Annotated in this window: 60 protein-coding genes and 1 pseudogene (2 of these 61 cut by a window edge); 32 read left to right on the top strand and 29 right to left on the bottom strand. The window is 72.2% G+C overall.

All coding sequences use genetic code 11. From position 1 onward, the window contains the following. Both MTR79_RS10435 and MTR79_RS10430 read right to left on the bottom strand, forming a co-directional pair. On the bottom strand, window positions 1-285 hold the beginning of the coding sequence (locus MTR79_RS10435; protein ID WP_244789824.1) for a response regulator transcription factor. Its footprint begins 396 nt before the window's first position; the window shows 285 of its 681 coding nt (coding positions 1-285); its start codon is at window positions 283-285; its stop codon lies off the left edge, out of view. A gap of 226 nt (window positions 286-511) precedes the next feature. Further along, a complete protein-coding gene (locus MTR79_RS10430; RefSeq protein ID WP_244789822.1) occupies window positions 512-1762 on the bottom strand; it encodes a histidine kinase in 1251 nt (416 codons plus the stop codon). A gap of 179 nt (window positions 1763-1941) precedes the next feature. Here MTR79_RS10430 and MTR79_RS10425 point away from each other — a divergent pair, with 179 nt between their 5' ends. After that, window positions 1942-2145, top strand: a complete 204-nt coding sequence (locus MTR79_RS10425; protein ID WP_086704938.1) for a hypothetical protein — start codon at window positions 1942-1944, stop codon at window positions 2143-2145. A 23-nt stretch (window positions 2146-2168) separates the two neighbouring features. Here the strand turns inward: MTR79_RS10425 and MTR79_RS10420 are convergent, their stop codons facing one another. After that, entirely contained in the window at window positions 2169-2606 is a 438-nt protein-coding gene (locus MTR79_RS10420; protein WP_086704937.1) for a ribonuclease domain-containing protein, read from the bottom strand. A 178-nt stretch (window positions 2607-2784) separates the two neighbouring features. On the opposite strand from MTR79_RS10420, the gene MTR79_RS10415 reads away from it, so the two are divergent. Continuing rightward, a complete protein-coding gene (locus MTR79_RS10415) occupies window positions 2785-3537 on the top strand; it encodes an SDR family oxidoreductase (RefSeq protein ID WP_086704936.1) in 753 nt (250 codons plus the stop codon). 61 nt (window positions 3538-3598) lie between these two features. Here the strand turns inward: MTR79_RS10415 and alc are convergent, their stop codons facing one another. Together alc and allB are read right to left on the bottom strand one after the other, a co-directional pair. Then, complete coding sequence (gene alc, locus MTR79_RS10410) at window positions 3599-4714, bottom strand: allantoicase (protein WP_189363502.1); 1116 nt, start codon at window positions 4712-4714, stop codon at window positions 3599-3601. Between the two features lie 31 nt (window positions 4715-4745). Further along, window positions 4746-6083, bottom strand: a complete 1338-nt coding sequence (gene allB / locus MTR79_RS10405; RefSeq protein ID WP_189363501.1) for an allantoinase AllB — start codon at window positions 6081-6083, stop codon at window positions 4746-4748. A gap of 236 nt (window positions 6084-6319) precedes the next feature. Between allB and MTR79_RS10400 the strand changes: the two genes are divergently transcribed. Continuing rightward, window positions 6320-7126 carry an IclR family transcriptional regulator gene (locus tag MTR79_RS10400; protein ID WP_086705252.1) on the top strand — a complete coding sequence of 269 codons (807 nt, stop codon included), beginning with the start codon at window positions 6320-6322 and terminating at the stop codon, window positions 7124-7126. Window positions 7127-7289: 163 nt separating this feature from the next. Here the strand turns inward: MTR79_RS10400 and MTR79_RS10395 are convergent, their stop codons facing one another. Next, entirely contained in the window at window positions 7290-7604 is a 315-nt protein-coding gene (locus MTR79_RS10395; protein ID WP_086705253.1) for a DUF5955 family protein, read from the bottom strand. Window positions 7605-7810: 206 nt separating this feature from the next. On the opposite strand from MTR79_RS10395, the gene MTR79_RS10390 reads away from it, so the two are divergent. Together MTR79_RS10390 and aceB are read left to right on the top strand one after the other, a co-directional pair. Beyond that, window positions 7811-8410, top strand: a complete 600-nt coding sequence (locus MTR79_RS10390) for a nucleotidyltransferase family protein (RefSeq protein WP_244789819.1) — start codon at window positions 7811-7813, stop codon at window positions 8408-8410. A 155-nt stretch (window positions 8411-8565) separates the two neighbouring features. Next, window positions 8566-10191: a malate synthase A gene (aceB, locus tag MTR79_RS10385; protein ID WP_086705255.1), complete on the top strand. Its 1626-nt coding sequence runs from the start codon at window positions 8566-8568 to the stop codon at window positions 10189-10191. A 19-nt stretch (window positions 10192-10210) separates the two neighbouring features. On the opposite strand, the gene MTR79_RS10380 is transcribed toward aceB, so the two are convergent. The 5 genes from MTR79_RS10380 to MTR79_RS10360 form a co-directional block, all read right to left on the bottom strand. Further along, window positions 10211-10489 carry a SelT/SelW/SelH family protein gene (locus tag MTR79_RS10380; RefSeq protein ID WP_086705256.1) on the bottom strand — a complete coding sequence of 93 codons (279 nt, stop codon included), beginning with the start codon at window positions 10487-10489 and terminating at the stop codon, window positions 10211-10213. After that, window positions 10486-11400 (bottom strand): HipA family kinase, encoded by a 915-nt coding sequence (locus tag MTR79_RS10375; protein ID WP_189363499.1) that lies wholly within the window; start codon window positions 11398-11400, stop codon window positions 10486-10488. The genes MTR79_RS10380 and MTR79_RS10375 overlap by 4 nt, the downstream gene beginning before the upstream one ends. 75 nt (window positions 11401-11475) lie before the next feature. Continuing rightward, window positions 11476-11712, bottom strand: coding sequence for a hypothetical protein (locus MTR79_RS10370; protein ID WP_086705258.1), 237 nt, complete (start codon window positions 11710-11712; stop codon window positions 11476-11478). Window positions 11713-11732: 20 nt separating this feature from the next. Continuing rightward, window positions 11733-12686 (bottom strand): TerC/Alx family metal homeostasis membrane protein, encoded by a 954-nt coding sequence (locus MTR79_RS10365; protein WP_102638105.1) that lies wholly within the window; start codon window positions 12684-12686, stop codon window positions 11733-11735. A gap of 124 nt (window positions 12687-12810) precedes the next feature. Further along, window positions 12811-14355, bottom strand: a complete 1545-nt coding sequence (locus tag MTR79_RS10360; RefSeq protein ID WP_244793108.1) for an IucA/IucC family protein — start codon at window positions 14353-14355, stop codon at window positions 12811-12813. Between the two features lie 108 nt (window positions 14356-14463). Between MTR79_RS10360 and MTR79_RS10355 the strand changes: the two genes are divergently transcribed. From MTR79_RS10355 to MTR79_RS10345, 3 genes are read left to right on the top strand one after another with little or no spacing between them, the layout of a single operon-like run. Continuing rightward, the gene (locus MTR79_RS10355; RefSeq protein WP_244789817.1) at window positions 14464-16050 is read left to right on the top strand and encodes an IucA/IucC family siderophore biosynthesis protein; all 1587 of its coding nucleotides are present in this window, start codon (window positions 14464-14466) and stop codon (window positions 16048-16050) included. A gap of 45 nt (window positions 16051-16095) precedes the next feature. Next, entirely contained in the window at window positions 16096-17370 is a 1275-nt protein-coding gene (locus MTR79_RS10350; RefSeq protein WP_244789815.1) for a VWA domain-containing protein, read from the top strand. Then, window positions 17370-18170 carry a hypothetical protein gene (locus MTR79_RS10345; RefSeq protein ID WP_048455427.1) on the top strand — a complete coding sequence of 267 codons (801 nt, stop codon included), beginning with the start codon at window positions 17370-17372 and terminating at the stop codon, window positions 18168-18170. The genes MTR79_RS10350 and MTR79_RS10345 overlap by 1 nt, the downstream gene beginning before the upstream one ends. Before the next feature lie 63 nt (window positions 18171-18233). Here MTR79_RS10345 and MTR79_RS10340 read toward each other — a convergent pair whose 3' ends face one another. From MTR79_RS10340 to MTR79_RS10330, 3 genes are all read right to left on the bottom strand, one after another. After that, on the bottom strand, window positions 18234-18758 hold the full coding sequence (locus tag MTR79_RS10340; protein WP_086704601.1) for a DUF3291 domain-containing protein: 525 nt from the start codon (window positions 18756-18758) through the stop codon (window positions 18234-18236). A 111-nt stretch (window positions 18759-18869) separates the two neighbouring features. After that, on the bottom strand, window positions 18870-19412 hold the full coding sequence (locus MTR79_RS10335) for a hypothetical protein (RefSeq protein WP_189363496.1): 543 nt from the start codon (window positions 19410-19412) through the stop codon (window positions 18870-18872). Between the two features lie 168 nt (window positions 19413-19580). Beyond that, window positions 19581-20207: a winged helix-turn-helix transcriptional regulator gene (locus MTR79_RS10330; protein ID WP_189363495.1), complete on the bottom strand. Its 627-nt coding sequence runs from the start codon at window positions 20205-20207 to the stop codon at window positions 19581-19583. Between the two features lie 81 nt (window positions 20208-20288). Between MTR79_RS10330 and MTR79_RS10325 the strand changes: the two genes are divergently transcribed. Then, on the top strand, window positions 20289-21497 hold the full coding sequence (locus tag MTR79_RS10325; protein ID WP_244789814.1) for a pyridoxal phosphate-dependent aminotransferase: 1209 nt from the start codon (window positions 20289-20291) through the stop codon (window positions 21495-21497). A 219-nt stretch (window positions 21498-21716) separates the two neighbouring features. Here the strand turns inward: MTR79_RS10325 and MTR79_RS10320 are convergent, their stop codons facing one another. Continuing rightward, window positions 21717-23258 (bottom strand): alpha/beta hydrolase, encoded by a 1542-nt coding sequence (locus MTR79_RS10320; protein WP_244789813.1) that lies wholly within the window; start codon window positions 23256-23258, stop codon window positions 21717-21719. An 88-nt stretch (window positions 23259-23346) separates the two neighbouring features. Here MTR79_RS10320 and MTR79_RS10315 point away from each other — a divergent pair, with 88 nt between their 5' ends. The 5 genes from MTR79_RS10315 (at window position 23347) to MTR79_RS10295 (ending at window position 26776) form a co-directional block, all read left to right on the top strand. Continuing rightward, complete coding sequence (locus MTR79_RS10315; protein ID WP_244789812.1) at window positions 23347-24312, top strand: MerR family transcriptional regulator; 966 nt, start codon at window positions 23347-23349, stop codon at window positions 24310-24312. 23 nt (window positions 24313-24335) lie between these two features. Beyond that, complete coding sequence (locus MTR79_RS10310) at window positions 24336-24713, top strand: hypothetical protein (RefSeq protein WP_086704605.1); 378 nt, start codon at window positions 24336-24338, stop codon at window positions 24711-24713. Between the two features lie 250 nt (window positions 24714-24963). Then, entirely contained in the window at window positions 24964-25209 is a 246-nt protein-coding gene (locus MTR79_RS10305) for a hypothetical protein (protein WP_189363491.1), read from the top strand. Further along, complete coding sequence (locus tag MTR79_RS10300; protein ID WP_244789811.1) at window positions 25160-26428, top strand: ribonuclease domain-containing protein; 1269 nt, start codon at window positions 25160-25162, stop codon at window positions 26426-26428. Before MTR79_RS10305 ends, MTR79_RS10300 begins: the two co-directional genes overlap by 50 nt. A gap of 15 nt (window positions 26429-26443) precedes the next feature. Continuing rightward, window positions 26444-26776 carry a barstar family protein gene (locus MTR79_RS10295; RefSeq protein WP_189363489.1) on the top strand — a complete coding sequence of 111 codons (333 nt, stop codon included), beginning with the start codon at window positions 26444-26446 and terminating at the stop codon, window positions 26774-26776. 115 nt (window positions 26777-26891) lie between these two features. Here the strand turns inward: MTR79_RS10295 and MTR79_RS10290 are convergent, their stop codons facing one another. Together MTR79_RS10290 and MTR79_RS10285 are read right to left on the bottom strand one after the other, a co-directional pair. Further along, complete coding sequence (locus MTR79_RS10290; RefSeq protein WP_244789810.1) at window positions 26892-27800, bottom strand: GNAT family N-acetyltransferase; 909 nt, start codon at window positions 27798-27800, stop codon at window positions 26892-26894. A 144-nt stretch (window positions 27801-27944) separates the two neighbouring features. After that, the gene (locus MTR79_RS10285) at window positions 27945-28838 is read right to left on the bottom strand and encodes a helix-turn-helix transcriptional regulator (protein ID WP_244789809.1); all 894 of its coding nucleotides are present in this window, start codon (window positions 28836-28838) and stop codon (window positions 27945-27947) included. Window positions 28839-29005: 167 nt separating this feature from the next. On the opposite strand from MTR79_RS10285, the gene MTR79_RS10280 reads away from it, so the two are divergent. Beyond that, window positions 29006-29938 (top strand): MBL fold metallo-hydrolase, encoded by a 933-nt coding sequence (locus MTR79_RS10280; RefSeq protein ID WP_244789808.1) that lies wholly within the window; start codon window positions 29006-29008, stop codon window positions 29936-29938. Between the two features lie 100 nt (window positions 29939-30038). Here the strand turns inward: MTR79_RS10280 and MTR79_RS10275 are convergent, their stop codons facing one another. Beyond that, on the bottom strand, window positions 30039-30491 hold the full coding sequence (locus MTR79_RS10275; protein ID WP_244789807.1) for a hypothetical protein: 453 nt from the start codon (window positions 30489-30491) through the stop codon (window positions 30039-30041). 60 nt (window positions 30492-30551) lie between these two features. On the opposite strand from MTR79_RS10275, the gene MTR79_RS10270 reads away from it, so the two are divergent. Continuing rightward, window positions 30552-31832, top strand: coding sequence for an MFS transporter (locus tag MTR79_RS10270; protein ID WP_348538692.1), 1281 nt, complete (start codon window positions 30552-30554; stop codon window positions 31830-31832). A 410-nt stretch (window positions 31833-32242) separates the two neighbouring features. Here MTR79_RS10270 and MTR79_RS10265 read toward each other — a convergent pair whose 3' ends face one another. Then, window positions 32243-32698, bottom strand: a complete 456-nt coding sequence (locus MTR79_RS10265; RefSeq protein WP_244793106.1) for an ATP-binding protein — start codon at window positions 32696-32698, stop codon at window positions 32243-32245. A gap of 148 nt (window positions 32699-32846) precedes the next feature. On the opposite strand from MTR79_RS10265, the gene MTR79_RS10260 reads away from it, so the two are divergent. The 6 genes from MTR79_RS10260 to MTR79_RS10235 all read left to right on the top strand — a co-directional run bounded on the left by MTR79_RS10260 (window position 32847) and on the right by MTR79_RS10235 (window position 36934). Continuing rightward, window positions 32847-33677, top strand: a complete 831-nt coding sequence (locus MTR79_RS10260) for a helix-turn-helix transcriptional regulator (RefSeq protein WP_086703988.1) — start codon at window positions 32847-32849, stop codon at window positions 33675-33677. Next, window positions 33674-33871, top strand: a complete 198-nt coding sequence (locus MTR79_RS10255) for a DUF397 domain-containing protein (RefSeq protein WP_048455437.1) — start codon at window positions 33674-33676, stop codon at window positions 33869-33871. Before MTR79_RS10260 ends, MTR79_RS10255 begins: the two co-directional genes overlap by 4 nt. After that, the gene (locus MTR79_RS10250; RefSeq protein ID WP_244789805.1) at window positions 33868-34521 is read left to right on the top strand and encodes a hypothetical protein; all 654 of its coding nucleotides are present in this window, start codon (window positions 33868-33870) and stop codon (window positions 34519-34521) included. Before MTR79_RS10255 ends, MTR79_RS10250 begins: the two co-directional genes overlap by 4 nt. A gap of 58 nt (window positions 34522-34579) precedes the next feature. Beyond that, entirely contained in the window at window positions 34580-35002 is a 423-nt protein-coding gene (locus MTR79_RS10245; RefSeq protein ID WP_048455439.1) for an acyl-CoA thioesterase, read from the top strand. 290 nt (window positions 35003-35292) lie between these two features. Next, on the top strand, window positions 35293-36177 hold the full coding sequence (locus MTR79_RS10240; protein ID WP_048455440.1) for a lysozyme: 885 nt from the start codon (window positions 35293-35295) through the stop codon (window positions 36175-36177). A gap of 106 nt (window positions 36178-36283) precedes the next feature. Beyond that, window positions 36284-36934: a peptidoglycan recognition family protein gene (locus MTR79_RS10235; protein WP_086703984.1), complete on the top strand. Its 651-nt coding sequence runs from the start codon at window positions 36284-36286 to the stop codon at window positions 36932-36934. Window positions 36935-36950: 16 nt separating this feature from the next. Here the strand turns inward: MTR79_RS10235 and MTR79_RS10230 are convergent, their stop codons facing one another. The 7 genes from MTR79_RS10230 to MTR79_RS10200 all read right to left on the bottom strand — a co-directional run bounded on the left by MTR79_RS10230 (window position 36951) and on the right by MTR79_RS10200 (window position 42682). Beyond that, on the bottom strand, window positions 36951-38342 hold the full coding sequence (locus MTR79_RS10230) for a nucleobase:cation symporter-2 family protein (RefSeq protein WP_086703982.1): 1392 nt from the start codon (window positions 38340-38342) through the stop codon (window positions 36951-36953). A gap of 250 nt (window positions 38343-38592) precedes the next feature. Next, on the bottom strand, window positions 38593-39972 hold the full coding sequence (locus tag MTR79_RS10225) for an 8-oxoguanine deaminase (protein ID WP_244789804.1): 1380 nt from the start codon (window positions 39970-39972) through the stop codon (window positions 38593-38595). 117 nt (window positions 39973-40089) lie between these two features. Continuing rightward, window positions 40090-40995, bottom strand: a complete 906-nt coding sequence (gene pucL / locus MTR79_RS10220; RefSeq protein WP_086703940.1) for a factor-independent urate hydroxylase — start codon at window positions 40993-40995, stop codon at window positions 40090-40092. Window positions 40996-41000: 5 nt separating this feature from the next. Then, window positions 41001-41393 carry a hydroxyisourate hydrolase gene (gene uraH / locus MTR79_RS10215; protein WP_244789803.1) on the bottom strand — a complete coding sequence of 131 codons (393 nt, stop codon included), beginning with the start codon at window positions 41391-41393 and terminating at the stop codon, window positions 41001-41003. Window positions 41394-41399: 6 nt separating this feature from the next. Then, complete coding sequence (gene uraD / locus MTR79_RS10210; RefSeq protein WP_244789802.1) at window positions 41400-41909, bottom strand: 2-oxo-4-hydroxy-4-carboxy-5-ureidoimidazoline decarboxylase; 510 nt, start codon at window positions 41907-41909, stop codon at window positions 41400-41402. A 156-nt stretch (window positions 41910-42065) separates the two neighbouring features. Next, window positions 42066-42434, bottom strand: coding sequence for a helix-turn-helix domain-containing protein (locus MTR79_RS10205; protein ID WP_189363480.1), 369 nt, complete (start codon window positions 42432-42434; stop codon window positions 42066-42068). Next, window positions 42431-42682 carry a hypothetical protein gene (locus MTR79_RS10200; protein ID WP_128127925.1) on the bottom strand — a complete coding sequence of 84 codons (252 nt, stop codon included), beginning with the start codon at window positions 42680-42682 and terminating at the stop codon, window positions 42431-42433. The genes MTR79_RS10205 and MTR79_RS10200 overlap by 4 nt, the downstream gene beginning before the upstream one ends. Window positions 42683-42795: 113 nt before the next feature. Here MTR79_RS10200 and MTR79_RS10195 point away from each other — a divergent pair, with 113 nt between their 5' ends. From MTR79_RS10195 to MTR79_RS10175, 5 genes are all read left to right on the top strand, one after another. Continuing rightward, window positions 42796-43626: a TIM barrel protein gene (locus MTR79_RS10195; protein ID WP_244789801.1), complete on the top strand. Its 831-nt coding sequence runs from the start codon at window positions 42796-42798 to the stop codon at window positions 43624-43626. A 56-nt stretch (window positions 43627-43682) separates the two neighbouring features. After that, window positions 43683-44573: a 2-hydroxy-3-oxopropionate reductase gene (locus tag MTR79_RS10190; RefSeq protein WP_086703933.1), complete on the top strand. Its 891-nt coding sequence runs from the start codon at window positions 43683-43685 to the stop codon at window positions 44571-44573. A 316-nt stretch (window positions 44574-44889) separates the two neighbouring features. Continuing rightward, window positions 44890-45126, top strand: coding sequence for a hypothetical protein (locus MTR79_RS10185; protein ID WP_189363478.1), 237 nt, complete (start codon window positions 44890-44892; stop codon window positions 45124-45126). A 165-nt stretch (window positions 45127-45291) separates the two neighbouring features. Further along, the gene (locus MTR79_RS10180; RefSeq protein WP_244789800.1) at window positions 45292-45996 is read left to right on the top strand and encodes a TIGR04222 domain-containing membrane protein; all 705 of its coding nucleotides are present in this window, start codon (window positions 45292-45294) and stop codon (window positions 45994-45996) included. 89 nt (window positions 45997-46085) lie between these two features. Continuing rightward, on the top strand, window positions 46086-46346 hold the full coding sequence (locus tag MTR79_RS10175) for a hypothetical protein (RefSeq protein ID WP_244789799.1): 261 nt from the start codon (window positions 46086-46088) through the stop codon (window positions 46344-46346). Between the two features lie 59 nt (window positions 46347-46405). Here the strand turns inward: MTR79_RS10175 and gcl are convergent, their stop codons facing one another. Continuing rightward, window positions 46406-48190 carry a glyoxylate carboligase gene (gene gcl / locus MTR79_RS10170; RefSeq protein ID WP_244789798.1) on the bottom strand — a complete coding sequence of 595 codons (1785 nt, stop codon included), beginning with the start codon at window positions 48188-48190 and terminating at the stop codon, window positions 46406-46408. A 212-nt stretch (window positions 48191-48402) separates the two neighbouring features. On the opposite strand from gcl, the gene MTR79_RS10165 reads away from it, so the two are divergent. Genes MTR79_RS10165 through MTR79_RS10155 form a run of 3 tightly spaced genes read left to right on the top strand, consistent with a single transcriptional unit; the run spans window position 48403 to window position 50127 of the window. Next, window positions 48403-49077 (top strand): hypothetical protein, encoded by a 675-nt coding sequence (locus MTR79_RS10165; RefSeq protein ID WP_086704644.1) that lies wholly within the window; start codon window positions 48403-48405, stop codon window positions 49075-49077. Between the two features lie 43 nt (window positions 49078-49120). Then, window positions 49121-49666, top strand: coding sequence for a GNAT family N-acetyltransferase (locus MTR79_RS10160; RefSeq protein WP_189363473.1), 546 nt, complete (start codon window positions 49121-49123; stop codon window positions 49664-49666). Beyond that, entirely contained in the window at window positions 49663-50127 is a 465-nt protein-coding gene (locus MTR79_RS10155; RefSeq protein ID WP_114875146.1) for a GNAT family N-acetyltransferase, read from the top strand. The genes MTR79_RS10160 and MTR79_RS10155 overlap by 4 nt, the downstream gene beginning before the upstream one ends. An 84-nt stretch (window positions 50128-50211) precedes the next feature. On the opposite strand, the gene MTR79_RS10150 is transcribed toward MTR79_RS10155, so the two are convergent. Beyond that, window positions 50212-50355 carry a hypothetical protein gene (locus MTR79_RS10150; RefSeq protein ID WP_189363676.1) on the bottom strand — a complete coding sequence of 48 codons (144 nt, stop codon included), beginning with the start codon at window positions 50353-50355 and terminating at the stop codon, window positions 50212-50214. Further along, a complete protein-coding gene (locus MTR79_RS10145; protein WP_244789797.1) occupies window positions 50352-52025 on the bottom strand; it encodes an AMP-binding protein in 1674 nt (557 codons plus the stop codon). The genes MTR79_RS10150 and MTR79_RS10145 overlap by 4 nt, the downstream gene beginning before the upstream one ends. Window positions 52026-52215: 190 nt before the next feature. Here MTR79_RS10145 and MTR79_RS10140 point away from each other — a divergent pair. Continuing rightward, window positions 52216-52395: pseudogene (locus tag MTR79_RS10140) on the top strand (helix-turn-helix transcriptional regulator); the annotation flags it as partial. 153 nt (window positions 52396-52548) lie between these two features. Further along, a protein-coding gene (locus tag MTR79_RS10135) for a LuxR family transcriptional regulator (RefSeq protein WP_244789796.1) crosses the window boundary here: on the top strand, window positions 52549-54235 show its 5' portion. 1124 nt of this gene lie beyond the right edge of the window; 1687 of the gene's 2811 nt are visible here — the first part of the coding sequence; its start codon is at window positions 52549-52551; its stop codon lies off the right edge, out of view.

The following is a 54235-nucleotide window of genomic DNA, read 5'->3' as shown; positions in this document are numbered from 1 at the left end:
TGCGCGCAGGACCTGGTCGTCGGCGTGGAAGGTGGTGAGCACGACGATCTGCGGGGCGTCGTCGCGGCCGCGCAGCGTCTCGGTGGCGGTGAGGCCGTCGACGGAGGGCATGCGGATGTCCATGAGGACGACGTCCGGGCGGGTGCGGTCGACGAGTGCGCTGACCTCGGCGCCGTCGGCGGCCTCTCCGACGATCTCGATGTCGTCGGCGCCGCCCAGCATGAAGGAGAGGCCGGCGCGGACGAGGGGGTCGTCGTCCACGAGGAGCACGCGGATTCTTGTCATGGGCGGTACGTAATCATGCACCGGGGTGTCGCGGCCGAGGGTGTCCGCGCAACTCGTCGCTTGCGGGCGCCCCGAGGGGCCCGGGAAACGGCGCGACCAGCCCCCCCCCCCCCCCCCCCCCCCACGGCCCGCACCCGGCGCGAACGACATGGCGAAGCACCCCCCGAGCCGCAGGTACGGCGTGCAGCCGAGGTGCGGTGCAGAGGTGCCGTGGTGGGGACCACGTCTAGCGCCACGGCAGCCGTGCCCTCACCTCGAAGCCGCCCTCCGGGGTCCGGCCGTGCGCCAGGGAACCCCCAGCCAGCGTCGCCCGTTCCGTCAGGCCGATCAGGCCCTGGCCCGCGCCGGGAACCGGGGGGACGTCCCCCTCCGGGGGCGGGTTGTGGACCCGCACGGTGAGGTCCTCGCCCGGGCCGCCGGAGACGGAGACCGTGACCTCCGTGCCGGGGGCGTGTTTGCGGGCGTTGGTCAGGCCCTCCTGGGCGATGCGGTAGGCGGTGCGGCCGACGGAGGCGGGGACGGAGGCGGTGTGGGTGACCCGCTGGTCCAGGGTGACCTTCATGCCCGCCTGGCGGGACTCGGCGACAAGGGTGTCGAGCGCCGCCAGCGTCGGCTGCGGACGCCCCGCGTCCTCGCTGTCGCCGGCCCGCAGCACCCCGATGATCTCCCGCAGGTCCTGGAGTGCCTCGTGGGCGCTCTCCCGGATCACACCGGCCGCCCGCGCGATCTCGTCGCGCGGGGCGTCGGGCCGGAACTCCAGCGCGCCCGCGTGCACGCTGAGCAGCGTCAGCCGGTGCGCGAGCACGTCGTGCATCTCCCGCGCGATGGCCTCGCGGGCGAGCCGCTGCGCCTGTTCGGCCCGCAGCCGCGCCTCCGTCTCGGCGCGCCGGGCCCGGTCCCGCAGGCTGAGCATGAGCTGCCGTTTGGACCGGACGAACATGCCCCAGCCGACCGTGGCGACGGTCAGCACGAGGAGAAGGACGACGACGGCGAGGTACGGCAGGTCGGGGTCGGGGCGCCACCAGAAGTACAGCGGCGTGAGCGCCAGCTGCGCGCCGGCCACCCAGGCCACGTACCGGAACGGCCGGTGCACGGCGAGCGTGAACAGGGCGATGATCGCGACGCCGCCGGAGGTCTCGGAGAGGAAGCCGACCGGCACCATGGCCACGGCCAGGCCGAACGGCCACCGGCGGCGCAGCCAGACCGCCGCGCAGGAGAGCGCGCCGAGCACCTGGTCGAGGACGGCGACGGCGCGCGGGAGGTCGGTGTTGTCCCGCAGTGCTTCGGCGCCGAGCAGTCCGATCAGCACCGCGAGCAGGAAGCAGGAGAAGTCGACGACCCAGTCGCGGGCGGTTCGCCGGGGACGGCGGCCGGAGCGGCTCGCGTCGGGGTCGAGCTCGTGGATGAGGGCGGACGGGAAGAACCAACTGGGCCCCGTGTACGCGGGGGCGGTCCTCGCCGCCTTGTCATCGGTCACGGTCGACAAATCTATGCAGTGGGCGCCCGGTACGGCGCCTCGCGGGCGGAATCGCCGACCAAAGTCGCGCGGCCTCAAACTTTCGGCGTCCCGGCGGAAGCAGGCCGTCCACCTCGGTCGGGAAGGCCTCGCCCCGCGGCCGATGTGGGTGGGGGGTCCGCGGGGCGAGAGTCGGGGGCATGAAGAAGCTGCTGGAGATCGTGGGGTTCCTGGCCGTGCTTCAGGGCGTGGCCGGTCTGGTGACGGAGTTCACCGACTGGAACTGGGGCCTGGTGCGGCGGGCCGGGTTCCTCGCAGGCTACGAGATCTACGCGAGCGTCGCCCTGCTGGTGCTGGGCGTCGCTCTGTTCGCCCTCGCGGAGACCCGGAAGCCAGGCGGCTGAGCCGCCGGCCGGCCAGGAACCGGTCAGCAGGAGTGGTCGACCAGGTCGAACGAGGCGTAGTGGTCGGCGGTGTAGTAGTCCTCGTGGTACTCCTCACCGGTCACGATCCGGCGGGCGCCGCGGGTGGGGGAACCGGGCGTGATCACCGTGTACTCGTGGTAGTAGCCGGTGTCCTGGCCGGGGAGGATGCCCTCCCTGTTCTGGAAGACCGTGCCGTCCTGCTCGAAGGGGAACGGGCCGCCCTGTTCGACGAGGTCGAGGGTGTCGTGCGCCTCGGACGGCAGGTCGCCGTAGCAGATGTCGCCGACCGCCAGGACGGACGGCGTGGCGGACACGGCGACAGGAAGGGCGGGGGCGGCGTGTGCCGCCGGGGCGGAGAGCGCTCCGCCGCCGCCCAGCAGGAGGGCGGACAGGAGGGATGCCGCGGCCCCGGACCGGGCCGCTCGTGGGGGGAATCGCATACCCCATGATGACGCGCGTAGACACTGGCATGTCAATGTCAAGTGCATGGATGTTTCGGTGTGGTCCGATGAGTTTTCGGTGACGTGGCACGGGGGCGTGCCGGACCGGGTGACGGAGCGGCAGGTCGACGTCCGATCGCCGCCGGTGCCCTCCCGTGCCGGCCGCTGAGATGGACGTATGACCACACAGATCACGGAGAAGACCCTGCTCGGCCGGGCGGCGCTGGTGACCGGCGGCAGCCGCGGCATCGGCGCCGCGACGGCACTGCGGCTCGCCCGGGAGGGCGCGGACGTCGCGGTGACGTACGTGAGCGGAAAGGAGGCGGCGGAGGACGTCGTACGGGCCGTCGAGGCGCTGGGGCGCCGCGCGGTGGCCCTGCGCGCGGACGCCGGCGACCCGGAGGAAGCGGCCTCGGCGGTGACCACGGCCGTGCGGGAACTGGGCCGGCTGGACGTGCTGGTGAACAACGCGGGCGTCGGCGTGCTCGGCCCGCTGGAGTCCCTCTCCCCCGCCGACGTCGACCGGGTGCTCGCGGTGAACGTGCGCGGTGTCTTCCTCACCTCGCGCGCGGCGGCCGCGGTGATGGCGCGTGGGGGCCGGATCGTCACCGTCGGCTCGTGCATGACGCAGCGGGTGACGGGCCCGGGCGGGACCCTCTACGCGATGAGCAAGGCGGCGCTGGTGGGGCTCACCAAGGCGCTGGCGCGGGAGCTGGGCGAGCGCGGGATCACCGCGAACATCGTCCATCCGGGGCCGACCGACACGGAGATGAACCCGGCCGGCGGCCCCTACGCGGCCGGTCAGGCGGCGGCCACCGCCCTGGGCCGGTTCGGTACGGCGGAGGAGGTGGCGGAGACCATCGTCCACCTCGCGGGCGCCGCGTACGTGACGGGCGCGGAGGTGGCGGTGGACGGCGGTCACGCGGCCTGACCGGACCAGGGGGCGCCCGCTTCCGGAGGCGGGTTCCGAAAGGCGGGCGCCCGCGCGGGAGTCAGCCCCCGAGCTCCTGCCTCCGTGCCTCCAGCGCCGCCGTCCCCCGGTCCGTCAGGGTGCCGAAGAGGCGGAGGCGGGAGATGCCGCCGTCGGGGTGGATGTCCACGCGCGCGTGGGTGCCCACCGCGGGGTCCGGGAGGACGAAGCGGTGGTTGGTGTCGGGCTGGAGGCGGGTGCGGGGCAGGATCTCCCGCCAGTCGCCGTCCTCACCGTCCCGCACGGACACCGACGCCCAGCCGGCCGCGTTGCCCTTGAGGTAGGCGGTGTCGATCTCCAGCGCGCGGAGCTGCGACCGGGCGACCAGGCGGTACGTGATCCAGTCGTGGCCGTGGTCGCGGCGCCGCCGGGTCTCCCAGCCGTCGTCCATCTTCCGGGAGCGGCCGGGCCGGACGGTGTTGGCGGCGGGCGAGTAGAAGCGGTCGGAGGCGTCCTCGACACGGCCGCCGTTCTCCAGGGCGACGACGTCGAAGGTGCCGAGCGCGGTGAGCCAGGCCAGGTCGGGGACGACCTCGCCGTACACGCGGAGGCGGGCGATGCCGCCGTCGGGGTGCTGGTTGAGGCGCAGGTGGGTGAAGCGCTGTTCGGCGGTGACGGCGAAGCCGTTGGCCGCGTGGCCGCCGATCCGGGTGCGCGGCACCAGCGTCGTCCACTTCACTTCGTCGGAGAGCAGTTCCTCGGGCGACGGGGAGCCGTCGACGGCGGTGCCCTCCACCGAGACCGCCTGCGGGTAGTTGCCGCGGAAGTGGGCGGTGTCGACGACGACGCCGCGGACGACGCCGGGCGTGCCGAGGCGGATCAGCGCCCAGTCGTGGTCGTCCTCGGCGGGCCAGGGGTGGTCGGCGGAGACGCCGCGCCGCCGCCGGGTCTCCCAGCCGTCCATGATCTTGCCCTTGTGGCCGAAGCGTTCCGGGTCGAAGACGGGGCGGCCGGGCAGCAGGAGGTTCTCGCGCTCGGCGAAGAACTCGTCGTTGGCGGCGATGACACCGGCGCCGAGCCGGCGGTCGGCGAGGTCGGCGAGGTGGGTGAAGGGGAAGTCGGCGGTGCGGTAGTCCGCGTACGGGTCGCCGCCGCCGTAGGGGCTGGCGTCGCCGGTGAAGGTCTCGATCGCCGTCACGGTGATGTGGTCCTGCCTTTCGGATGTCGTTTCAGGGCCGGGTGAGCAGGCGGCCCTTCGGTGCGGTGAACTCCCCGTCGGACAGGACGCGTTCGCCGCGCAGCCAGGTGGACCTCACGACGCCGTGCAGGGTGCGTCCGGCGTAGGCGGTCACGCGGTTGCGGTGCTGGAGGGCGGCCGGGTCGACGGTGAAGGTCTCGTCGGGGGCGAGGACGGCGAAGTCGGCGTCGCGGCCGGGCGCGATGGCGCCCTTGCGGGCCCCGAGGCCGGCCAGCCGGGCCGTGCGCGTCGCCGTCCAGCGGACCACGTCCTCCAGGGCGTGGCCGCGCCTGCGGGCCTCGGTCCAGACGGCCGGGAGGCTGAGCTGGAGGCCGGAGATGCCGCCCCAGGCGGTGGCGAAGTCGTCCGTCTTGAGGTCGGCGGTGGACGGGGAGTGGTCGGTGACGACGCAGTCGACGGTGCCGTCGGCCAGGGCCTGCCACAGCAGGTCCTGGTTGGCGGCCTCGCGGATGGGCGGGCAGCACTTGAACTCGCTCGCGCCGTCCGGGACTTCCTCCGCGGTGAGGGTGAGGTAGTGCGGGCAGGTCTCGGCGGTGACGCGGACGCCGTCCGCCTTGGCCTCGGCGATCAGGGGCAGCGCGTCGGCCGAGGAGAGGTGCAGCACGTGCACGCGCGCGTCGAAGCGCCGGGCCTGCTCCAGGAGCTGCGCGATGGCGGTGTCCTCTGCCCGGCGGGGCCGGGAGGCGAGGAAGTCGGCGTAGCGGGGGCCGCCCCGCTGCGGGGCGTCGGCGAGGTGGCCCGGGTCCTCGGCGTGGACGATGAGCAGGCCGTCGAAGGAGGCGATCTCGCGCAGGGCGCGGGCGAGCTGTTCCTGGTCGAGGTGAGGGAACTCGTCGACGCCGGACGGCGACAGGAACGCCTTGAAGCCGAATACCCCCGCCTCGTGCAGCGGGCGCAGGTCGGCCACGTTGTCGGGGAGGGCGCCGCCCCAGAAGCCGACGTCGATGTGGGCCTTGTCGGCGGCCGTCTTCCGCTTGACGCGCAGGTGGTCGACCGTCGTGGTGGGCGGGAGGGAGTTGAGCGGCATGTCGACCAGCGTGGTGATGCCGCCGGCGGCGGCCGCGCGGGTGGCGGTCCAGAAGCCCTCCCACTCGGTGCGGCCGGGGTCGTTGACGTGCACGTGGGTGTCGACCAGGCCGGGCAGCAGGACGTCGTCGCCGAGATCCTCCAGGCGGGCGCCGTCGGGGACGGGCGCGTCGTGCGGCAGGACGGCCGTGACGGTGCCGCCCGCCACGGCGACGGACGCGGCGCGCATCCCCTCGGGGGTGACGACGCGGGTCGAGCGCAGCACCAGTTGGACGTCGGGCACCCGGAGCCTCCTGCGGTCCGCCGGAAAATTCAACGTTCTGTTGAAGGAGTGTTGCCTTCGGACCTCACTGCGTCAAGGGTGCTCCCGCCGCCACGGCGGCGCGAGCACCATCTCTGGACGTTTCCACAAAGCGGAATTACCATTCCGTCAAACAGAACGTAGCTCCGCACAAGCGGGCCGCCGACCGGCCGCCGGGTAGGCTTCTGACCTCCTGCCAGCACCGAAAGGAACGCGCCGTGCCGACGTCCAGCGCCAGCACCACCGACTCCGCCCGGCCCGCCGCCAGTGGCGGCGTGCAGTCCCTCGAGCGCGCCTTCGACCTGCTGGAGCGGATGGCGGACGCGGGCGGCGAGGTCGGCCTGAGCGAGCTGTCCGCCAGCAGCGGCCTGCCGCTGCCGACGATCCACCGCCTGATGCGCACGCTGGTCGCCTGCGGCTACGTGCGCCAGCAGCCCAATCGGCGGTACGCGCTGGGCCCGCGCCTGATCCGCCTCGGCGAGTCGGCGTCCCGGCTGCTGGGCACCTGGGCGCGGCCGTATCTGGCGCGGCTGGTGGAGGAGACCGGCGAGACGGCGAACATGGCCCTGCTGGACGGGGACGAGATCGTGTACGTGGCGCAGGTGCCGTCGAAGCACTCGATGCGGATGTTCACCGAGGTCGGCCGGCGCGTGCTGCCGCACTCCACGGGCGTCGGGAAGGCACTGCTGGCCGGGTTCCCGCCCCAGGAGGTGCGGGCGCTGCTGGGCCGCACCGGCATGCCCGCGGCCACGGACAGGACCATCACCACACCCGAGGGCTTCCTCGCCGCACTGGAGGAGGTGCGCCGGCAGGGGTACGCCATCGACGACAACGAGCAGGAGATCGGCGTGCGCTGCCTGGCGGTCCCGGTGCCGGACGCGCCCACGGCGGCGGCCGTCTCGATCTCGGGCCCGGCGGGCCGCGTCACGGAGTCGGCGACGGAGCGGATCGTGCCGGTGCTGCAGGAGATCGCGCGCGAACTGTCGGAGGCGCTGGCCAACCCGGGAGGAGGCCCGGCCGCCTGAGGGCGCACTGCGGGCGCGTCGGACGCGAGGCTCGCCGCGCCCGTCTCGAGGTCGGGGCACCGGCACCGCCCTCCCCCGGGCCCGTAGGGACCTCGCACTCACCCTGCGTCGGAGGCGCACCGCACGGATCCCCCGCGAGGGCTACACCTCGAACGCCCGTACGTCATGCGCGAGGTGACGTCCCGAAGAGGTCGACCGCCTCGCGGAGTTGACGCAGCCCCTCCCCCAGCGCGCTCACCGAGCCGATGGCTCCGGCGACGAGCAGCAGGGAGCGGCGCAGCACCGGGATGTCGGGGTGGTCGGCGGCGGCCAGTCCTGCCAGCATGGCGAGCGCCTCCTCCGCTACACCCCGGTCCCGGAACTCCACACGATGTGCCGCCAGTTGGCGGCGTAACCGGGCCACGGCGGAGCGCAGCTCCGCCACACGCGGATCCACCTGACTGCCGGGCACACACCTCTGGTCCACGCCTCGCAACACAGTCCTCCCCCTGGCAGGTCGTCGTGCGCCTCCCCTGGCCGGTCCCACGCGCCCCCGCGGACCGGTGCGCGCCAGTAAACGCCATCCCGGGGCCTTTGCGCCAGTCCGCTGCGTCATCGACTTGTTCCGGAGCGTGACACCGTGGCCCGAGGCACCCTTCCGCCGGACGCCCGGACGGGCGGCTTCGGGTGGGGTATGCAGGACGCATGACGGACGACGAGAACCGGGTGGCCGGCCTGTTGCTGGCGGCCGGCGGCGGACGCCGGCTCGGCGGGCGCCCCAAGGCCCTGCTCCCCCACCGGGGGCGGCTCCTCGTGGAGCACGCGGCGGAGGTGCTGCGCGCGGGCGGCTGCGCGAGCGTGCACGTGGTATTGGGGGCACGCGCCGATGAGGTGCGCGCCCGTGCCGAGCTGCCGGACTGTGCGCTCGTGGACAACCCGGACTGGGAGCACGGCATGGGCACGTCCCTGCGGGCCGGCCTTGAGGCGCTCGCCGGTGCGGGCGCGCGGGCCGCGCTGGTGCTGCTGGTTGACCAGCCGGGGATCGGCCCGGAGGCGGTGGCCCGGGTGCGGCGCGCGTACCGGTCGCCGCGCTCGCTGGCCTCGGCGGCGTACGACGGTGTGCGCGGCCATCCGGTGCTGTTCGGCGCCGGACACTGGGCGGGGATCGCCGCGACCGCCACCGGAGACCGGGGGGCACGCGCCTACCTGGGGGAGCACGCGGACGCCGTGGAACTGGTCGAGTGCGGCGACGTCGCGGAGGCGTACGACATCGACACGGAGGCGGATCTGGCGCACCTTGAGTGAGGACTCTCGACATCAACAAAACATTGAACTTCCACCATGAGGAAACTACTATCCACTGATCAGATGCCCTGTGCCCGGAGCAGGGGCCTCCCCCGCCGTACCCGGGTCGCCCGGCACCCGGTGCCCCCCCCGCACGCCGAAGGAAGTGACAGCTGATGTCCGCACCAGCGCCGTCCCCGCTGGCCATCGTCGACGCCGAACCCCTGCCGCGGCAGGAGGAGGTCCTCTCCGAGACGGCCCTCGCCTTCCTGGCGGAGCTGCACCGGCGGTTCACGCCCCGGCGGGACGAGCTGCTCGCCCGGCGCGCGGAGCGCCGCGCCGAGATCGCCCGCACCTCCACCCTCGACTTCCTCCCCGAGACGGCGGCGATCCGCGCCGACGACTCCTGGAAGGTCGCCCCGGCCCCGCCGGCCCTGGAGGACCGCCGCGTCGAGATCACCGGCCCGACCGACCGCAAGATGACCGTCAACGCGCTCAACTCCGGTGCCAAGGTGTGGCTCGCCGACTTCGAGGACGCCTCCGCGCCGACCTGGGAGAACGTGGTCACCGGCCAGCTCAACCTGATCGACGCGTACACCCGCGGCATCGACTTCACCGACGAACGCACCGGCAAGACGTACGCCCTGCGTCCGGACGAGGAGCTGGCGACGGTCGTCATGCGCCCGCGCGGCTGGCACCTGGACGAGCGCCACCTCACCGACGCCGGCGGCGCCCCGGTGCCCGGCGCGCTGGTCGACTTCGGCCTGTACTTCTTCCACAACGCCAAGCGGCTGCTCGACCTCGGCAAGGGGCCGTACTTCTACCTGCCGAAGACGGAGTCGCACCTCGAGGCGCGGCTGTGGAACGACGTGTTCGTGTTCGCGCAGGACTATCTGGGCGTCCCCCGGGGCACCGTCCGCGCCACGGTCCTCATCGAGACGATCACGGCCGCGTACGAGATGGAGGAGATCCTCTACGAGCTGCGCGACCACGCCTCCGGGCTGAACGCGGGCCGCTGGGACTACCTGTTCTCCATCGTCAAGAACTTCCGCGACGCAGGACCCGGGTTCGTGCTGCCGGACCGCAACGCGGTGACGATGACCGCCCCGTTCATGCGGGCGTACACCGAACTCCTCGTCCGCACCTGCCACAGGCGTGGCGCCCACGCGATCGGCGGCATGGCGGCGTTCATCCCGTCCCGGCGGGACGAGGAGGTCAACAAGGTCGCCTTCGAGAAGGTGAAGGCGGACAAGGACCGCGAGGCGAACGACGGCTTCGACGGCTCCTGGGTCGCCCACCCGGACCTGGTGCCGATCGCGATGGAGTCCTTCGACCGGGTGCTCGGCGACAGGCCGAACCAGAAGGACCGGCTGCGCGAGGACGTCGACGTCAAGGCCGAGGACCTGATCGCGATCGGCTCGCTCGACGCCAGGCCCACGTACGCGGGTCTGGTCAACGCCGTGCAGGTCGGCATCCGGTACATCGAGGCGTGGCTGCGCGGCCTGGGCGCGGTGGCCATCTTCAACCTGATGGAGGACGCGGCCACCGCGGAGATCTCCCGCTCCCAGATCTGGCAGTGGATCAACGCGGGCGTGGTGCTCGACAACGGCGAGCGGGTCACCGCCGAGCTGGCCCGCAAGGTCGCCGCCGAGGAACTGGCGGACATCCGCGCGGAGATCGGGGACGAGGCGTTCACGGCGGGCAACTGGCAGCAGGCGCACGACCTGCTGCTGAAGGTCGCCCTCGACGAGGACTACGCGGACTTCCTGACACTGCCGGCGTACCAGCAGCTGAAGGGCTGAGGCGGCCCGTCCGGGCGGTTCACCTCTCCGAGTGGCCCAGGGGTTTCCCCGGGGCCACTCGGTCGCGTACGGCCTGCTTGACCGCCGTCGGCTCCGGGAAGCCCTGCTCGCGCCGGTCCCAGACGACCTCGCCCCCGACCCTGACCACGAACACGCCGCCGGTGCCGGGCCTGAGCGCCAGCTCGGTCAGTTCCTGCTCGAAGGTGGTCAGCAGCTCCTGCGCCAGCCAGGCCGCCCGGGGCAGCCAGCGGCACCGGGTGCAGTACTCGATCTCCACGCGCCGCGCGTCGGCCGTCATCGCAGGTGCACCGTCCCGTCCTGTTCCACCGCCGGCCGGCCGTGCAGGTCGGGCACCTGCTTGAGCCAGGCCGGGCGGCCCTGTTGCGTCCGTGCCGCCCGGAGGGCGTTCTCCGCGGCGATCTCCTCCGCCGTGGGGAAGTCGAGGGGCAGCCACGCGCCGGACGCCCGTGCCCGCGCGTGCAGGTGTTCCACGTACGCCGCGCGGACCGCCTCGGGCGAGGCGAACCCCGGCTCGCCGTCCAGCCAGGGGTCGGGCACCTGGTGCACGATCGACCGCAGCAGTTCCTCCGTCACCCGGGGCGCCAGTTCCGCGTCGGCGGCGCGCACGTCGGGCCCGTACCGGCCGAGGGCGTGGTGGCGGAAGTCGTACGCCTTCGCCGGGTCACCGGCGTCCCAGCGGTGGTGGAAGACGAGCGCGGCGCCGTGGTCGATCAGCCACAGCCGGGGCGGGGCGACGCCGAGCGTCGGCCACAGCAGCAGGTTGGAGCTGTGCACGGTGCGGTCGACGTTCGCGGTGAGTGCGTCGAGCCACACGATCCGACCGGCCTCCAGCGGATCGACGGCGAACGTCTCGGCGGCCTCGGGGGTGAAGTCGCGCGCTCCCGGCAGGTGGTCCATGCCGAGGTTGACCCCGGCGCTGGCGGCGTGCAGGTCGCGCACCTCCTGGTGGGGTTCAGCGTCGGCGATCGCCGGGTCGAAGTGCACCAGCACCAGCTCCGGGAAGCGCAGCCCGAGCGCCCGCGCCAGCTCGCCGACGATCACCTCGGCGACCAGTGCCTTGCGGCCCTGCGCGGAGCCGGTGAACTTGACGACGTAGGTGCCCAGATCGTCCGCCTCGACGACGCCCGGCACGGAGCCCCCGGAGTGCAGGGGCTCGACGTAACGGGTGGCGGTGACCTGCTTCAGCATGCTCCGGGCCACCCCATCCTCGTACGACGTCGGACAGGAATCCTAACCGCGCGGGGTGGGGCGACGCCGGGCCGGTCAGGCAGGTGGCCCGGTCTCCTTCTCGCGCTCCTCCGCCCGGCGGAGGGTGTCCGCCGGCACCATCTCGGGGACGTAGTCGGGGCAGTCGGGGTTGTGGCAGGGGCCGGCCCGCCAGCGGGGGACGTTGATGCCCATGGTCTTGTGTCGGGTGACGACGGTGTCGACCGGCTGTCCGCACGAGCCGCACAGCAGTTCGGTGGACCGGCTCCCGTCGCGCCTGCGGTCGCTGCTCATGCCTCCACTTTACTCCCGCTTTACGTGTTTTCATCCTGCTCGGCGGGCGGCCGCAGCACGCTCACCGTGATCGACACGGCCAGGACGACGACGATGACGGCCAGGCTGACCAGGGACGGGATCTCCGGGACGGCGGTGCTGACCGTCTCGTGGGTCGCCTGGAGGACCAGCTTCACGCCGATGAAGCCGAGGATCAGCGCGAGGCCGACGCTCAGGTAGTGGAAGCGGTCGAGCAGTCCGGCCAGCATGAAGTACAGGGCGCGCAGGCCGAGGATGGCGAAGGCGTTACTGGTGTAGACGATGAACACGTCGCTGCTGACGGCGAGCACCGCGGGCACGCTGTCGACGGCGAAGACGAGGTCGGCGGCCTCGATGGCGGCGACGACCGCGAGCAGCGGGGTCGCCACCCGTTTGCCCGCCTCCTTGACGAAGAAGTGAGGACCCGCGTACTCGTCCCGGACGGGGACGACCTTGCGCAGCAGCCGGACCGCGATGCTCTTGCCGGGGTCGAAGCTCTCCTCCTCCCCCTTGAGGATCTTGTACGTGCTCCAGAAGAGGATCGCGGCGAAGACGTACAGCACGGCGGTGAACCTGCTGACCACCGCCACGCCTGCCGCGAGGAACAGACCGCGGAAGACCAGCGCGCCCAGGACGCCGAGGAACAGCACGCGGTGCTGGTAGGCGCGCGGCACCTGGAAGTAGCTGAAGATCAGGGCGAAGACGAAGAGGTTGTCGACGGACAGGCTCTTCTCCAGCAGCCACGCGGTGGTGTATTCCACGCCCGCGTCGGTGCCGACGACGAGGAAGACCACACCGCCGAAGACGATGGCCAGGCCGATCCACCCGGCGCTCCACGCCGCCGCCTCACGGAAGTCGATGACATGGGCCGAGCGGTGTGCGAACAGGTCGATCGCGAGGGACACGACGACGATGACGACGAACACGATCCACAGCCAGAACGGCACGTCATGCACAGGCCGGCCTCCTCCGGGCGCGGTCGGGGGGCGGTCCCCCCGGGGGCCTTCCCTGCGGCCCTTCTCCCGAGTCTGGGGCATCGGGGCGGCGGTCGCCTCTCGTCGCGTTCCACGCGGGGCACGCTCAGTGACCGGACAGCGGGTTGGGCAGCGGCCGGTAGCGGGCGTCGGCGCCGTCGGCCGCGGTCCAGCGCAGGAGGAGGTTGGTCTTGGCGGGCAGGGTGGGCGCGGTCAGGAGAGCGGGGATCTCGGGGAGGTCGTGGCGGGCCAGTTCGCGGCGGACCGCGGGCCAGGGGTCGAGGCCGGGGTGGTGGTCGGCGAGGGCGGCGGCGATCTCCATGAGGTGGTTGACGACCAGGCAGTACACCAGCCGCTCCCACCCGGCCTCCCGCGTCACCGTGGGCGGGCCGCCGGGGCGGTGCGGGGACGCGAGCAGCTTCACGCCCTCCGCGTCGCGGTAGAGGGCCTGCACCGGCATGCCGTCGGCGTCGACGGCGATCAGCGTGTTCTGCAGGTGCGCCTCCAGGACGACGCCGTGCCGGTGGAAGGCGGCGAGCGCCGGGGGCACCACCCGGGCCAGGTACGCCTCCCACCAGGCGGCGGGACGGTCGGTGGCCGCGAGCGGGTCACCGGCGAAACCCTCCACCAGGGCGGCGGCCAGGCAGGGGGTGGCGCCCGGGACCAGCCGCCCGCGGAACCCGTCACGGACGACCACGGCGAGCTGCTCGAAGGCGAAGTCCGCGGTGCGGTGCCCCCGGTCGCTCAGCCAGGCCCCGCCCGCCGGGCCGTCCGCGAAGGCGTCCCGTACGGCGGTGTCGGTGACGCGCAGGCGTGCCAGGTCGTGCCGCCACAGGCGGCGGATGTCGTTGGTGATGCGCACGTCGAGGCTGAACTTGAGGAAGAGGTCCTCGGCGGGCGCGTGGACGGTGCGGACGGCGGCCGTGGGCCACACCGGCCAGGGCGTCTCGCCGAGCCGGAGCAGGCGGCCGTCGGCGAAGGCGGGGGCGAGGTCGTCGGCGGCGAGGTCGAGCTGCCAGGGGTGGGCGGGCAGCAGCCGGTAGCCGGGCGGGGCGGCGCCGAGACGGTCCAGGGCGGCGGTGTCGCCCTCGTCCACCAGGGTGTCCTCGCGCACGCCCAGCAGGGCCAGCGGGAAGCGGGCGTACGCCTCGGGTGCGTACGGCAGCCAGCCGGCCGCGGGGCCGCCGCCGCGGGCCTTGGGCGCGGGGTGGTGGGTGTGGCCGGTGAGCAGGGACTGCTCGGAGCGCGGGTAGAGGCCGTCGGGCGGGTGGGCCCGGTCGCGGGCGGCGAGCAGCGCGGCGACGGCGTCACGGCTGTCGAGCATCTCGGCGGGCAGTTCGTGGTTGGAGCGGCCGGTGTGCCGGCGGAGCTCCTCGGCGACGAGTTTGACCAGTTCCGCGTGGGTGAGACGGCGCCAGGAACCGGCGGTGTGCACCTCGGGCGCGGTGGGGCGCCGGGCGCCGCGCACGCGCAGCAGCCGCCGGCTGTGGGGCAGGCGGTAGGTGCGCGGGCCGTCCGGGCGGGCGGGCCCGGGCAGGGGCTCGGCCACTTCGCGCAGCAGGCAGTTCAGCAGCGGCACGGCCGCGTGGGCGTCGGCGCGCCCTGCCAGGTCCGCACGGCTCGCCGCGTCGTCGTCTGCGGGCGGGGGCATGAGGTCCACGCGTTCTGGTTCCCTACGTCTGTCCGGCGGAGACGATCAGTATGTCTGGCATCGTCCCTCCCTACGTCCCACCTTTCCGCCGATCCGAGGAGTCCGCCCGTGCCGCGTCCCCCCACCGCCGAGGCCGAGATCGCCGAGGAGCTGGCCGTCGTACGGCCCGCTCTCCTTCCCGCGTACACGCGGGCGCTGCCCGGCGCGCGGGCGGCGGTGCTGACCCGGCTGTTGCGGGGGCTGACCCACGATCCGCTGCCGTGGATCACCGGACGGGAGGACACCCGGTCGGGGGTGGTGCTGCGGCTGGCGGACGGGCGGCGGCTGGAGGGTCCGGTCCCGGACCCGTACGCGACGGACGCCGGCGTGACCGCCGTACGGCTGGACGGGACGGAGTACGACGATCCGGCGCGGCTGATGGCGGACCTGGCGGTCCCGCACTCGGGCTCGTTCGCCGCCGAACTAGGGCACAGCACGGCCTCGTTGGCGCTGTCGCGGGCGGGGCAGCGGGACTTCGGGGGGTCTGGGGACGCGGCGCCGGTGCGGGACTGGGAGTGGGAGCAGCGGGTGGTCGACGGGCACCCTTTCCATCCGAACTGCCGTTCCCGACCCGGCTTCTCGGTGGCCGAACAGCTCGCGTACGGCCCCGAGCACCGGCCGGTGGTGGAGCTGGAGCTGATTCCGGTGCCGGCCCGGGAGTGTCTGGTGTCGGGGGCGTGGCCCGACCGGCTGCGGGACGGGGACCGGGTGCTGGTGCCGGTGCATCCGTGGCAGGCGGCGCATGTGCTGAAGCGGGCGGGTGAGCCGAGGGCTTCGGGCAGGGGTGAGGGGACGGCCTCGGCCAGCCGTCAGGGGGCGGCCTCGGTCAGGAGTGAGGGGGCGCTCGCGGCGCATCCGCTGATGGCGCTGCGCACCCTCGCGCTGCCGGACGGGCCGCACGTCAAGACGGCGGTGAGCGCCCGGCTGACGTCCTCCGTGCGGGACATCTCCCTGGGGTCGGTCGCCGCGTCGGCGGTCCTGTCGGACTTCGGGCAGGCGGTGGCGGAGCGCACGGACGGGCTGCTGCGGATCACCCGCACGCCGGCCGCGGTGGCGGCCGGTTCGCCCGACCTCACGGCGCTGCTGCGGGAGTCTCCGGAGAAGTACGCGGGCCCCGGGGAACGGGTGGTTCCGGTGGCGGCGCTGGCGGCCACGGACCTGCCCCGCTCCCCCGCGCGGCTGGCCCGTCTCGCCCGGCTCGCGCTCACCGTCGGGCTGCGGCTGCTGGACCTGGGGGTGGCGCTGGAGGCACACGGACAGAACCTGCTCGTGGTGCTGTCGCCGGACGGTGAGCCGGTACGGCTGGTCTACCGGGACCTGGCCGATCTGCGCGTCTCGCCGGCGCGCCTGGCCCGGCACGGCATCCCGGTGCCGGACCTGCCGGACCGCATGGTCACGGACGACGCCCTGGCGCTGCGCCGCAAGCTGTTCGGCTCGCTGGTGGCGGGAGCGCTGGCCGGGACGGCGGGGTCGGGCTCGGCCCTGCGGGCGGCGCTGGAGACGGCCGTACCGGATCTGCCGCGCACCGACGACCTCTCGGCGCTGCTCGGCGGACCGCTGCCGGCGAAGGCGCTGACACTGATGCGGCTGTCACCGGGCACGGCGGGGGACCAGTGGGCGGAACTTCCCAATCCCCTTCGTTCCGGGTCCGGATGACGGGCCGTTTTGATGTGCGGCGTTCCTGATCAATAGGATCCGCCGATGATCAGAAGAACACGGCCGGTGGTGGGCGCCATAGCCCTGCTCGCCGCCCTGACGGCTGGGATCGCCTTCCCCGCCGGGGCGGCCGCCGGTGAACCCACGGGCGAGAGCGCGCCCAAGGTCGACCTCGTCCTCGACGTGAGCGGCTCGATGCGCGCCAAGGACATCGACGGCCAGTCCCGGATGGCGGCGGCGAAGCAGGCGTTCAACGAGGTGCTGGACGCGACGCCGGAGGAGGTGCAGCTCGGCATCCGCACCCTCGGCGCCGACTACCCCGGCGACGACCGCAAGGAGGGCTGCAAGGACACCGCGCAGCTCTACCCGGTCGGCCCGCTGGATCGCACCGAGGCGAAGACGGCGGTGGCGACCCTCGTCCCGACCGGCTGGACCCCGATCGGCCCGGCGCTGCTCCAGGCGGCCGACGACCTCGACGGCGGCGACGGCTCCAAGCGGATCGTGCTGATCAGCGACGGCGAGGACACCTGCGCCCCGCTCGACCCGTGCGAGGTGGCCCGCGAGATCGCGGCCAAGGGCATCGGCCTGACCATCGACACGCTGGGACTGGTGCCGAACGCCAAGCTGAGCCGGCAGCTCAGCTGCATCGCCGAGGCGACGGGCGGAACGTACACCTCCATCGAGCACCAGCACGAACTCACCGACCGTGTGAACGAGTTGGTCGACCGCGCGGCCGAGCCGGTGGTGACCCCGGTGGCCGTCGAAGGCGCCGACGCGTGCGAGCGGGCGCCCGAGCTGCGGTCCGGTCTCTACACCGACCGCCAGGAGTTCGGCCAGCAGCGCTGGTACCGCGTGGAGCTGCTCGCCGGGCAGGAGCTGCGCGCCTCGGTGAGCATCGCCGCGGACCGCGCCGTACGCCCCGACCACGGTGTGCTGATGCGCGCGGTCACCGTGCACGGCCGGGAGATCGTGCGCGGCGAGGCCACGGGCAACGGCCGTACGGACGTGGTGTCCACGGGCCTGCGCCACCCCAAGCCGGAGCTGGACGACGACGACAGCGGCAAGCCCGCGGCGGAGACGGTGTGCCTCGGCGTGACCACCTCCTTCTCGGCGGACGCCGGGGTGAAGACCACGCCCGGCCTGCCGCTGGAGCTGACGGTCGACGTCGTCGACGGCCCGGACGACGCGTCCGACGTCGCCTCCTTCGGCCTCGGCCGGGGCTGGTGGCTGCTCGGCGCGCTGGTCGTGACCGGCTTCCTCGCCGGTCTCGTCTGGGGCTGGCTGTCCCGCTGGCGGGTCGCTGTCTGGAGGACCAACTGATGCGCGCCGTACGAGTACTGAGTGCCGCCCTGCTGACGCTGGGCCTGGCCGCCGCGCCCGCCGCGGCGGATTCCTCCCCGTCCCCGGAGGCTTCCGGCGACGGCGGCGGGCCCACCCGCGCGGGGACGTCGTTCCGCACCGCGACGGAGGTCGAGCAGGGGCAGACCGCCACGGCGCGGGCCTCCACGGGTGACTATCTGTACTGGTCGTTCCCCGCGGACGCCGGACAGCGGCCCACCGTTCGCGCGACGGTGAAGCTGCCGGAGAGCCACGCCGCCCAGACGTGGCAGGTCGACGTGTACGACGGGCTGCGCCGCCGGCAGGCCTGCCAGTACGGCGCGCAGACCCGCACCGCCGGGGCGGGCGCGGCGAGCGTGGAACTGGCGTGCGTGCTGCGCACGGTCCGCGCCTGGTCGGAGCCGTGGGCCAACGACCCGCTGCCCGGCACGTACTACGTGCGCCTGACGGCTCTGAAGCTGTCGGCGGACGACCTGGGCAAGCCGGTCGACGCCGAGCTGCGCGTCGAATCCAAGGACATGGGTGGCGCGACGGCGGTCGACGGCTCGCTGTCCGAGCCGTTGGTGCCGGGTGTCGCCTCCCGTCCGCAGGAGGAGTCGGACGACTCTCCCTCCGCCGTCCTGGCCGACCTCGAACCGGAGGACGGCTGGACGTCGGGCTGGTGGTCGGACCGCTGGATCTGGACGGCGATCGGCGGCGCGCTGGCGGCCCTGGCGGGTGTGTGCGGCTACCGCCTGACGCGGGGACCGGGTCGCCCGCGGCACGTCCCGCCGGGGGCGTGAGCCTCGTTTCGCGTTTCGGTTCGGAAGGCCCGCCGTGTGCGGGCCTTCCGGCTGTCCGGGCCCTCAGCCGCAGGTCGGGGCGCCCTCCGGAGTGAACGGCTGAGGGAAGGTGAAGCGCTGGGGTGCGGGGCCATGGTGGTGCAGGCGCTCCAGCTTGCCGACGCCCTCCCGCCAGGTGGGGGTCGCGTCCTCGGGAACCCACCAGAGCACGTGCGTCGGGTGCCGCGACCTCTCGAACCAGTCGTGGCGCCTGGTCAGCGCCTCGCGGTGGAGCCCGGTGTGGACGGCGTCGCGGGCGGAGCGCAGGTCGGTCCAGAGGGAGAGGGTCGCGGCCAGGGCGGTGGTGTCGGGGGTACGGCCCTTGGCGTACCACGCCGGTACGGCGAACTCGCCCCACGCACCCCAGTCCGCCCCGAAGAGCACGCCGTGCTCACCGCCCTCCGGTTCGGCCCGGCCGAGGTAACCGGGGTGCGCGCTGATCCTCCGGTAGACGGCCTCACCGATGTCGTAGAACTCGCGGGTGATGGGACCGGGGTCGGAGAGGGGGGACTTGAGGACGCCGAAGGTGTAGAGCGCGAGGCGGGGCATGCGTCTCCCTTAGCGGGGGGCTTCGAAGGGGTGCACCTGGGCGCGGACTCGCCCAGGGCCGGGTGAAGGTAGCCCCATCGACGGGATCTGTCGAAGTTGCGGTGCGCCCCTCTATGTGGCCGCGTCCACCGATCCGGACCGGGCATCGGCTCGGCGCAGTTCACCGGCGGTGAAGACACCGAAGGCGCTGACGGCGCACAGCCATGTGAAGCCGGCGAACATCGGCCGCTGGTCCTCCCTGGCGACCTTCTCGTACTGACTGCGTGGCACCTCCACCAGGGCCCGCTTTGAAGTGGTCATGTCGAAGACGTAGTAGCGACCGTCTTTGATCATTTCTGTCTGTTGCCTGGTGTCGTTGGACATGCCCATGAAGAACAGCGCGAAGCCCGATATGAACAGCACGCCCAGCGTCGCCTGCAATCGGCCCGGCAGACACCAGAAGGCCCGCCACAGCGTCTTCTTGTCGGACCCGGTCAGCAGCACGCGCACCCCTGCGGCCAGAACAACGGGCAGCATGAGCACCACGACTGCCAGCCAGTCCACGTCGGTGAGCGACAACGTCATCCCCGGCACCCACGAAAGCAAGGCCAACAACAACGCCGTGGCGCTCATCGCGAGCGCGATTCCCCCGTGCACCTTGAAGCTCCACCCCATGTCCGGGAGGCTGCCACAGCCCCCGCCACCTGATCATTGCCGTGTTCCGGCAGAGATCACGTGCGGTGGGTGCCGAACGTAAGCCGGCCGGCGGAGGCAGAGGGGGCCGCCGTCCGGCGCTCGCGGCTCGGTTCGTCGAGGCGTGAGGGCGGGCGCCGCAGCGCCTTCTCACGCCTCCCTGAGCTGCTTGGCGAGCGGGCTGTCGCCAGTGATCTCGACGCGGCCGTCCCGGATCGCCTCCGGCAGGGACAGATCGCCTCGGCTGAGGGCGATGCACGCCGGGGTGTCGAGGGTGAGGACCGCGTCCGGGTCGCGAGGGGCCGGGCCGTCGCCGTAGACGGGGCTGTCGGCCGCGCCCGCGTGGACGTGGAAGCAGCCCTCGTCCAGGCGTACTTCGACGAGTCCGTCGCCCTCCAGTTCACGCAGCAGCGGCAGGGCGAACCAGTGGGCGCGGACCGCGTCGGTCGGCCGGCGTGCGCCGAGCTCCGGCCGGCCCCACGTCCCGAGCGCCTGGAGGACGGGCAGCAACTCACGTCCGCGCGCGGTGAGTTCGTAGACGTAGACCGCGCCGGGAGGCGGAAGGCGGCGGCGGGTGGTGAGGCCGTCGCGTTCCATGTCCTTCAGCCGTGAGGCCAGTACGTCCGTGCTGACGCCCGGCAGGTCCGCGTGCAGGTCGGTGTAGCGGCGCGGCCCGGCCAGCAGCTCCCGGACGATCAGCAGGGTCCAGCGGTCGCCGACGACGTCGAGCGCGCGGGCGGCGGAGCAGTACTGGTCGTAGCTTCGGCGAGGTGGCATGCCTCGCAGTCTAGACATGTCGTTGGACTTTCCAAGCACCCACTTGGTAAAACCAAGTAACACCAGAAACCGGAGGGGCGCATGGAGTTCCGGCAGTCGAGCAAGCTCAGCGAGGTCTGTTACGAGATCCGCGGCCCGGTGATCGAGCACGCCAACGCGCTGGAGGAGGCGGGGCACAGCGTGCTGTGCCTGAACACCGGCAACCCGGCCCTGTTCGGTTTCGAGGCGCCGGAGGAGATCCTCCAGGACATGATCCGCATGCTCCCCCAGGCGCACGGCTACACCGACTCACGCGGCATCCTCTCCGCCCGCCGCGCGGTCGCCCAGCGCTACCAGACGCTCGGCCTGGAGGTCGACGTGGACGACGTCTTCCTCGGCAACGGCGTCTCCGAGCTGGTGTCCATGGCGGTGCAGGCCCTGCTGGAGGACGGCGACGAAATCCTCATCCCGGCCCCGGACTTCCCGCTGTGGACGGCGGTGACCACCCTGTCCGGCGGCAAGGCGGTGCACTACCTGTGCGACGAGCAGGCCGACTGGTACCCGGACCTCGACGACATGGCCGCGAAGATCACCGACCGCACCAAGGCCGTCGTCATCATCAACCCCAACAACCCGACGGGCGCGGTGTATCCGAAGGAGGTCGTCGAGGGCATCCTCGACCTGGCCCGCCGCCACGGACTGATGGTCCTCGCGGACGAGATCTACGACCAGATCCTGTACGACGACGCCGTGCACCACTCGGCCGCCGCGCTCGCCCCCGACCTCGTCGTGCTGACCTTCTGCGGCCTGTCCAAGACGTACCGCGTGGCGGGCTTCCGCTCGGGCTGGCTGGTGGTCACCGGACCGAAGCAGCACGCGAAGGACTACCTCGAGGGCCTGACCATGCTGGCGTCGATGCGCCTGTGCGCCAACGCGCCCGCGCAGTACGCCATTCAGGCCGCGCTGGGCGGCCGGCAGTCCATCCGGGACCTCACCGCCCCGGGCGGCAGGCTGCGCGAACAGCGCGACACGGCCTGGGAGAAGCTGAACGAGATCCCGGGCGTGAGCTGCGTGAAGCCGAAGGGCGCGCTGTACGCCTTCCCGCGTCTCGACCCGAAGGTGCACAAGATCCACGACGACGAGAAGTTCGTCCTGGACCTGCTGCTCCGGGAGAAGATCCAGGTGGTCCAGGGCACCGGCTTCAACTGGCCCTCCCCCGACCACTTCCGCATCCTCACCCTCCCCCACGCGGAGGACCTGGAGGCGGCGATCGGCCGCATCGGCCGCTTCCTGAGCGGGTACCGGCAGTAGACGACGGCACACGGCCCGGTCTGTCGGCCACCCGCGCCGACCGCGCGCTGGTCGCTCGAGATGCCCTCGACTCGACGGAGTCGGCGAGGTCGTGCACAGGGGTTCCTTACGGGTGGGGGACGAGGCCCTCCGGGCGGTACGAGTCGTACACGCCTCAGGCCCTCCGGAGGGCCTGCTCTCCCACTCCGGCGCGCCGTGTCGCTCCGACGCGCCCCCGCGTCACCCCGCGGGCGGGAAGCCCTGGTGGGTGTCAGGCACGCCCAGGCGGTCCAGTACCGCCCGGATCGCACGGCGTACCGCGTCGCGGGACTCGTCCGTGGGGTCGACGGTCTCGAAGGCGTGGTGACCGCGCGGTACGTCGACGACCTCCACGTCCGCCCCGCACTCCTTCGCCGAGGCGAGGAATCCCTCGACGGTGGCGGCGATCGCGGGCGTCTCCAGTCCGACGCGGGTGAGGACGACGGGCAGGCCGCCGGCGTGCGCCACCGCGCGCGCCGGGTCGAAGCGGCTGTCGGTCAGTCCCCAGCCGGGCAGCGGCCCGAGGACCGCATAGGTGGCGGCCAGGCAGCGCAGCCAGGGCGGGGGCGCGTCCAGCCAGGGGGCCGCGATCGGACCGCCGCCGGAGAAGAACCACAGCGCCGCCCGGTCCGCGTCCACGCGGGGATCGGCCCGCACCTGTTCCATGGCGGCGGCGACATCGGCGGCCGCGCGCTCGTAGTCGTCCAGGGTGTGCAGACGGTGGTCGACGACGGCGGCCACCGCGCCGCCCGCCGCGGCGCAGTGTGCGTAGCCCCTCAGGGTCGGCCAGTCCCTCGGTGTGGGGCGGGCGTCGGCGGGGACGGGACCGCCGTGCACGAACAGCACCGCGGGGCGCGGCGCTTCGGCGCCGGGCGGCAGGTACAGGTCGACGTTCCCGTGCCGCTCCCGCGGGGCCTCGGGGACCTCCAGCGGGAAGGGACGCAGGTGTGCGGGCGGTTCCGACGCGTCGGCGGGTGTCAGGCGGTGCCCCTCGCCGGCCGCGGCACGCAGCAGGACGTCCGCCAGTTCGGCGGGCACGGAGAGCATCGGCCAGTGCCCGGTGGGCAGTTCGAAGAAGGCGACCCGCGCATCGGCCAGTTCCCGCAGCGTCGGGTCGCCCCGGTCCACCATCATCTGGACCATCTCGATGCTCGCCCCGTTGCCGGTGCACAGGATGCCGGTGGCGGGCACCGGGTCCACCGCTCCGGTCAGCCTGAGCGGCTGGAGCAGGGTCCCCATCGGCTGCGGAGCGGCCATGGCCGTGAGCCGGTCAAGCGCCGGGCCGGGCACGCCCTCGGTGCTGCCCCACCGGCGCCAGTCCTCGGGGGTGGCCGGAGGCGGGAGCGCCTCGCCATCCGTTGCGGCCGTCCGATCGCGCAGGGACCGGTCGGGCACCGCGGCCACGGCGGGAACGCCGTTCCCCGGCATGCCCGAGTCCAGGTACACGATCCGGTCGACGCGTCCCGCCCTGCGGTCGGCCGCGCCCAGCGCGGGATGGATGCCGTAGTCGTGGCCGACCAGCACGAGCTTCCGGCCGGTCCGGCCGAGGGAGTCGATCACCTCGACGACATCCGCGATGTGGGTCTCCAGGTCGATGTCACCGCCCGCCGGGCGGAGCGCGGCGTCAAGCCCGGTCAGCCGCACGGGATGCGCCACGGCGCCGGCCGCCGTCAGCCGGTCGGCGGTCTCCTGCCAGACATGCGCGCCGGTGAACATGCCCGGCACCAGGACGAAGATGGTCATGGCCCTCCCCTTCGGACTCGACGGTCCGGTCCGGTCACCGGTCCCGCTCGCCGGTACCGTAGGAACTCCCCTTGAGGGAGGTTCAAGCGTGCGCACGAGGTACGACGATCTGTGGGGCATCGGGGAGCTGGCCGCGCGGGCCGGTGTCACCGTCAAGACCGTCCGCTTCTACTCCGACGGCGGGCTGCTGCCCGAGGCCTCCCGCAGCGCGGGCGGACACCGGCGCTACGGCTCCGACGCGCTCGACAGGCTCCGCCTGATCCGCTCCCTGCGCACACTCGGCCTCTCGGTGCCCGAGGTGCGGCGCGTCCTCGACGAGGAGGACGCGACCGACGGCATGGGACAGGCACTGGAAGGCGCGGTCGCGGAGCGTCTGCGTGAACTCGGCACCGAGATACGGTCGTTGCGGTGGAGGGAGGCGGCACTCCGTCTGGTGCAGGAGTCCACGCCCGGGGAGAGAGCCGACCGGCTCCAGCTGATCGGGGGCCTGTCCGTCCCGCCCAGCACGGCCCCGCTGGTCCGCTTCTGGCGCGGCTGGCTTCCGCCACGGATGCCCCGGCGGTCGGTCGACGCGTTCCTGGACGTCGCGGTGCCGCAGCCGCCGCACGACCCCGCTCCGGCCCAGGTCCTCGCCTTCGCCCGGCTCAACGCGCTCACTCTCGGCCCGTGTCCGATCGCCGCACAGCCCCAGCCGGAGGCGCACCGGGCCGTCGGCGCCCAGGGGGCGGCCGTGCTGTACGCGGGGCTGGCGGAGGCGTACGAGCTGGCGGGTGTCCAGCTGCGGAGGGGCCGGGAGCCGCGGCCCGGTGAGGCGCTGGACTGCTTCGTCGACGCGTACACCAGCGCGTACGGCGTCCGGGACGGCGAGCAGTTCCGTCGCGGGCTGGCCGGGCAGCTCGCGACCGACGCGCGGATCGACCGCTACTGGGAGCTGGTGGCCGAGGTCGTCACCGAGCCGGGCCGACGGCCCGAACCGACACCCGGCACCGCCCACGACTGGCTCCTCGCCGCCCTGGCCGCACAGACGGGGACGCCGCCGACGACGGCCGTGTGACCGTGCGTGAGATGGTCGTCCGCGTGACCGAGACGTGGGTGATCGATGGCAGCAGCCTTGTGCCTGTGTCGTCCGCGACGGTGGTGCGGGGACTTCGGTCGAGGATCAACAGCGGGCATCTCGAGACGTGGATGACCAGCTCGTCCGGACGATCGCTGGCCTTCGTGACGAACAACGAGCGGGCCATGGTGATGCTGTTCGAAGAAGAGGGCGGTCCGGGCGAGCATGCCGTGGACCCTGGGGCCGAGGGATCGAGTGACGGATACGTCCTCTCCAACGGGCAGCACGACGCGTACCCGGACGCGGACACCGTCCCCGTGCACGAGGCCTTCAGGCTCGTACAGCGGATCGTAAGGACGGGGTCTTGGCCGCAGGACACACGCCGGGTTGTCGATCGCTGAGAAGCTGTTGTCGTCCCCATTCAAGGGGTGCATCGAGCGGACGTCCTGGCCTTGGGCGCTACTTCGGCGGCCGGACCCTGTTGCACGGTCTCGACGCAGAGGGCCCCCTTGGCGACAACTGCCCTACTGTCCAGTAACATACGCGTGCACATTTTTCATCAAACGGCGTCTCCGGCCTGCCTCTCACTCCCTGACCAGGAGTGACCTCCTACGGGGGTGCGAGCGCAGTCGTGATGACGCGGGGGAACAATTGAGACAGAACAAGCCGGTATCCCGGATCGTCACTGCCGTCCTGGCAATGGTCCTGGCCTTGACCGGAACCATCGCCGCCGCGCCCGCACAGCCGGCCACCGCCGCATCGAGCCCGCTCGCCTCCTGCGAGAACCTGAACCTTCTGAAGAAGATCGGCTGTGTCAGGGACGCCCTGAAGAAGACCGCCGGCGTCGGTGCAGGAATGCCTGGACAAACCGCTGACCGAGCGCCCGGCCTGCCTTGAGGACCTGGTCCATCAGATAGCCGAACGCGGTGTCACCTGGTTTCTGGTACTGCACCTCATCCATGAGGCCCGCGACGGACAGCTCGATGCCCAGTACGCCTACGACGCCACCGTCAAGGCGTACGCGGCGCTGGATGACCCGTCACTGCTGTTGACCGACGAGGCGCTTCGTACGAAGTTCCTCCAGTCCGCCGCGAAGGCGGAGAAGAAGGGCAAGGCCGCCGCCGCATTCGGCCGTAAGGCGGTGAAGGTCACCAAGTCGACCGCCAAACTGCTCAGGGACACGATGTACCTGATCAAGGAGCTGGAGGTCGGCAAGACCTACAAGGACATCATGAGTGCCCTGGACACCATGAACGCCGGCATGGCGCAAATGAACTCCGGGCTCGACCAGATGAACCAGGGTGTGGCGGAGGTCAACGCCGGACTCAAGCACGCGAACGCCGGCATCGACCGCGCCAACCGTGGCATGGCCCAGATGAACAAGGGGATCAGCGAGGCGAACAAGGCCCTGGCCGAGACCGACAAGGCCGTCAAGAACATGGCCAAGGGCTTCGAGCAGCTGAACCACATCACCCCCGGCCGGATCGACTTCGACTTCTCCAACCTGGACACCCTCTTCGGCAGCAAAAAGTCCTTCGCCCAGGACGCGGCCCAGCAGCGCAAGCTGTCCCTGCTGCTCGACCTCACCCCGGGCATCGGGGACGTCAAGGGCATCTGGCAGGCGATCACCGGCACGGACTCCGCCACCGGTGAACCTCTGTCCGGCCTGGACCGCGCCGTGGGAGCAGTCGTCATCCTGCGCACGATGAAGGCCGGGTACAAGGGCGCCGACAGCCTGTACAACGCCTCCCGGCTCACCGCAGTACTGAGCACCGCGGAGAAGGCCAACCCTCTCATCGACAGCCTGCGCAAGACCGGCAAGCTCCCTTCGAACTACGTGACGAAGAGCCAGGCCGCCCAGAAGGGCTGGGAACCGGGCAAGGCCCTCGGCAACCACGTGCCGGGCGGCCAGATCGGCGGCGACATCTTCCGCGACCCCGCCTCCATCGGCCTGCCCACCAAGTCGGGACGTGTGTGGTACGAGGCCGATGTCGGCCTGACCAATACCATGAAGCGCTCCAAGCAGCCAGGCACGCGGCTGCTCTACTCCGACGACGGCCTGCTGTACGTGACCACCGACCACTACAAGACCGTCGATTATGTCGGCACCTACTGAAAGATCCTGGCCGTGATGACGGACGAGACAGACGGAACAAGCGAAGTGGAACCCACGGTCCCCGACTCACTGGTCATCGACCTGACCGAGGTACGGGACGCCGAGGGCCTCCAACGACTCCTGCAGAGGGAGCTGCAGTTCCCCGACTTCTACGGCCGGAACTGGAACGCTTTCTGGGACGCGGTCACCGGCCTCGTCGACCTGCCGTACGAGCTGACCTTCACCGGATGGGACGCCTTCTCGGCGTCGCTCCCGGCAGAGGCCGGCACACTGCGTGAACTCCTCGACGACTACCTCAGCGAATACGGCCAGTACCACGCTGTCCCTCGCCGCATCCGCTACCAGTAGTGCCGGCTCATCGCTCCGCGGTGGGTGCCGGCCCTCGGGCCCGCACCCACCGCGGGGCTCATCCGGGCGGGTCCAAGGCCCGGACGGGTTGGCGCGGTACGTCCACGCGACGGCGTCAGAGTTCGGCGGTGGTCGCCGTCGCCGGGTGGAAGTTGACCCGTTCCCTGACGACCGGGAAGCCCGCCTCGGCGAAGCACGCGGCCATCGGGATGTTGCCCCGGTCGGTCGCCGCGCTGATGTGCTCCGCCCCCTGTTCGACCAGGTGGCGGGTACATTCGACGAGCAGGTCGTAGGCGTAGCCGTGACCGCGGTGTTCCGGGACCACTCCGATGAAGCCGATGGTGGGGCCCGAGGGGTTGTGGGCCGGGATGTGGATGCCGGCCAGGTCGCCGTCCGGGGTGTGCGCGGTGCGCCACCACTCGCGCGGGGACGGGCACCAGTGGAAGAAGTCGAGCTCCTCCTGCGCGGCCTGGTCGAGGCCGCCCTCCTCGACGGCCTTGAGCGCGTGGGCGTCCAGGGTCGCGGAGTGGATGCGGCGCAGCGCGTCGAAGAAGACGGTGTCGTCGGGTTCGGGGCGGAAGTTCAGGCGGCCGGGGCGGTCGGGGAGGCCCCGGTCAGGGGTCCAGCGGTACAGGAAGCGTTCCACCAGGAGTTCGTAGCCGGCGGCGCGTGCGGCGGTGAAGCGCGCCTCGGCGGCCGCGCGCAGGACGGGGTCGTCCCGCCAGCCGCCGGGCAGGTTGATCTCGAGCTCGACCTGCCGGGGCGCGGAGCGCAGCAGTTCGGCTCCGGCCTTCTCCTCGCCCTCGGCCACGTCGAACCAGTTGATGTTGACGGGCTCCGGGTCGTCGGGCCCGCCCCACCACGCCCCGCGTGCCACGACCTCGCCGTCGCGCAGGACGACGCGCTTCCAGTCGGGGCGGAAGCGCGTGCGCCGGTGGGCCTCACGGGCCCCCAGCGGGTCGGGAAGCGCGTCGAACAGGTGGGCGTCGCTCGCGGAGAGCGTACGGATGACCAGATCGGTCATGGGATCCTCCAGGATGCGTGCGGCAGGTTCGCCTGCTGCCGCTCGGAGCGCTCCCGGTCAGAACTCGTCGCGCACGCCGGGACGGTGGGGAAGGGAGCGCTGGAAAGGTGGGAACCGCACGGCACTCGCCTCCTTCCGTCCGAGTCAGGGCGTGGGAGCACACGCTACGGGGGTGTCCACGATTCGTCCACGGCATTTGAGTGCTTCCAGGGCCACCGCCGAGGGCGAGCCTGGTTCCGCCGTGAAGGTGACCAGGGACTGGTGCGGCTCCTTCGGGACGTCGAACGTCTGCTGGGTGACAGTCAGTTCGCCGACGGCCGGGTGGGAGAGCGTGTGCACGTCGCGGCCACAGGGAGCGACGGTGTGGGCGTCCCACATGCTCCTGAACTCCTGGCTCAGCGCCGTCAGTTCGGCGATCAGCGCGGCGAGGTGTGTGTCGCCCGGGTTGCGGGCGGTCAGGATCCGGAGGTTGCCGACCACCGCGCGTGCCTTCGCCGGCCAGTCGCGGTAGAGGGCGCGGGTGGGGGCGTCCAGGAAGACCAGGCGGGACAGGTTGGGCCGGGTGCCCGGGGATTCGGGCGCGGCGAAGTCCAGGTGCGCGGCGAGGAGGGCGTGGCCGGTGCGGTTCCAGGCCAGTACGTCGTTACGGCGGCCGACGACCAGGGCGGGCACGTGGGCGGCCATCGTGGTCAGCAATGTACGCAGGTCGGCGGACACCTTCTCGTCGTCGCCGGATGTGGCCGGGCGGGTGCGGTGACCGGTCGTCGGGGACAGGTCGTGCAGGTGGTCCCGCTCGGCCGGGGACAGGTGCAACGCCCGTGCCAGCGCGTCGAGGACTTCGGGTGAGGCGTTGCCCTGTTGGCCCTGTTCGAGCCGCGTGTAGTACCCGGCGCTGACGCCCGCGAGCAGCGCGACCTCCTCCCGGCGTAGCCCGGGGACGCGCCGCCGGTCCCCGTACCGGGGCAGGCCGACGTCGTCGGGGCTCAGCCGCGCCCGCCGCGCCTTCAGGAACGCGCCGAGCGGTGATGTGCGGTCCATGCGCCCAGTATGCGCGGGAGCGGTGTCCCGCAGCCTGCACCTGTCAGGGGTAGGCAGGGGCGGGGCTGGTCCCGCGGGGCGAGGGGCCGCAGAGTCGGTCGTACGGCCGCCCCGTTCTCCGTGGAAGCGGTCCGCCACCCTGCCCCGGCCCCGTACGAGGGAGACCCATGCCCACCGCCCGCACAGCATCGCCCCAGGTCACCACGCTCCGTCTCGGAGACGTCGAGATCACCCGGGTGATCGAGTTCTCCGACATCTCCCCGATGACGACCGACGTGTTCTTTCCCGGCAGTACGCCGGAGGAGTGGCGACGGCACGCCGCGCTGCTGGACCCGGACCACTGGGACGCCCGTACCGATCTCACCCGGGTCGCCACCCAGTCGTGGGTGCTGCGCAGTGAGGGCCGGGTCGTCGTCATCGACACGGGAGCGGGCAACGGCAAGTACCGTCCCCTGCAACCGATCTGGTCGTACCTGGACACCGGCTACCTGGCCAACCTCGCCGCCGCCGGCGTCCGCCCGGAGGACGTCGACCTCGTCGTCAACACCCACCTGCACGACGACCACGTCGGCTGGAACACCTGCCTCGACGGCCGCGACTGGGTGCCCACCTTCCCCAACGCCACGTATCTGATGCCGGCGATCGACGTGACGTACTGGCATCCCGACAACCTGCACCGCACACAGTTCGGGCGGGGCAACCAGAACGTGTACGAGGACAGCGTCCAGCCCGTGATCGACGCGGGGCTCGTCACGACCTGGGAGGACTCCTACGTCATCGACGGCAACCTCCGGCTCGAGCCCGCCCCCGGCCACACCCCGGGTTCGGCGGTCGTCCACCTGGAGTCCGGGGGCGAGCGTGCGGTGTTCGCCGGGGACCTGCTGCACGGCGCGATCCAGATCCACGAACCGCATCTGAACAGCTGCTTCGAGGAGGACGAGGAGGGCGCCCGTGCCAGCCGCGCACGGATGTTCGCGTACGCGGCCGACCACCGCGCCCTGATGTTCCCCGCCCATCTGCCGGGGCAGGGCGCCTTCGAGATCCGTCGGGAGGGCAGCGGTTTCGGGCTCGCCCGGTGGGCGCCGTTCTCCCGTACGTGACCGCCGGTCAGTGGCCGTGTCGCAGCGGCTCACTGAACGCTGGTGCGGGCCACGGCCTCCAGTTGTCCGGGGTTCACCGGTTCCTGCGTCGCGTCGTGCGTCAGCGTGAGGCCGGTGCCCGTACTGTCCGCCCGCCGGACGGCGCCGTGCCTGTTCTCCCACTCGACGAAGCTGCCGGGAGCGCCGTCGAGCAGCCCCAGTTCCCGCACCAGCGTGTCCAGGGGGCGAAGCCGCGGGCGTCGCCCTTGCTCATGCTCCGGGTGCGGGTGTTGTGGTAGCGCATCTTGACGAACGGCACCTCGGTACGGTCGAGCTTGTTCGGCTGCAGCATCTTCCGGAACCTGCCCCATGCCTCCTCCTCGTTCTCCCTGCCCGAGATCTCACTGGTGAAGGCGGGGAAGACGGCGTAGGTGACCGCGGACAGCTCGGGGGTCTCGGTGGCGTGGTAGCCGTGCACCTCGGCTGCCGCCACCCCCACGGCGTCGAAGGGTGTCCCGTCGTGATGGAAGCCACCGATGGCCACCAGGGGGCTGCTGCTGATGGTGCGGGTCAAGTCGAGTGGTCGTTGGTCCGACTCACTACGCTGAGCGCCTTCGCACCTCGGGAGGTTCGGTTGGTACGGCGGAGCACGCTCGGACAGGACTTCCGACGGTTGTGGGCAGCCTATGCGGTCAGCGCAGCAGGCAGTGCCATCGGCATGGGGGCGTTGCCGCTGATCGCCCTGCTGGTGCTGGATTCCTCGGCGTTTCAGGTCTCGGTGCTCGCTGCGTTGTCTGCGGTGGCCAGCGCGGTGATCGCTCTGCCGCTCGGTGTGCGCATCGAGCACCAGTACAAGCGGCCGGTCATGATCACTGCCGATCTGACCCGCTGCCTGCTACTGGCGAGCGTTCCCGTCGCCATGGCGTTCGACAGGCTCACCTTCACCCAGCTGTGCGTCATCGGCGTTCTCCAGACGGCCACGTCTGTCGCGTTCGACGCGGCGAGCGGTGCGCATTTGAAGGCACTCGTCCCGCCCGAGCACCGTCTTCGCGCCAACAGCCTGTCCGAGACGACGAACTGGATCAGCGTCAGTGCCGGCCCGCCCGTCGGCGGGCTTCTCATCGGGATCCTGGGCGCGGCGGCCACGATGGTGGTCGACGCGCTGTCCTTCCTCGGATCGGCTGTGGGCATCCGTCGCATCCGGCGGCCTGAACCCGCGCCACCGGCACGATCCGCCACCGCTCACCTTGGCCGGGACATCGCGGTCGGCTGGCAATACCTCCTACGCCACCCAGGGCTACGGGCGCTGTTCTTCAACGCGCTGCTCTTCGGCGGATCCGTCATGATGGCCTCCCCGCTGATGGCCGTCCTCATGCTGGATGACCTCGGACTGGCACCGTGGCAGTACGGACTCGCCCTTGGACTGCCGTGCCTGGGCGGTGTACTGGGCGCACGCCTGACTCCGCTCCTCACCCGGTGCTTCGGACAGCGTCGCATTCTGCTGGTGTCCGGTGTGGCACGCACGCTGTGGACGATCCTGCTGCCGCTGACGCCCTCCGGCGCCCTCGGCCTGTTCATCATCGTGGCCGCCGAATTCGGCTTGCTCCTCTCCGCCGGGTTCTTCAACCCGTCGTTCACCACCTATCGCATGGCAGCCACACCAGACGCCTTCATGTCCCGAGTCGGCACCTCGTGGTCGGTGGGCGCGAAGACATGCCAGGCCGCATTCGTAATCGCCGGTGGCCTCATCGCCACCGCCGCAGGCGTACGCGGCGCCCTGCTCATCGCCGGCCTGCTGTGCATGGCGAGCGCGCTGCTCCTGCCATGGCGAAGGGCACGCTTGTCCAGCGGGCATGTTTCCTTGCCTACGACAGAAGCAGTTCCGTCCCCGGCCACGGACAGCCCAGCCACGTAGCGGCTTCCTGGACTGCAGGGACGAGACTTCGTCAACCCGGCTTAGTGTCCGCGTCTTTGACGACGGCCTACAGGGCCACAAGCACATGGCCAAACCTTCCACCTCCTTCGTCCCCTGCCGTCCCGCGCATCGACGAACCGGCCCGTCCAGCCGTCCTGGTCCGAGAGGAAAGGGATCCACTCGCTGCGCCAGAACGGCGCGTCCGGCTGGTCCGGCGGGTCGAAGCCCGCGGGCGAGTGCCGGTTCGCGTACAGCCTCTCCATCGCGCGGACGCCCAGGAAGAAGCTGCCCTCGTCCGGGAAACCGTCGAAGCCGCAGCACTGCACCTCGTCGTCCGCCTCGTCCTCGGGGATGTCGAGGTTGTTGTCACGTTCATGCCCCGCTTCCCCTCCTGCGCTCCTCGACAGCCGTCACCTCAGCGGGACTTCGCACCACACCGTCTTCGTGTACGGGTCCCCCGCCGTCGCGCCCCAGTGGGTGGACAAGGACTCGACCAGGAGCAGGCCCCGGCCCGACTCCGTTTCGGGGTCGGCCGGAGTGAGCGTGCCGGGGAGCGGGGGGCTGCGGTCCGGGCGGGCGTCCGTGACCTCGATACGGAGCGTGGCGTCCTCCGCGTACAGGGTCAGGCGCAGGGCGAAGTCCCGGCCCCGTGCCTGTCCGTGACGTACGGCGTTCGCGGCCAGCTCGGCCACCAGCAGGGACGCCGTGCGGTTGCCCTCGCAGTCGTACGGCCAGCCCCACGACGTCAGTTGCTCCGCGGCGAGGTGCCGGGCCAGCCGAGCTCCCCTCGCCGTCGACGACAGGCGGATGCGGAAGTGGCGGGCGGGGCCGGTGTGTTCGTCCACCGGGGCGATCTCGACGTTCATGTCACTCAGCGTGGTCATCCGGCTCCGTCGTGAACAGTCCCGGCGACCGGACCCGCACGCGCCGTACGGAAGCCGTCCGGGCCTGTCCGGGTCGCGGCGCGTGACATCCGGCGCCCGGCGTGAGTTGTGCACCTGGAGGTGTGGGGACATGAGCGTGGAGCCTTACGGGGCGGACGAGGAGTCGGCGGCGGTGCTGCGGACCGTCGGCCGCGTCATCAAGATGTGCCGCGAGCGGGCGGGGCTGACCCAGGCCGCCCTCGGCGCGCAGATCGGATACAGCGAGGAGCAGGTCTCCTCCGTCGAACGGGGGCGGCGGGCGCCGATGGAGGAGTTCCTCGACGCCGCCGACCGGGTCCTGGAGGCCAACAGCCTCATCAGCGCCCTGAAGGGGGACGTGGAGAAGGCCCGCTTCCCGAAGAAGGTCCGGGACTTGGCCAAGCTGGAGGCCGAGGCGGTCGAGATCTGCGCCTACGACAACTCCGTCGTCAACGGTTTGCTACAGACCGAGGAGTACCTCCGGGCTGTGTTCGGCTCTCGGCGCCCGGCGTTCTCGGAGGAGGAGGTGGACCAACTCGTCGCCGCCCGCCTGGCCCGGCAGCGCGTCGTCGAAGGCACGCCGCCCTGCACCGCCTTCAGCTTCGTGCATGATGAGGCTGCGCTGAGGCGGCGGGTCGGGGGCAAAATGGTGCTGCGCCGACAGCTCGAACGGCTGTTGGATGTGGGGCAGAGGCGAAATGTGGAGATCCAGGTTCTTCCTCTGGATCGTGAGGACAACGCCGGGCTCGGCGGGCCGTTCCATCTGCTGCGGCTCAGGGAGGGCAGCACAGTGGCGCACAACGAGGTCCAGCGGACCAGCCGTCTGATCTCGGAGAGGAGGGAGATCCAGATCCTGGAGCTGCGGTACGGAGTTATCCGGGCGCAGGCCCTTCCGCCACGTGAGTCACTGGCCTTCATCGAGAAGATCCTGGGAGAGACATGACTGCGAAGTCCCGCACGGAGCTGACCTGGTTCAAGAGCAGCCACAGCACCGACGACGGCCCTGCCTGTGTGGAGGTGGCCGCCACCCCGGACACCATCCACATCCGCGACTCCAAGCACATAGAAGGCCCCCACCTCACCTTCACCCCCACCCAATGGGCCGCCTTCCTCCCCTACGCGTCCGGACGCCGATGACCCGACCGCTCACCGCCGCTCAGCGTCGGCTGATCGAGGCGGCCGATCCCGGGACCGGGCGTCTCAAGGGGACCGAGGCCCAGCTCACGGCGCTGGTGAAGCGCGGCCTCGCCTTCCGGCATCCGCGGCCCCCGCACGACCACTTCCTCACCCCCGCCGGGCACCGGGCGCGCGAGGCCCTGGCCGAGCCGTCCGAGCCGTCCGAGCCCAGCGAGCCGCAGGCGCCCGCCTCCACCGGAGGCGTCTTCACCGCGCGCGTGGGCGGGGAGCCCGTACCTCCCGCCGCCGAAGGGCCCGCCCGCACGCGGGAGGTCAGAAGCGCATGGCAGGGCATGCTCGAACTGCGCCGCATGACCAACTCCGACGCGTCGACGGACCGCCCCTGCGCCTGGGAGCGCACGCACCTCGTGCAGGCCGCCGCGCTCGCGCTGGAGGCGGCCGGGCACCGGCCGGCGGGGGCGGCGGAGGGCGAGGACGGCTACCGGGTGCGGGAGACCCCGCAGCCGGACGCCGTCGCCGTGCACGCTCCGGACGCCCCCACGCTGCGGGCCTGCGTGGAGACACTGGAGGCGTCGGGCTGGCAGGCCGGGGAGTACACGGAGCCGAGGACGCGGAGGCGTTACGTCCTGGCCTCTCCGCGCCGTGTCTGAGGGGCGTGCCAGGATCGGTGGATCGGGCGACGAACCGAACCGGCGTGAAGGGGACGCAGTGAGCAAGCCGTATTCCGTCCGCGTGACCGTGCGCGGATACGAGACCGACGTGCAGGGCCATCTGAACCAGGCGGTCTATCTGAACTACGCGGAGCACGCGCGCTGGTCGCTGCTCCAGGAGGCCGGGATCACCCAGGCGCGTCTTCAGGCGCACGGGGTGGGCCCGGTCGCGCTGGAGACCACGATCCGGTACAGGCGGGAGCTTCTCGCCGGTGACGAGGTGGACGTGAGCTGCGTCTTCGTCTGGGGCGGGGGCAAGACCTTCACCATCGAGCAGATCATCACGAAGACGGACGGCACGGTCGCGGCGGAGGTCAGCGCCGTGGGCGGGCTGCTCGACCTGGAGAAGCGCAAGCTGGTGCCGAGCCCGCAGGACGTGTTCCGCGAGCTGACGAAGGACACCGCCCTGTTCGGGCTGTAAGGCTCTGCCGCGTCGTCAGAGGGCGGGCTTCCGACCGGGTTCCGGGACACCGGAGCCCGGTTTCCTGCTTTCATCCGATGAAAGTTTCCTCCGTTCGGCTCCCAAGTTTCCTGGCCATCCACTCCTACAGTGGACCAGACCACCAGAGGAGCAAGGAGACTCTTTACACGCTGTGAATCTACGTGCGTAACTAATGACGCGCGCACGTCAAACAAGCACGGAACTGCCCAGGTGGCAGCGGCCGACGTCACCTCCTTCTCATCCCCACATGTGTCAGGAGGCAAGTCCTCATGCAGGTACTCCCCCACGTCTCCCGCCTCGGCAGACGCACGGCCACCGCGCTCGGCGTCCTCGGGGCCGCGCTGGCGCTCACGGCCACGTCCGCCGTCGGTGCGAACGCCGCACCGCAGCCCGACCCGCAGCCCCTCACCATCAAGCCCGGCCAGGCCTACATGGGCGTCGGCGCCCGCATCCACGAGGGCAACCCCGCCGCCGAGGAACCGTCGCGCGGGCTGCTGGCCCCCACCGACGGTGTGCAGGGCATCGACGTGTCGCACTGGCAGGGCAGCATCAACTGGACCTCCGTGCGCAACGCCGGCGTCCAGTTCGCCTGGATCAAGGCGACCGAGGGCACGACCTACAAGGACGACCGCTTCAACAGCAACTACGTCGCCGCGTACAACGCGGGCGTGATCCGCGGCGCGTACCACTTCGCGCTCCCCAACGCCTCCAGCGGCGCCACCCAGGCTGCCTACTTCGCCGGCAACGGCGGCGCCTGGTCGCGCGACAACCTCACGCTACCCGGCGTGCTCGACATCGAGCACAACCCGTACGGGGCGATGTGCTACGGCCTGTCCACCACGCAGATGCGCACGTGGATCAACGACTTCTACACCACCTACAAGTCCCGCACCGGCCGGGACGTCGTCATCTACACGACGGCGAGCTGGTGGAACACCTGCACCGGCAGCTGGACCGGCATGTCGTCCAAGAGCCCGCTGTGGGTGGCGCACTGGACCTCCGCCTCGTCGCCCACGATCCCCGCCGGCTTCCCCACCTGGACGGTGTGGCAGTACACCTCGACCGGGTCGGTCTCCGGCGTCTCGGGCAACGTCGACCGCAACAAGTTCAACGGCTCCCGCGACCGGCTCCTGGCCCTCGCCAACAACACGTGACGGACTGACAGGCCCGTACGCACGCGGCCACGCGGAGGGGCCGGACGTCCACGGACGCCGGCCCCTCTCCGCTTTCCCCCCACACCCCCTCTCCCGAGGAGTGATCGTGCATCCCAGCAACCTCTTCCGGCGCCGTCTCCTGCTCGCCGGCGCGGCCGGTCTCGCCGCCGGCGCCCTGTCCGGTGTCGCGCACGCGCGCGGCGCCGCCGTGCAGCCGGACATCGACGGCACGAAGGTCTGGGGCGCCCGGTCCCCGCAGGGGACCGTCAGCGTCCTGCAGTACCGGCCCAGCCGGATCGTGGTCCACCACACCGTGTCCGCCAACTCCACCGACTACTCCCGCGCCCGGGCGCACGCCCACGCCCACTGGGTGCAGGACCTGCACATGGACGACAACGGGTGGGTGGACACCGGCTACAACTTCCTGGTGAGCCGCGGCGGCTGGATCACCGAGGGCCGCACCGGCAGCCTCCCGGCGCTCACCGGCGGGCGGGCCTTCGTGCTCGGCGCCCACACCTCCGGGCAGAACACCCAGGCCATCGGCATCGCCTGCGAGGGCCAGTACCACGCGGGCGCGCAGCCGCCGCAGGCGCAGTGGGAGGTCCTGGTGACCCTGTGCGCGTACGCCTGCGACCAGTACGGGATCGCGTCCACGCAGATCTTCGGACACAAGGACTACGGCACGACCGAGTGCCCGGGCGTCTACCACGACATGCTGCCGGAGCTGCGCGCGGAGGTGGCGGCGGCCCGGTCCTGACCGGGCCGCCGGGCCGTCAGGAGGCTGCCGGCGCCTTCCCCGTGGTGGCGGCGAGGTCCTCGCCCGTCTCCATCGGGTGGGTGACGTCGGCGGCCTCACGGCCGCCCCGGCCCAGATGGTTGAAGACGAGGTTGAGCAGCACCGCGACGACGCAGCCCGTGGAGATGCCGGAGTCCAGGACGATGCGGGCCGTCTCCGGGAACGCGTGGTAGAACTCGGGCGCGCTGATCGGGATGACGCCGACGGCGAGGGACACGGCGACGACGAGGACGTTGTTGTCCTTGTCCAGGCCCGCCTTGGCGAGGGTCTGGATGCCGCTGGCGGCGACCGAGCCGAAGAGGACCACCCCGGCTCCGCCGAGCACCGGGCGCGGCACGACGGCGATGAGCGAGGCGGCGACCGGACACAGGCCCATGAGGACGAGGAAGCCGCCGCCGGTGGCGACGACGAACCGGCTGCGGATCCGCGTCATCGCGACGAGGCCGATGTTCTGCGCGAACGCGCTGCACATGAAGCCGTTGAACAGCGGGGCGAGCGCCGACCCCAGCGTGTCGGCGCGCAGCCCGGCCGCGATGGTCCTCTCGTCCGCGGGGCGCTCGACGATCTCGCCGAGGGCCAGCATGTCGGCGGTCGACTCGGTCATCGACACGACCATCACCACGCACAGCGAGATGATCGCGGCGAGCTGGAACTGCGGGGCGCCGAAGTGGAACGGCGTGGGGAAGCCGACGAGGTCCGCGTCGGCGACCGGGGAGAAGTCGGTGACACCGAACGGAATGGCGATCAGGGTGCCGGCGACCATGCCGAGCAGGACGGCGATCTGCTTGACGAAGCCGCGGGTGAAGCGGCGCAGCAGCAGCACGACGAGGAGGGTGATCGCGGCGAGGCCCAGGTTGACGGCCGAGCCGTAGTCGTCCGCGTCGGGGCTCGCCCCCTGCGCCCAGCCGAAGGCGACGGGCAGCAGGGAGACGCCTATCAGGGTGATCACGGTGCCGGTGACCACGGGCGGGAAGAAGCGGACCGCCTTGCTGAAGAAGGGCGCGGCGAGGAAGCCGAGCAGTCCGGCGACGATGACCGCGCCGAAGATGATCGGCAGCGCGTCCTTCTTGTCGTCGGTGGAGGCGACGATCGCGGTCATGGGGGCGACGCCGGCGAAGGTGACGCCGTTGACGAACGGCAGCCGGGCGCCGATCTTCCAGACGCCGACGGTCTGCAGGAACGTGGCGAGGCCCGCCGTGAACAGGCAGGCGCCGGTGAGGAAGGTCAGTTCGGCGGGGGTGAGACCGACGGCCGCGCCGACGATCAGGGGCGGGGCGACGACGCCCGCGTACATGGCGGCCACGTGCTGCAGGCCGGTCGTCGCCATCTTCGGCGCGGGGAGCTTCTCGTCTACGGGGTGGTCGGCCACTGCGGTGTTCCTCCGGTCGGTTGCACGCCGGGCCGGCGTGGTTGTCAGGGAGGTGCGGGCGGGCGTGGGGTACCTCCCGCTCGAGTGCGGCCGAGCGTGGGGAGGGACGGTGACGTCCGGTGGAGCGGGGGTGCGCGCCGTTCCCGGGGCGCGCCTGGACGCGCCCCGGAGACGGCCTCCGCGGATCCCTCACGGGGGTCCGCGGTCTCCGGGCCGGGAGCCGTCCCTCCCGGCCCGGAGACGTACGGGGTCAGGCCTGCCCGGCGATGCGGGCGAGCCGCCGCGCCTCGGCGCGGGTGGTGCGGGCGACGGCGTCCTCGTCGGCGGTGAGCAGCCGGCCGTTCTCGACGATCTGACGGCCGTTCACGAAGGACGCGGTGACCGGGGCGGCGGCGCCGAACACCAGGGCGGTGACCGGGTCGGCGATGGAGGCGTGGGCGAGGGTGTCCATGCGCCAGAGCACCAGGTCGGCGAGCTTGCCCGGCTCCAGGGAGCCGATCTCGTCCGCCCGGCCCAGCACGCGCGCCCCGCCGTGGGTGCCGAGACGGAGGGCCTGGCGTGCCGTGAGGGCCTTCTCGCGGTGGGCGCCGAGGCGGTTGATCAGCAGGGCGTTGCGCAGTTCGGTGTGGAGTTCGCCGGACTCGTTGGAGGCGGTGCCGTCCACACCGAGGCCGACGGGGACGCCGGCCGCGAGCATGTCGGGGACGCGGGCGATGCCTGCGGCGAGGCGGGCGTTGGAGGACGGGCAGTGGGCGACGCCGGTGCCGGTGCGGGCGAACGCGGCGATGTCGGAGTCGTTCATGTGGACGCAGTGCGCCATCCACACGTCGTCGCCGAGCCAGCCCGTGGACGCGAAGTAGTCGGTCGGGCCCATGCCGAACAGCTCGTGGCAGAACTTCTCCTCCTCCACGGTCTCCGAGCCGTGGGTGTGCAGCCGTACACCGAGGCGGCGGGCCAGTTCGGCGCCCTGACGCATCAGTTCGGTGGAGACGGAGAACGGGGAACAGGGGGCGACGGCGACCTGGGTCATCGCGCCGGGCGCGGTGTCGTGGTGGCGGCGTACCGTCTCCTCGGTGGCGGCGAGCGCGTCGCCGAGGGTCTCCACCGCGAAGTCCGGAGGCAGTCCACCGTCGGACTCGCCGCGGTCCATGGAGCCCCGGGCGAGGGTGAAGCGGACGCCCATGTCGCGGGCGGCGGTGGTGATCGCGCCGGACAGGTCGCCGGAGCCGCGCGGGAAGACGTAGTGGTGGTCCATGGCGGTGGTGACGCCGCCGCGGGCCATCATCGCGAGGGACCCCTGGGCCGCCGCGTGGACCATCGCCTCGTCGATGCGCGCCCAGGTCGGATAGAGGGCGACGAGCCAGTCGAAGAGGTTGTGGTCGGTGGCCAGGCCCCGGGTGAGCCACTGGTAGAAGTGGTGGTGGGTGTTGACCAGGCCGGGGGTCGCCAGGTGGCCGGTGGCGTCGATCCGGCGGGCGACGTTCTCCAGGCCCTCGGGGGCCGGGCCGGGGCCGAGCGACTCGATGCGGTCGCCGGCGAGGACGAGGTGTCCGCCGGCGTGCTCGGTGTCGTTCGCGTCGACGGTGGCGATCGCACAGTTCTCGATGACGGTGCGCCGGTCTGCTGCCATGGTGCGTCCTTTTCGCGTACGGGGAGAGGGCACGGCAGGACCCTGGGGTTTTGAGTGCCGTGGCCGGGCGGGTGCGGGCGCGGGTACCCGGCCACGGGTGCCGATGTGGGGGTGTGGTCAGAGGTTGGTGAGGTCCACCGGTATCCGCGCCTCGCAGCCGTCCCTGAGGACCGTGGCCTCGATCAGGCCGTAGGGGCGGTCGGAGGCGAAGTACACCGCTCCGTCGGGGGTGTCGTTCTTCAGGCCGAACGGCTCCAGGTCGACCAGGAAGTGGTGGCTGTTGGGGAGGGAGAAGCGGATCTCGTCGACCTCGGCGCACTCCTCGATGACGCGGGAGCCCATCTGGTACAGCGTCTGCTGGAGCGAGAGGGAGTACGTCTCGGCGAAGGCCCGCAGCATGTGCTGCTTGACCCGGGCGTACGAGGCGTCCCAGTCGGGCATCTCCTGCGCGTCGTCGGTCCAGTTGAACCGCCAGCGGGCGGAGACCGAGGTGGCGAGGATGCGGTCGTAGGCCTCCTTGAGCGTGGTGTAGCGGTCCTTGACGTAGCCCCAGAACTCCGAGTCGGTGGAGTTCATGACGGTGAGGTCCTTCAGGCCGGAGACGACCTCCCAGTGCGCGCCGTCGTAGGTGACCTGGGTGAGGCGGGTCTCCTGGCCCTTGCGGACGAAGGAGTGCCTGGCCTCGCCGGAGGCCTCGATGCGCTCCCAGGCGTACTCCTCGATGCGGATGCGCGCCCGGTGGATGGGCTCCTGCGAGGTGACGAAGTGGCGGGCGAGGTGGACGCCGAACTGCTCGGCCGACTCGATGCCGTGTTCCTTGGCGAACGCGTACACCGTGTTCTTGGTGGTGTCGGTCGGCAGGACGTTGGCGTTGGAGCCGTTGTAGTGGACGTCGTCCATGTCGCCCGAGAGGGCGACGGAGACGTTGAGGTCCTTGATGTGGTGGGTGGCGCCGTCCCGCGTGATCTTGACGACTCGGTTCTCTGCCTTGCCGTACTGGTTCTGTCCCAGGATCGTGGGCATGGGTGCTAGCTCCCTCGGTAAACGGAGTAGCCGAACGGGTTGAGCAGCAGCGGTACGTGGTAGTGCTCGCCGGCCGTGACGGCGAAGGTGATCGCCACCTCGGGGAAGAACACGGCACCGCTGTCCCGATGCGCGGGGGCGTCCTGCTGAGCCTCGGCCTTCTTCTTCTCGAAGTACGGCTCCACCTCGAAGTCGAGCCGTACGTGGGTGGTTCCCTCCGGCAGGGCCGGCAGGTCCTTGCACCGCCCGTCCGCGTCGGTCGCGGACCTGCCGAGCTCCTGCCAGGCGGCCTGCCGGCCGGGGCGGGCCGAGAGGCGTACGGTGACGCCCTCGGCGGGGCGGCCCTCGCTGGTGTCCAGGATGTGCGTGGACACGGAGGCGGTGGTGTCGGTGCTCATGCGGCGTCAGTCCTCTTCGACGAGTCGGGTCAGCCGGATGAGGTTGATCTTCCCCAGTTCGGTGCGGACGATCTCGCGTTCCTCCTCCGGCGGGTTGCCGAGGCGGTCGCGGACGGCGTCCCGCATCTCCTCGGCGGTGCGGCCGGTCGCGCAGATCAGGAACACGTGGCCGAACTTCTCCTGGTAGGCGAGGTTCAGTTCGAGCATCTCGGCGCGGAGTTCGTCCGTGGCCCCGGCCATGCCGCGCTGTTCCCGCGCCGAGGTGGGGTCCCCCGGCTCGGGGCGGCCGATCGGCGGGTGCCCGGCCATCGCCTCGGCCAGGTCGGCCTCGGTGAGCGCCGCCGTCGCGGCGTCGCTCTTGGCGTACAGCGCGTCGGGGTCCGCGTAAGGGCGGGCGGCGAGCAGCCGCCGGGTCCAGGCGGTGGAGGCGCAGACCTCCCGGAGCGCGGTGTACGCCGCCTGCTCCTCCAGGGCGTTGAACCGGGCCAGGCCCGGGGGCGTTGCTGTCGACGTCACGGGAGCCTCCGTGGCCGCGAACGGCCGTGTGCTGCGAACGGGCGTGCCGACAGTGAACGCCGTCACGCGGCAGGCGTCAACAGTTTGTTGAAAAATCCGTGTGACGTTCAGGTGAGGCGCCCGGACCGGGCGGCGTGAGGGTCGCCGCGCCTCGGCTCAGGCGCCCTTCTCGCGGTTGAGGTAGTTGTAGACGGTGAAGCGGCTGACGCCCAGCGCGCTCGCCACCGTCTCCACCCCGTGTCGCACGGCGAACGCCCCGCGCGCCTCCAGGCTGCGCACGATCTCCTGCTTCGCCTTGCGGTCCAGCTCCGCCAGCGGCACACCCCTGCGACGCTCCAGCGCGGCCAGGATGTGGTCGAGGGAGTCCGCCAGCTGCGGCAGCCGTACGGCGACGGCGGCGGCCCCCTCCCATGAAAGCACCACGTCGTCGGGGCCGGCCTCGTCCGGCGGGATCATCTCCCCGCCCATCGCGTCGACCAGCGGCTTGACGGCCGCGATGAAGGCGCCGTGACCGGTCCCGCTCACCGGTCGCCCTCCTCGACCACGTTGATCTGGAGGGAGACGCGGGTGGCGCCGGCGGTCAGGGTGCGGCGCAGCAGGGCGTCCACGGCGGCCAGCACCGCGTCGGCGCCACCTTCGGCCGTGTTGCCGAACGGCCCGACGTCCACCTCGTCCAGGTCGGCCGTCTCGATGACCTCGCGCGCCACGACGGCGTGCTCGGGCGCCTCGTCGAGATCGAAGGGCTCGGTCGTGAACTCCACTCGCAATCGCACGGGGCCAACCTACCGACCTCTTGACAGCCGTTCACCGGTGCGGGCAATCTTCCAATAAGCAGAAAGCTTATTCCGTCATACGGAAAACACGATTGCGAAGGGAGCGCGGCCCGATGGGATTCGCAGACCAGCGCTTCACCGTCAACCTGTCGATCCTCTTCACCGAGCTCCCGCTCCTGGAGCGCCCGGCGGCCGCCGCCGAGGCCGGTTTCGGCGCGGTCGAGCTGTGGTGGCCGTGGGTCGACTCACCCGTGCCGCCGCGGTCCGACCTGGACGCGCTGCGCACGGCGATCGAGGACGCGGGAGTACGGCTCACCGGCCTGAACTTCTACGCCGGGCGGCTGCCGGGCCCCGACCGGGGCGCCCTGTCCGTGCCGGGTGAGGAGTCGGACCGGTTCCGGGCGAACGTCGAGGTCGCGGCCGGTTTCGCCGAGTCGCTCGGCTGCCGCGCCCTGAACGCGCTGTACGGCAACCGGGTCGACGGCGTGGACCCGGCCGAGCAGGACGCGCTCGCGCTGGAGAACCTCGTCCTCGCCGCGCGGGAGGCCCACCGGATCGGCGCCGTCCTGCTGGTCGAGGCGCTGAACCGGCCCGAGTCGCCGCACTACCCGCTGGTGTCGGCGCCGGCCGCCATCGGTGTCGTCGACCGGGTCAACGCGGCCACGGGACTGGACAACTCGCGCTTCCTGATGGACCTGTACCACCTGGCCATGAACGGCGAGGACCTGACGGCGGTCATCGACCGCTTCGCGGACCGGACCGGGCATGCGCAGATCGCCGACAGCCCCGGACGCGGCGCGCCCGGCACCGGGTCGCTCCCGCTGGAGGACCTGCTGGACCGGCTGCGGAAGGCCGGGTACGACGGCCGGGTCGGTCTGGAGTACAAGCCGGGCGACCGCCCGAGCGCGGAGTCCTTCGACTGGCTGCCGCGCGAGGCGCGCTGACCCATTTCTTCCCGAGACGTATCTGCACGTACCGAGTCGTACCGAGAGGCACCCTCATGAGCACCCTTCCCAAGGTCGCCTGGATCGGTCTCGGCATCATGGGCTCCCCCATGTCCGAGAACCTGGTCAAGGCGGGCTACGACGTCACCGGCCACACCCTGGAGCGGGACAAGCTGGACCGGCTGGCCGCCGCGGGCGGCACCGCGGCCGCCTCCGTCGCCGAGGCGGTGCGGGACGCCGACGTGATCGTCACGATGGTCCCCGCCTCCCCGCAGGTCGAGGCCGTCGCGTACGGTCCCGACGGCATCCTGGAGAACGCCCGGCGCGGCGCCCTGCTGATCGACATGTCCTCGATCACCCCGCAGACCTCCGTCGACCTGGCCGCCGCCGCGAAGGACAAGGGCATCCGGGTGCTCGACGCGCCCGTGTCCGGCGGTGAGGCCGGGGCGATCGAGGCGGTGCTGTCCATCATGGTGGGCGGCGACCAGGCCGACTTCGACGAGGCGAAGCCGCTGTTCGAGGCGCTGGGGAAGACGATCGTGCGGTGCGGTCCGCACGGCTCCGGGCAGACGGTGAAGGCCGCCAACCAGCTGATCGTCGCCGTGAACATCCAGGCCTGCGCGGAGGCCGTGGTCTTCCTGGAGAAGTCCGGCGTCGACCTCGCGGCCGCGCTGGACGTCCTGGGCGGCGGGCTGGCCGGCTCGACCGTGCTGGCCCGCAAGAAGGACAACTTCCTGAACCGGGACTTCCGGCCGGGCTTCCGCATCGACCTGCACCACAAGGACATGGGCATCGTCACCGACGCCGCCCGCACCGTGGGCGCCGTGCTGCCCGTCGGCGCCGTGGTCGCCCAGCTGGTGGCCGGCCTGCGCGCCCAGGGCGACGGCGGGCTCGACCACTCCGCGCTGCTGCGGGCCGTCGAGCGGCTGTCCGGCGCGCAGGTCTGATCCTGCCGCATCCCTGAGACCCCGGGCGGCGCCGGCGCCGACATCAGTCCCGTCGCGCCCAAGGCGGCGGCGCCGCCCGGACCCACGGCCCGCACCGCGACGCCGTACGGCCCGGATGAGGGGTGGCCGTACGGCACGGCGGCGGTGCGGGCGGGGCGAGGGCGCCGCGGCGGCGCGAGCCAGTGCGGTGGTCAACGCCGCGGCCCGTCTCCTACGACCTGAGGGGAGACGCCCCGCGGCCGTCGCCGCCGCCGCGGCCCCGGACCCACCGGCCTCCCGGCGTGCGGATCCGCCCGGAGCGCAGCAGCCTGGGGGCATGGCACATCCGACGGAGCATCCGCACATCGTGGTCCACGCGCCCGCCCTGGACGGCTCCCGGCGGGTCACCTCCGACGACGCGACGCTGGGCGTCGCCACGCACACCGACGACGTGGGCGAGATCCTGCGCCTGGCCGACCTGTACGTCACCGACGTCGAGGACGCCGACTTCATCGAGTGGCAGGGCGGCGGCCCGGACGACTGGCCGGGACTGCACGAGCACCACGAGTCATAGCGCGGCCCCTACGGCAACGTCCGTAGGGCGGCTACGACACCCTCAAATGAACCTCTGAACACCGCCTTATGAGGCTTCGGCGGGCCCCGCGCGCGGAACCATCCCCGCACACGGGGCCCGCCGGCACGGGGGCGGCGGGCCCCGTGTCCGAGGGGGTGTCCTGTCATGGCCGACACCGCGCGCGTCCCGGAGACGCCGCACGAGCTCGCCCTGCTGGCCGGGGGGCCGCGCGCCGCCGTCATCGTGGCCGTCGTCGCCCTGCACCTGCGCGGCGCCGTCCAACCCGGCGCTTCGAACACGGTGGTGGCGGTCGATACCGAGGCGGGGCGCGCGCTGCCGCCGCTGCCGACGCCCGAGAACGACGTCCCGATGAGGCTGAGGGTGCCGTACCTCGAGAGCGCCGTGTACCGCAGGCTGCACGAGCCGTGCCACGTACGGGAGTTGCTGCGCGACCCGGACGTCCGGTGGGCGGTGGACACGCTGAGGACCGGGCCGGAGGAGGCGGGCATGGTGAGTCCGCCGGCGTTGGGTACGACGCGGGCGGCACGCCGTCGCCTGCACGTCCTGCGCACCGCGTGTCCCGTCCCGGAGAGCCCGGCCGGCCTCTCCGACGAGGAGAAACTCCTGGCCGTCGCCCTGCACGGCCAGGCGGCCCTCCGCGTCGTCGTCCCCCGCTTCGCCCTCCGCGCAGGCCTCGCGGAACGCGGCCGCCTCCGCCGCAAACGCGCCCTGCGCCGCTTCATCTCCGCCTCCGGCGGCTCCGACGGTGGCTACACGGGCCCCCACTACTGCGGCGGCGGGTTCTGCGGGGGTGGGAGTGGCGGTGGCTGCGGGGGCGGAGGAGGTTGTGGGGGCGGAGGTGGGAACTGAGCCCGGACCCATACCCGGTTGCCCAAGGTCCGTTCGCGGGGCGATCATCGCCGGATGGGGCAAGTCGAGGGCTGACGCTGGTGCGCGTCGTGCGGACGTGTTCCGCCCACCCGTCCCAGTGGGACGCCTGGGCGGCGGAGGGCCAGTACCTGTACCTGCGGTACCGGCACGGCGAAGGCTGCGTCGAGCGCCACCCCGGCCCCGACGTCGACACACCGGAATCCTGGAACGAGGGGCTCTCGGCAGTCCTGGCCGAGTGGGACGACGGCACGGGCCGCGGGGCCATCGCCCTCGAAGACTTCTGCGCGGCCTCCGGCCTGATCCTGGCGCCCGGCGCGGCGGTGAGCTGACGCGGCGGGGCGGCGGGGGCGGGGTGCCCCCTGCCACCCCGCCCCCGCCAACGCTGTGGTCAGACCTTCAGGGGCCTGACCGCCGTCGGTGCGTGGCCCGGCTCCGTCGCCACGGGCTCGAACTCGACCACGTCGCTGATGTCGTTCGTCGTCGACATCGCGATGTTCGTGACGCGTTCCAGGATCGCCTCCACGATCACCGGGACGCGGTGTTCCGCCGCGAGTTTCTTCGCCTGCTCGAAGGCCGCGCCCAGTTCTCCGGGGTCGGTGACACGGATCGCCTTGCAGCCCAGACCTTCCGCGACCTTGACGTGGTCGACGCCGTAGGCGCCCAGTTCGGGCGTGTTGATGTTCTCGAACTCCAGGTTGACCTGGAAGTCGATGTCGAAGGCGCGCTGGGCCTGGCGGATCAGGCCCAGGTAGGCGTTGTTGACGAGGACGTGGACGTACGGGATGCGGTGCTGCGCGCCGACGGCCAGTTCCTCGATCATGAACTGGAAGTCGTAGTCGCCGGACAGGGCGACGACCTGCGCCTGCGGGTCGGCCTTGGCCACGCCCAGCGCCGCCGGGACGGTCCAGCCGAGGGGGCCCGCCTGGCCGCAGTTGATCCAGTGGCGCGGCCGGTAGACGTGCAGCATCTGCGCGCCGGCGATCTGGGAGAGGCCGATGGTGGTGACGTACCGCGTCTCGGGTCCGAACGCCTTGTTCATCTCCTCGTAGACCCGCTGCGGCTTGATCGGCACGTCGTCGAAGTGCGTACGGCGCTGCAGCGTGGCGCGCCTTTCCTGTGCGGCGGCCGCCCACGCGGAGCGGTCGGGCAGCCGGCCCGCTGCCCGCGTCTCCTCGGCGATCTCGACGAACAGTCGCAGCGCGGCGCGGGCGTCGGAGGCGATGCCGTAGTCGGGGGCGAAGATGCGGCCGATCTGGGTGGGTTCGACGTCGACGTGCACGAAGGTGCGGCCGGCGGTGTAGACGTCGAGGCGTCCGGTGTGGCGGTTGGCCCAGCGGTTGCCGATGCCGAGGACGAAGTCGGACTCCAGGAACGTCGCGTTGCCGTAGCGGTGCGAGGTCTGCAACCCGACCATGCCGGCGTTGAGTTCGTGGTCGTCGGGGATGACGCCCCAGCCCATCAGCGTCGGCACGACGGGCGTGCCGGTCAGCTCCGCGAAGCGGACGAGCAGGTCCGCCGCGTCGGCGTTGACGACTCCGCCGCCCGCGACGATCAGCGGCCGCTCGGCGGCGTTCAGCATGCCGAGCGCCTTCTCGATCTGCGCGCGGGTCGCGGCGGGCTTGTAGACGGGGAGCGGCTGGTACGTGTCGGGGTCGAACTCGATCTCCGTCAGCTGCACGTCGATCGGCAGGTCGATCAGCACGGGCCCTGGGCGGCCGGAGCGCATCAGGTGGAACGCCTGCTGGAAGACACCGGGCACCTGCGCCGCCTCCAGCACGGTCACCGCCATCTTGGTGACCGGCCGGGCGATGGACGCGATGTCGACGGCCTGGAAGTCCTCCTTGTGGATCACCGCGGTCGGCGCCTGCCCGGTGATGCAGAGGATCGGGATGGAATCGCCGGACGCCGAGTACAGACCGGTGATCATGTCGGTGCCGGCCGGACCGGACGTGCCCACGCACACACCGATGTTGCCGGGGTGGGTGCGGGTGTAGCCCTCGGCCATGTGGGAGGCGCCCTCGACATGGCGGGCGAGGGTGTGGCTGATACCGCCGGACGCCTTGAGCGCCGCGTAGAACGGGTTGATCGCCGCGCCGGGGACACCGAACGCGACGTCGACGCCCTCACGCTTGAGGATCTCGACCGCCGCGCGGGCAGCCGTCATTCGAGCCATGGAGTACTCCTGCTTCGGCTTCTCGGATTCGCACGCCCGTCGCGCCCCGCGGTGAGCCGCTTCCGTTGATTCCGTATAGCGGAATAATATTTCTGCTATCTGGAATAAATGTAGAAGCGGCGGGTGGAGGCCGTCAAGAGAGCCGGAAGTACGGGACATCGGCGGGCCGGAGGAGGACGATGGACGCGCCCCGAGAACGACGGAGTGGACCCATGTCCGAGAGCCTCCCGGTGCGCTGTCCCGCCTGTCGGCGCTCGCACCGCTACACGGCCCAGGCCTACCCCTGCGCCTGCGGTGCGCCCGTCGCCGCGCCGCTGGACCCGGACCGGGTGCCGGCCGCCGTCGGGGAGCGCTCCTGGCACGAGGAATGGGTGACCGTGCGCTGCGGCAGCTGCGGCACGCGCGGCGAGTGGCCTCACCCCGAACTGGGCTGCCCCTGCGGGACGGTGCTGCGCATCCCGGTCACGGGCGAGCGGGAGGAGGCGCCGGCCGCCGGAGGGCCGCGGCGGCCCACCGCCCCCACCGTGCCGATCCGCACGGCGCGCGACGCGGTCACGGCTGCCGTGCTGTACCTGCGCCGTCTCGGCCACGACGACATCCGGCGCGCGGACCAGCGGCCGACGTCCGGCATCGGACTGGCCGGCCGGGGCGTGCTGGCCCAGCTCGACCCGTCGGCGCGGCGCGCGACCCCGCGGGACGTGGAGTGCCTGTGGCTGACCGCCATGACGGAGTCCGCGGCCTGCCTGTACTTCTCCCTCTCCGGCTACAGCGGCGAGGCCCGCGCCCGCGCCGACGCCCTGGACGTCCCGCTGTTCGTCCTCGAGCCCTCGGGCGCCGCCCGCCCCGAGAACGCCCCGGCGGTGGCGCTGGACGCGGACGCGTCCTGAAACTCCGGCGACGCGTGCGCCGGGTGGGCCCGATACTCGTCGGATGCGCATCCGACCCGCCGCCCCCGCCGAACTGCCCGCCCTCCAGGACGTCGAACGGGCGGCCGGCGCGCCGTTCCGCGACCTGGGCATGCCGGAGATCGCCGAGGACGACCCTCCGGCCCTGGACGTGCTGGAGCGCTACCACAGGTGCGGCCGCTGCTGGGTCGCGGCGGACGAGGAGGACGGCCGGCCCCTCGCGTATCTGATCGCCGAGCCGGTGGACGGCGCGCTCCACGTGGAGCAGGTGTCCGTCCACCCGGACGCGGCACGCCGCGGTATGGGCCGCGCCCTGCTCGCCCACGCCGCGCACCGGGCCCGCGAGGAGGGTCTGACCGCTCTCACCCTCACCACGTTCGCCGAGGTCCCGTGGAACGCCCCGTACTACGCCCGCCTCGGCTTCCGCACGCTGGGCGAGGACGAACTCACCCCGGGGCTGCGGCGGATCCGCGCCGAGGAGAGCGCCCACGGCCTCGACCACTGGCCGCGCGTGTCCATGCGGCTCGAACTGCCGCGCGGCGAGACGGCGTTCGGCGGTCCGGCCCGATGACGGTCAGGACGGCACGCGCGCACGACCTTCCCGGTTTCCTGGGCCTGGCGGCGCAGGTGGAGCAGTGGTTCGGGCCCATGGTCGAGGAGCCCGGCTTCCATGACGCGGTGCGCGAGCACATCGCCGCCTCCATGGCGTTGGTCGCCCCGTCCTCCGGGCCGAACCTGCTCGGCGGGCTGCTCTTCGGGGCCGAGGCGCCGACGTACCACGTGCACTGGCTCGTCGTCTCCCGCCGGGCCCGCGGCACGGGCGTCGGGCGGGCGCTGATGGAGGAGGCGGTACGCCGCTGGGTGCGCGGCCCCGGCGAGATCGAGGTGGTCACCTTCGGACCGGACCACCCCGGTGCGGTTGTCAGCGGCGCCCGCGTCTTCTACGAACGGCTCGGCTTCGTCCCCGCCGAGGCCGCCGCTCCGGGACCGGAGGGCGGCTCCCGGCAGGTCTACCGGCGGGCGGTGGGCTGAGCGGGGCTCGGACCGTCGCGTGCCCCTCCCGGAGTTCGATCGTGCGGACCGTGTCCGAGACCGTCAGGACCGTGTCCGCGACCCTCATCGGGAGGGTGCACAGGACTTCCAGGCGGCTCGGGACGTCGTAGTGGGCCGGGCGGCGACGGCACGGCCCAGGTTCGCGCCGAGGGTGTCGCCGAGGAGGGCCGTCCCGCCGGTGCCGTGGCTGCGGGAGAGTGCGGTCACCGGAAGTCCTCCTCGCGGTACTCGGCGTTCGAGCCGGCCGCCGTCGCCTCGCGCAGCGCGATGCGGCGGATCTTGCCGGAGACTGTCTTGGGCAGCTCGCCGAACTCCAGGCGGCGGACGCGCTTGTAGGGGGCGAGCACCTCGCGGGAGTGCTCGAAGAGGACCTTCGCCGTGTCGGGGCCCGGCTCCCAGCCCTCCGCGAGCACGATGTACGCCTTCGGGACGGCCAGCCGCAGCTCGTCCGGCGCGGGCACCACGGCCGCCTCGGCGACCGCCTCGTGCTCCAGCAGCGCGCTCTCCAGCTCGAACGGGCTGATCTTGTAGTCGGACGCCTTGAACACGTCGTCCGCGCGCCCGACGTAGGTGATGTAGCCGTCATCGTCGCGGGAGCCGATGTCGCCGGTGCGGTAGTAGCCGCCGGCCATCGCCTCCGCCGTGCGCTCCGGGTCGCCGTGGTATCCCGTCATCAGGCCGACGGGCCGCTCGGACAGGTCGAGCGCGATCTCGCCCTCCGCCGCGCCGGGCGCGCCGGAGACCGGGTCGAGGAGCTCGACGCGGTAGCCGGGGCTGGGGCGGCCCATGGAGCCGGTCTTGAGGACCTGGCCGGGGCTGTTGGACACCTGCACGGCGGTCTCGGTCTGCCCGAAGCCGTCGCGGATGGTGACGCCCCAGGCGCGTCGGACCTGCTCGATGACCTCCGGATTCAGGGGCTCGCCCGCGGCGACGACCTCGCGGGGCGGGGTGCGCAGCCGGCCCAGGTCGGACTGGATGAGCATGCGCCACACGGTCGGCGGGGCGCAGAAGGTGGTGACGCCCGCCTTGTCCATCTCTGCCAGCAGGCGGGGCGCGTCGAAGCGGGTGTAGTTGTGCAGGAAGACGGTCGCCTCGGCGTTCCACGGGGCGAAGAGGTTGGACCAGGCGTGCTTGGCCCAGCCGGGCGAGGAGATGTTGAGGTGCACGTCGCCGGGGCGCAGGCCGATCCAGTACATGGTCGCCAGATGCCCGATCGGGTACGAGGTGTGGGTGTGCTCCACCAGCTTGGGGCGGGCGGTGGTGCCGGAGGTGAAGTAGAGCATCAGCGGGTCGTCGGCGAGGGTCGGCCCGTCGGGGGTGAACCGGTCGGGCGCGCCGTACGCTTCGGCGTAGGGCAGCCAGTCCCCACCGGGCTCCTCCCCCACCGCGATGCGGGTGTAGCCACCGGGCACCTCGTCGAACTTCGCGGCGTCGGCGGAGCGCGCGATCACATGGCGGACCCGGCCGCGGTCGACACGGTCGCGCAGGTCGGCGGGGCCGAGCAGCGGGGTGGCGGGGATGACCACGGCGCGCAGCTTCATCGCGGCCAGGGCGGTCTCCCACAGCTCGGCCTGGTTGCCGAGCATCACCAGCACCCGGTCCTCGGCGACCACGCCCCGCTCGCGCAGCCAGTTCGCGACCCGGTCGGAGCGGCGCGACAGCTCGGCGAAGGACAGGCGCGTCCCGCCGCCGTCCTCCTCGACCAGGTGCAGGGCCGTGCGGTCGTTGCCGTCGGCGATCGCGTCGAACCAGTCCAGGGCCCAGTTGAAGCGCCCGGGCCGGGGCCAGACGAAGTCCCGGTAGGCGGTGGTGTAGTCCTCACGGTGTTCCAGCAGGAAGTCCCGGGCCCTGCGGAACTGCTCCGTCGCCGTCGTCATGCGTCCTCCTCGGTGCCGAACCTTGCCGGGCGGCTCACCGCCATCGTGTAATCCGTGGTGCAGGTCTCACTACCCCCCGAACCGGGGGTGTGCGCCCGCACTCGGGCCGCGGTGAAGGGGCGAACAGGTGACGGCAGAGCGCGTACGCCCCGCTCACCGCGCGAGCCGCACCGCACCGGGCGGCGCCACCCCCGGGGAGGTGGCCGTGCAGGCCTGTGCCGCGGCGGGGGCGGCGAACGCGGCGGCGGCCGCGCGAGTGGGGCCGACGGCCGAAACGGTCAAGGCGAAGCTGCGGTCCGTGATGGGACGCTGGGGCCCGGACCCGGGCGGGGCGGCGGTCGCCGCCCGCAGGGCCGGGTGGTTGCCGTAGATTTGCGGTGTTCTCCCACGGACGGCAATAGCACGAGTACACCATTGATTAGCAGTTGATCGGAACGTTGTCATTTACCTCACTACACCGTCCGCCGGAATTGAGGACCCTGTTGCCTAATATTGGCCAGGACACGCCACACGGAGGGGAGCGGTGACCGTGCGACGGGACGACAAGGAGCCTGCCAGGTACCGCCCCGACCTGGTCATCGGCCGGGAGGAGCTGTTCGCCGACGCCAGGGCGCAGCTCGCGCGCGGCGGCAGCGTGCTCCTGCACGGCCCCGCCGGAATAGGCAAATCGACCGTGCTTCGGGCACTTGCGGCGGAAAACGCCGCGGGGACGTCGCGCGTGTTGCGCTGCTCGGCCACCGAGTCCGAATCCCATCTTCCGTTCCTCGCGCTGGCCGACCTGTTCGGTCTGGTGCTGGACGAGGTGGCCCCCCGGCTGCCCGCCGCCCAGCGCACCGCCCTGGAGTCGGCGCTCACCGGGCGCGGCGAGTCCACCCTCCAGCGGGACGGGCTGGCGCTGCGGCTGGCGGTGCTGTCCACGCTGCGCGCGCTGTCCTCCGAGGGTCCCGTCCTCGTCGTCGCCGACGACCTCCAGTGGCTCGACCCGGCCAGCGCCGAACTGCTCGGCTTCGCCGCCCGCCGCCTCGGCGACAGCCCGGTGCGCATGCTGTGCGCGGTGCGCACGGAGGACGAGGAGTACGACCGTCATCTGCGCGCCTGCCCGCCGGACACGCTGGCCGTGCGGCTGGGCCCGTTCTCCCGCACCGAGGTGTCCGCGCTGCTCGACCACCGCGGCTACACCTCCCTGTCCCGCTCGACCGTCCGTGACATCCACCGCACCAGCGGCGGCAACCCGCTGTTCGCGCTGGAGCTCGGCCGCGCCCTCGCGGAGAGCCCCACCCGGCCCCGGCCCGGCGAGCCGCTGCCGGTGCCGACCTCACTGCGGGCGCTGGTCCTCAGCCGTCTGGAGATGCTGTCCGAGGAGGCCCGCCGCACCCTGCTGGTGGCCGGCGCAGGCGCCCGTCCCACCCTCGCCCTGCTGCACGCGGCCGGACGGGACAACGCGGAGGCCGAGACCGCTCAGGCGGTCTCCCTCGGGCTGCTCATCACCGACCCCGAGGACCCGGCGCTGCGCTTCACGCACCCGCTGATCTCCGCCGCCCTCTACGCGGAGGCCCCCGCCCAGGAGCGGCGCGCCGCCCACACCGCGCTGTCCACCGCGGCCTCCGACCCGATCGAACGCGCCCGGCACCTGGCGCTCGCCGCCACCGGACCCGACCCGGAGGTCGCGGCCCGGCTGGCCGAGGCCGCCGCCATGGCCCGCGACCGGGGCGCGCCGTCGGTCGCCGCCTCCCTCGGACTGCTCGCCGCCCGGCACACCCCCGCCGACTCCACACCAACCCCCGACGAGCGGCGGCTCGAGGCCGCGGAGGACGCCATCACCGCCGGCGAGGTCGACCTGGCGCGCGACATCGCCCGCGAGGTGCTGACCCGGGCGACCGTGCCGGCCGAGCGGGTGCGGGCATGGATGGTGGTCATCGAGGCGGCCGGGCAGGCGCTCGGCGAGGTCGACGCCGTCTTCCCGCAGGTGCTCGCCGACGCCGGTGACGACCCCCGGCTGCTCGCCCTGGTCCACTACCAGCTCGCCTGGCGGGAGGTCGTCGTCAACGGCGACTTCGCGAAGTCCCGCCAGGAGGCCGCGCACGCCGCCGAGCTGGCCGCCCGCGGCGGGGACCGGCGCACCGAGCTGATGGCGCTCGCCTTCCAGTCGTCCACCGAGACCCTCATGGGCCACCCGGACGCCCCCGCCACCATCCGGCGGGCGCTCCAGG

It is taken from the genome of Streptomyces sp. BJ20 (genome assembly GCF_022869105.1).
GTDB classification, from domain to species: Bacteria; Actinomycetota; Actinomycetes; order Streptomycetales; family Streptomycetaceae; genus Streptomyces; species Streptomyces griseoincarnatus.
Note: the sequence above shows the minus strand (reverse complement) of the source record. Positions and strands in the feature narration are given on the sequence as shown.

Bases quoted from the DNA above. Each gene is read 5' to 3' on its own strand.
- MTR79_RS10425 (WP_086704938.1), top strand. From the start codon at position 1,942: ATGAAGAAGCTGCTGGAGATCGTGGGGTTCCTGGCCGTGCTTCAGGGC.
- MTR79_RS10420 (WP_086704937.1), bottom strand. From the start codon at position 2,606: ATGCGATTCCCCCCACGAGCGGCCCGGTCCGGGGCCGCGGCATCCCTC.
- MTR79_RS10415 (WP_086704936.1), top strand. From the start codon at position 2,785: ATGACCACACAGATCACGGAGAAGACCCTGCTCGGCCGGGCGGCGCTG.
- MTR79_RS10390 (WP_244789819.1), top strand. From the start codon at position 7,811: ATGACGGACGACGAGAACCGGGTGGCCGGCCTGTTGCTGGCGGCCGGC.
- aceB (WP_086705255.1), top strand. From the start codon at position 8,566: ATGTCCGCACCAGCGCCGTCCCCGCTGGCCATCGTCGACGCCGAACCC.
- MTR79_RS10380 (WP_086705256.1), bottom strand. From the start codon at position 10,489: ATGACGGCCGACGCGCGGCGCGTGGAGATCGAGTACTGCACCCGGTGC.
- MTR79_RS10375 (WP_189363499.1), bottom strand. From the start codon at position 11,400: ATGCTGAAGCAGGTCACCGCCACCCGTTACGTCGAGCCCCTGCACTCC.
- MTR79_RS10370 (WP_086705258.1), bottom strand. From the start codon at position 11,712: ATGAGCAGCGACCGCAGGCGCGACGGGAGCCGGTCCACCGAACTGCTG.
- MTR79_RS10360 (WP_244793108.1), bottom strand. From the start codon at position 14,355: ATGCCCCCGCCCGCAGACGACGACGCGGCGAGCCGTGCGGACCTGGCA.
- MTR79_RS10350 (WP_244789815.1), top strand. From the start codon at position 16,096: ATGATCAGAAGAACACGGCCGGTGGTGGGCGCCATAGCCCTGCTCGCC.
- MTR79_RS10345 (WP_048455427.1), top strand. From the start codon at position 17,370: ATGCGCGCCGTACGAGTACTGAGTGCCGCCCTGCTGACGCTGGGCCTG.
- MTR79_RS10340 (WP_086704601.1), bottom strand. From the start codon at position 18,758: ATGCCCCGCCTCGCGCTCTACACCTTCGGCGTCCTCAAGTCCCCCCTC.
- MTR79_RS10335 (WP_189363496.1), bottom strand. From the start codon at position 19,412: ATGGGGTGGAGCTTCAAGGTGCACGGGGGAATCGCGCTCGCGATGAGC.
- MTR79_RS10330 (WP_189363495.1), bottom strand. From the start codon at position 20,207: ATGCCACCTCGCCGAAGCTACGACCAGTACTGCTCCGCCGCCCGCGCG.
- MTR79_RS10325 (WP_244789814.1), top strand. From the start codon at position 20,289: ATGGAGTTCCGGCAGTCGAGCAAGCTCAGCGAGGTCTGTTACGAGATC.
- MTR79_RS10320 (WP_244789813.1), bottom strand. From the start codon at position 23,258: ATGACCATCTTCGTCCTGGTGCCGGGCATGTTCACCGGCGCGCATGTC.
- MTR79_RS10295 (WP_189363489.1), top strand. From the start codon at position 26,444: ATGACGGACGAGACAGACGGAACAAGCGAAGTGGAACCCACGGTCCCC.
- MTR79_RS10290 (WP_244789810.1), bottom strand. From the start codon at position 27,800: ATGACCGATCTGGTCATCCGTACGCTCTCCGCGAGCGACGCCCACCTG.
- MTR79_RS10285 (WP_244789809.1), bottom strand. From the start codon at position 28,838: ATGGACCGCACATCACCGCTCGGCGCGTTCCTGAAGGCGCGGCGGGCG.
- MTR79_RS10280 (WP_244789808.1), top strand. From the start codon at position 29,006: ATGCCCACCGCCCGCACAGCATCGCCCCAGGTCACCACGCTCCGTCTC.
- MTR79_RS10265 (WP_244793106.1), bottom strand. From the start codon at position 32,698: ATGAACGTCGAGATCGCCCCGGTGGACGAACACACCGGCCCCGCCCGC.
- MTR79_RS10260 (WP_086703988.1), top strand. From the start codon at position 32,847: ATGAGCGTGGAGCCTTACGGGGCGGACGAGGAGTCGGCGGCGGTGCTG.
- MTR79_RS10255 (WP_048455437.1), top strand. From the start codon at position 33,674: ATGACTGCGAAGTCCCGCACGGAGCTGACCTGGTTCAAGAGCAGCCAC.
- MTR79_RS10250 (WP_244789805.1), top strand. From the start codon at position 33,868: ATGACCCGACCGCTCACCGCCGCTCAGCGTCGGCTGATCGAGGCGGCC.
- MTR79_RS10240 (WP_048455440.1), top strand. From the start codon at position 35,293: ATGCAGGTACTCCCCCACGTCTCCCGCCTCGGCAGACGCACGGCCACC.
- MTR79_RS10225 (WP_244789804.1), bottom strand. From the start codon at position 39,972: ATGGCAGCAGACCGGCGCACCGTCATCGAGAACTGTGCGATCGCCACC.
- pucL (WP_086703940.1), bottom strand. From the start codon at position 40,995: ATGCCCACGATCCTGGGACAGAACCAGTACGGCAAGGCAGAGAACCGA.
- uraH (WP_244789803.1), bottom strand. From the start codon at position 41,393: ATGAGCACCGACACCACCGCCTCCGTGTCCACGCACATCCTGGACACC.
- MTR79_RS10195 (WP_244789801.1), top strand. From the start codon at position 42,796: ATGGGATTCGCAGACCAGCGCTTCACCGTCAACCTGTCGATCCTCTTC.
- MTR79_RS10190 (WP_086703933.1), top strand. From the start codon at position 43,683: ATGAGCACCCTTCCCAAGGTCGCCTGGATCGGTCTCGGCATCATGGGC.
- MTR79_RS10185 (WP_189363478.1), top strand. From the start codon at position 44,890: ATGGCACATCCGACGGAGCATCCGCACATCGTGGTCCACGCGCCCGCC.
- MTR79_RS10180 (WP_244789800.1), top strand. From the start codon at position 45,292: ATGGCCGACACCGCGCGCGTCCCGGAGACGCCGCACGAGCTCGCCCTG.
- gcl (WP_244789798.1), bottom strand. From the start codon at position 48,190: ATGGCTCGAATGACGGCTGCCCGCGCGGCGGTCGAGATCCTCAAGCGT.
- MTR79_RS10165 (WP_086704644.1), top strand. From the start codon at position 48,403: ATGTCCGAGAGCCTCCCGGTGCGCTGTCCCGCCTGTCGGCGCTCGCAC.
- MTR79_RS10160 (WP_189363473.1), top strand. From the start codon at position 49,121: ATGCGCATCCGACCCGCCGCCCCCGCCGAACTGCCCGCCCTCCAGGAC.
- MTR79_RS10155 (WP_114875146.1), top strand. From the start codon at position 49,663: ATGACGGTCAGGACGGCACGCGCGCACGACCTTCCCGGTTTCCTGGGC.
- MTR79_RS10145 (WP_244789797.1), bottom strand. From the start codon at position 52,025: ATGACGACGGCGACGGAGCAGTTCCGCAGGGCCCGGGACTTCCTGCTG.